54 protein-coding genes and 1 pseudogene (1 of these 55 cut by a window edge) are annotated in these 56434 nt (G+C 58.1%); 39 read left to right on the forward strand and 16 right to left on the reverse strand.

Features of this window, described 5'->3' with window-relative positions; all coding sequences use genetic code 11:
- The first annotated feature begins 493 nt into the window (after positions 1-493).
- Entirely contained in the window at positions 494-682 is a 189-nt protein-coding gene (locus JGZ97_RS15880) for a hypothetical protein (RefSeq protein WP_207063683.1), read from the forward strand.
- A gap of 400 nt (positions 683-1082) precedes the next feature.
- Here JGZ97_RS15880 and JGZ97_RS15885 read toward each other — a convergent pair whose 3' ends face one another.
- From JGZ97_RS15885 to JGZ97_RS15910, 6 genes are all read right to left on the reverse strand, one after another.
- Positions 1083-2408 carry an FAD-binding oxidoreductase gene (locus tag JGZ97_RS15885; protein ID WP_207063684.1) on the reverse strand — a complete coding sequence of 442 codons (1326 nt, stop codon included), beginning with the start codon at positions 2406-2408 and terminating at the stop codon, positions 1083-1085.
- Between the two features lie 27 nt (positions 2409-2435).
- Positions 2436-3149: an ABC transporter ATP-binding protein gene (locus tag JGZ97_RS15890; RefSeq protein WP_207063685.1), complete on the reverse strand. Its 714-nt coding sequence runs from the start codon at positions 3147-3149 to the stop codon at positions 2436-2438.
- Positions 3149-4039, reverse strand: a complete 891-nt coding sequence (locus JGZ97_RS15895) for an ABC transporter ATP-binding protein (RefSeq protein ID WP_207063686.1) — start codon at positions 4037-4039, stop codon at positions 3149-3151. Before JGZ97_RS15895 ends, JGZ97_RS15890 begins: the two co-directional genes overlap by 1 nt.
- A 65-nt stretch (positions 4040-4104) precedes the next feature.
- The gene (gene livM / locus JGZ97_RS15900; RefSeq protein WP_207063687.1) at positions 4105-5451 is read right to left on the reverse strand and encodes a high-affinity branched-chain amino acid ABC transporter permease LivM; all 1347 of its coding nucleotides are present in this window, start codon (positions 5449-5451) and stop codon (positions 4105-4107) included.
- A 2-nt stretch (positions 5452-5453) separates the two neighbouring features.
- Entirely contained in the window at positions 5454-6371 is a 918-nt protein-coding gene (locus tag JGZ97_RS15905) for a branched-chain amino acid ABC transporter permease LivH (RefSeq protein ID WP_207063688.1), read from the reverse strand.
- Between the two features lie 148 nt (positions 6372-6519).
- Positions 6520-7644: a branched-chain amino acid ABC transporter substrate-binding protein gene (locus JGZ97_RS15910; protein WP_207063689.1), complete on the reverse strand. Its 1125-nt coding sequence runs from the start codon at positions 7642-7644 to the stop codon at positions 6520-6522.
- A gap of 449 nt (positions 7645-8093) precedes the next feature.
- On the opposite strand from JGZ97_RS15910, the gene JGZ97_RS15915 reads away from it, so the two are divergent.
- The 3 genes from JGZ97_RS15915 to JGZ97_RS15925 are packed head-to-tail and all read left to right on the forward strand — an operon-like array spanning position 8094 to position 12057.
- The gene (locus tag JGZ97_RS15915; RefSeq protein WP_207063690.1) at positions 8094-8816 is read left to right on the forward strand and encodes a response regulator; all 723 of its coding nucleotides are present in this window, start codon (positions 8094-8096) and stop codon (positions 8814-8816) included.
- A gap of 1 nt (position 8817) precedes the next feature.
- Entirely contained in the window at positions 8818-9621 is an 804-nt protein-coding gene (locus JGZ97_RS15920; protein WP_207063691.1) for an ABC transporter substrate-binding protein, read from the forward strand.
- A gap of 51 nt (positions 9622-9672) precedes the next feature.
- On the forward strand, positions 9673-12057 hold the full coding sequence (locus JGZ97_RS15925; RefSeq protein WP_207063692.1) for an ATP-binding protein: 2385 nt from the start codon (positions 9673-9675) through the stop codon (positions 12055-12057).
- Positions 12058-12191: 134 nt separating this feature from the next.
- Here JGZ97_RS15925 and JGZ97_RS15930 read toward each other — a convergent pair whose 3' ends face one another.
- A complete protein-coding gene (locus JGZ97_RS15930; protein ID WP_207063693.1) occupies positions 12192-12476 on the reverse strand; it encodes an antibiotic biosynthesis monooxygenase in 285 nt (94 codons plus the stop codon).
- 168 nt (positions 12477-12644) lie between these two features.
- Positions 12645-13370, reverse strand: coding sequence for a ComF family protein (locus JGZ97_RS15935; RefSeq protein ID WP_207063694.1), 726 nt, complete (start codon positions 13368-13370; stop codon positions 12645-12647).
- A 111-nt stretch (positions 13371-13481) separates the two neighbouring features.
- On the opposite strand from JGZ97_RS15935, the gene bioB reads away from it, so the two are divergent.
- The 7 genes from bioB (at position 13482) to JGZ97_RS15970 (ending at position 19248) form a co-directional block, all read left to right on the forward strand.
- Positions 13482-14534: a biotin synthase BioB gene (bioB, locus tag JGZ97_RS15940; protein ID WP_207063695.1), complete on the forward strand. Its 1053-nt coding sequence runs from the start codon at positions 13482-13484 to the stop codon at positions 14532-14534.
- The gene (bioF, locus tag JGZ97_RS15945; protein ID WP_207063696.1) at positions 14531-15697 is read left to right on the forward strand and encodes an 8-amino-7-oxononanoate synthase; all 1167 of its coding nucleotides are present in this window, start codon (positions 14531-14533) and stop codon (positions 15695-15697) included. Before bioB ends, bioF begins: the two co-directional genes overlap by 4 nt.
- On the forward strand, positions 15694-16467 hold the full coding sequence (locus tag JGZ97_RS15950) for an alpha/beta fold hydrolase (RefSeq protein ID WP_207063697.1): 774 nt from the start codon (positions 15694-15696) through the stop codon (positions 16465-16467). Before bioF ends, JGZ97_RS15950 begins: the two co-directional genes overlap by 4 nt.
- The gene (bioC, locus tag JGZ97_RS15955) at positions 16467-17276 is read left to right on the forward strand and encodes a malonyl-ACP O-methyltransferase BioC (RefSeq protein ID WP_207063698.1); all 810 of its coding nucleotides are present in this window, start codon (positions 16467-16469) and stop codon (positions 17274-17276) included. The genes JGZ97_RS15950 and bioC overlap by 1 nt, the downstream gene beginning before the upstream one ends.
- A 53-nt stretch (positions 17277-17329) precedes the next feature.
- Complete coding sequence (gene bioD, locus JGZ97_RS15960) at positions 17330-18025, forward strand: dethiobiotin synthase (RefSeq protein ID WP_207063699.1); 696 nt, start codon at positions 17330-17332, stop codon at positions 18023-18025.
- Positions 18026-18083: 58 nt separating this feature from the next.
- Positions 18084-18362 (forward strand): hypothetical protein, encoded by a 279-nt coding sequence (locus tag JGZ97_RS15965; RefSeq protein ID WP_207063700.1) that lies wholly within the window; start codon positions 18084-18086, stop codon positions 18360-18362.
- A 232-nt stretch (positions 18363-18594) separates the two neighbouring features.
- On the forward strand, positions 18595-19248 hold the full coding sequence (locus tag JGZ97_RS15970; RefSeq protein ID WP_207063701.1) for a putative metalloprotease CJM1_0395 family protein: 654 nt from the start codon (positions 18595-18597) through the stop codon (positions 19246-19248).
- Positions 19249-19263: 15 nt separating this feature from the next.
- Here JGZ97_RS15970 and JGZ97_RS15975 read toward each other — a convergent pair whose 3' ends face one another.
- The gene (locus tag JGZ97_RS15975; RefSeq protein WP_207063702.1) at positions 19264-20037 is read right to left on the reverse strand and encodes an alpha/beta fold hydrolase; all 774 of its coding nucleotides are present in this window, start codon (positions 20035-20037) and stop codon (positions 19264-19266) included.
- Positions 20038-20186: 149 nt separating this feature from the next.
- On the opposite strand from JGZ97_RS15975, the gene JGZ97_RS15980 reads away from it, so the two are divergent.
- Together JGZ97_RS15980 and JGZ97_RS15985 are read left to right on the forward strand one after the other, a co-directional pair.
- The gene (locus JGZ97_RS15980; protein ID WP_207063703.1) at positions 20187-20390 is read left to right on the forward strand and encodes a hypothetical protein; all 204 of its coding nucleotides are present in this window, start codon (positions 20187-20189) and stop codon (positions 20388-20390) included.
- A 40-nt stretch (positions 20391-20430) separates the two neighbouring features.
- Positions 20431-21033, forward strand: coding sequence for a YitT family protein (locus JGZ97_RS15985; RefSeq protein WP_207063704.1), 603 nt, complete (start codon positions 20431-20433; stop codon positions 21031-21033).
- 40 nt (positions 21034-21073) lie between these two features.
- On the opposite strand, the gene JGZ97_RS15990 is transcribed toward JGZ97_RS15985, so the two are convergent.
- The 3 genes from JGZ97_RS15990 to JGZ97_RS16000 are packed head-to-tail and all read right to left on the reverse strand — an operon-like array spanning position 21074 to position 23935.
- The gene (locus JGZ97_RS15990) at positions 21074-21922 is read right to left on the reverse strand and encodes a M23 family metallopeptidase (RefSeq protein WP_207063705.1); all 849 of its coding nucleotides are present in this window, start codon (positions 21920-21922) and stop codon (positions 21074-21076) included.
- The gene (gene xseA, locus JGZ97_RS15995) at positions 21919-23271 is read right to left on the reverse strand and encodes an exodeoxyribonuclease VII large subunit (protein ID WP_207063706.1); all 1353 of its coding nucleotides are present in this window, start codon (positions 23269-23271) and stop codon (positions 21919-21921) included. Before xseA ends, JGZ97_RS15990 begins: the two co-directional genes overlap by 4 nt.
- Positions 23272-23326: 55 nt before the next feature.
- Positions 23327-23935 carry an alpha-ketoglutarate-dependent dioxygenase AlkB gene (locus JGZ97_RS16000; protein ID WP_207063707.1) on the reverse strand — a complete coding sequence of 203 codons (609 nt, stop codon included), beginning with the start codon at positions 23933-23935 and terminating at the stop codon, positions 23327-23329.
- 196 nt (positions 23936-24131) lie between these two features.
- Between JGZ97_RS16000 and JGZ97_RS16005 the strand changes: the two genes are divergently transcribed.
- From JGZ97_RS16005 to JGZ97_RS16025, 5 genes are all read left to right on the forward strand, one after another.
- A complete protein-coding gene (locus JGZ97_RS16005; protein ID WP_207063708.1) occupies positions 24132-24476 on the forward strand; it encodes a 4a-hydroxytetrahydrobiopterin dehydratase in 345 nt (114 codons plus the stop codon).
- A 90-nt stretch (positions 24477-24566) separates the two neighbouring features.
- Positions 24567-25421: a formyltetrahydrofolate deformylase gene (gene purU / locus JGZ97_RS16010; RefSeq protein ID WP_207063709.1), complete on the forward strand. Its 855-nt coding sequence runs from the start codon at positions 24567-24569 to the stop codon at positions 25419-25421.
- 43 nt (positions 25422-25464) lie between these two features.
- Positions 25465-25875, forward strand: coding sequence for a CBS domain-containing protein (locus JGZ97_RS16015; RefSeq protein WP_207063710.1), 411 nt, complete (start codon positions 25465-25467; stop codon positions 25873-25875).
- 309 nt (positions 25876-26184) lie between these two features.
- Complete coding sequence (locus JGZ97_RS16020) at positions 26185-27057, forward strand: DnaT-like ssDNA-binding domain-containing protein (RefSeq protein WP_207063711.1); 873 nt, start codon at positions 26185-26187, stop codon at positions 27055-27057.
- Positions 27008-27784, forward strand: a complete 777-nt coding sequence (locus JGZ97_RS16025) for a replication protein P (RefSeq protein WP_370584083.1) — start codon at positions 27008-27010, stop codon at positions 27782-27784. The genes JGZ97_RS16020 and JGZ97_RS16025 overlap by 50 nt, the downstream gene beginning before the upstream one ends.
- A 39-nt stretch (positions 27785-27823) precedes the next feature.
- Here the strand turns inward: JGZ97_RS16025 and JGZ97_RS18255 are convergent, their stop codons facing one another.
- The 4 genes and pseudogenes from JGZ97_RS18255 to JGZ97_RS16045 form a co-directional block, all read right to left on the reverse strand.
- On the reverse strand, positions 27824-28036 hold the full coding sequence (locus JGZ97_RS18255) for a tetratricopeptide repeat protein (protein WP_242521834.1): 213 nt from the start codon (positions 28034-28036) through the stop codon (positions 27824-27826).
- Positions 27997-29979 carry a tetratricopeptide repeat protein gene (locus tag JGZ97_RS16035; protein ID WP_207063713.1) on the reverse strand — a complete coding sequence of 661 codons (1983 nt, stop codon included), beginning with the start codon at positions 29977-29979 and terminating at the stop codon, positions 27997-27999. The genes JGZ97_RS18255 and JGZ97_RS16035 overlap by 40 nt, the downstream gene beginning before the upstream one ends.
- A gap of 138 nt (positions 29980-30117) precedes the next feature.
- A pseudogene (locus tag JGZ97_RS18555) lies at positions 30118-30372 on the reverse strand (tetratricopeptide repeat protein); the annotation flags it as partial.
- 340 nt (positions 30373-30712) lie between these two features.
- Complete coding sequence (locus tag JGZ97_RS16045) at positions 30713-32140, reverse strand: mannose-1-phosphate guanylyltransferase/mannose-6-phosphate isomerase (protein ID WP_242521835.1); 1428 nt, start codon at positions 32138-32140, stop codon at positions 30713-30715.
- Between the two features lie 234 nt (positions 32141-32374).
- Here JGZ97_RS16045 and wecB (JGZ97_RS16050) point away from each other — a divergent pair, with 234 nt between their 5' ends.
- The 21 genes from wecB (JGZ97_RS16050) to JGZ97_RS16150 form a co-directional block, all read left to right on the forward strand.
- The gene (wecB, locus tag JGZ97_RS16050; RefSeq protein ID WP_207063714.1) at positions 32375-33499 is read left to right on the forward strand and encodes a non-hydrolyzing UDP-N-acetylglucosamine 2-epimerase; all 1125 of its coding nucleotides are present in this window, start codon (positions 32375-32377) and stop codon (positions 33497-33499) included.
- A gap of 187 nt (positions 33500-33686) precedes the next feature.
- Positions 33687-34925, forward strand: coding sequence for a UDP-N-acetyl-D-mannosamine dehydrogenase (gene wecC / locus JGZ97_RS16055; RefSeq protein WP_207063715.1), 1239 nt, complete (start codon positions 33687-33689; stop codon positions 34923-34925).
- A gap of 136 nt (positions 34926-35061) precedes the next feature.
- Entirely contained in the window at positions 35062-36402 is a 1341-nt protein-coding gene (locus JGZ97_RS16060; RefSeq protein WP_207063716.1) for a UDP-glucose/GDP-mannose dehydrogenase family protein, read from the forward strand.
- Positions 36403-36429: 27 nt separating this feature from the next.
- Positions 36430-38355: a nucleoside-diphosphate sugar epimerase/dehydratase gene (locus JGZ97_RS16065; RefSeq protein ID WP_207063717.1), complete on the forward strand. Its 1926-nt coding sequence runs from the start codon at positions 36430-36432 to the stop codon at positions 38353-38355.
- 30 nt (positions 38356-38385) lie between these two features.
- A complete protein-coding gene (tviB, locus tag JGZ97_RS16070; protein WP_207063718.1) occupies positions 38386-39660 on the forward strand; it encodes a Vi polysaccharide biosynthesis UDP-N-acetylglucosamine C-6 dehydrogenase TviB in 1275 nt (424 codons plus the stop codon).
- A 93-nt stretch (positions 39661-39753) separates the two neighbouring features.
- Positions 39754-40770 (forward strand): NAD-dependent epimerase, encoded by a 1017-nt coding sequence (locus JGZ97_RS16075; RefSeq protein ID WP_207063719.1) that lies wholly within the window; start codon positions 39754-39756, stop codon positions 40768-40770.
- Positions 40771-40882: 112 nt separating this feature from the next.
- On the forward strand, positions 40883-41833 hold the full coding sequence (locus JGZ97_RS16080; RefSeq protein WP_207063720.1) for a Gfo/Idh/MocA family protein: 951 nt from the start codon (positions 40883-40885) through the stop codon (positions 41831-41833).
- Positions 41833-42414, forward strand: coding sequence for a UDP-2-acetamido-3-amino-2,3-dideoxy-D-glucuronate N-acetyltransferase (gene wbpD / locus JGZ97_RS16085; protein WP_207063721.1), 582 nt, complete (start codon positions 41833-41835; stop codon positions 42412-42414). The genes JGZ97_RS16080 and wbpD overlap by 1 nt, the downstream gene beginning before the upstream one ends.
- A 2-nt stretch (positions 42415-42416) precedes the next feature.
- Positions 42417-43496, forward strand: a complete 1080-nt coding sequence (locus JGZ97_RS16090) for a DegT/DnrJ/EryC1/StrS aminotransferase family protein (RefSeq protein WP_242521836.1) — start codon at positions 42417-42419, stop codon at positions 43494-43496.
- 123 nt (positions 43497-43619) lie between these two features.
- The gene (locus JGZ97_RS16095; RefSeq protein ID WP_207063722.1) at positions 43620-44609 is read left to right on the forward strand and encodes an NAD(P)-dependent oxidoreductase; all 990 of its coding nucleotides are present in this window, start codon (positions 43620-43622) and stop codon (positions 44607-44609) included.
- A 2-nt stretch (positions 44610-44611) separates the two neighbouring features.
- Positions 44612-45718: a DegT/DnrJ/EryC1/StrS aminotransferase family protein gene (locus JGZ97_RS16100; protein ID WP_207063723.1), complete on the forward strand. Its 1107-nt coding sequence runs from the start codon at positions 44612-44614 to the stop codon at positions 45716-45718.
- Positions 45706-46602 carry a methionyl-tRNA formyltransferase gene (locus tag JGZ97_RS16105; protein WP_207063724.1) on the forward strand — a complete coding sequence of 299 codons (897 nt, stop codon included), beginning with the start codon at positions 45706-45708 and terminating at the stop codon, positions 46600-46602. Before JGZ97_RS16100 ends, JGZ97_RS16105 begins: the two co-directional genes overlap by 13 nt.
- Positions 46603-46677: 75 nt before the next feature.
- Positions 46678-47451 (forward strand): hypothetical protein, encoded by a 774-nt coding sequence (locus tag JGZ97_RS16110; RefSeq protein ID WP_207063725.1) that lies wholly within the window; start codon positions 46678-46680, stop codon positions 47449-47451.
- Entirely contained in the window at positions 47441-48364 is a 924-nt protein-coding gene (locus JGZ97_RS16115; RefSeq protein ID WP_207063726.1) for a DapH/DapD/GlmU-related protein, read from the forward strand. The genes JGZ97_RS16110 and JGZ97_RS16115 overlap by 11 nt, the downstream gene beginning before the upstream one ends.
- Entirely contained in the window at positions 48361-49656 is a 1296-nt protein-coding gene (locus JGZ97_RS16120; RefSeq protein ID WP_207063727.1) for a hypothetical protein, read from the forward strand. Before JGZ97_RS16115 ends, JGZ97_RS16120 begins: the two co-directional genes overlap by 4 nt.
- The gene (locus tag JGZ97_RS16125; protein ID WP_207063728.1) at positions 49649-51091 is read left to right on the forward strand and encodes an oligosaccharide flippase family protein; all 1443 of its coding nucleotides are present in this window, start codon (positions 49649-49651) and stop codon (positions 51089-51091) included. The genes JGZ97_RS16120 and JGZ97_RS16125 overlap by 8 nt, the downstream gene beginning before the upstream one ends.
- A 128-nt stretch (positions 51092-51219) precedes the next feature.
- Positions 51220-52200: a glycosyltransferase gene (locus JGZ97_RS16130; RefSeq protein ID WP_207063729.1), complete on the forward strand. Its 981-nt coding sequence runs from the start codon at positions 51220-51222 to the stop codon at positions 52198-52200.
- Positions 52197-53279, forward strand: coding sequence for a glycosyltransferase (locus JGZ97_RS16135; RefSeq protein WP_207063730.1), 1083 nt, complete (start codon positions 52197-52199; stop codon positions 53277-53279). The genes JGZ97_RS16130 and JGZ97_RS16135 overlap by 4 nt, the downstream gene beginning before the upstream one ends.
- 105 nt (positions 53280-53384) lie before the next feature.
- Positions 53385-54353 carry a non-hydrolyzing UDP-N-acetylglucosamine 2-epimerase gene (gene wecB, locus JGZ97_RS16140; RefSeq protein ID WP_370584084.1) on the forward strand — a complete coding sequence of 323 codons (969 nt, stop codon included), beginning with the start codon at positions 53385-53387 and terminating at the stop codon, positions 54351-54353.
- Positions 54350-55567, forward strand: a complete 1218-nt coding sequence (locus JGZ97_RS16145) for a glycosyltransferase family 4 protein (RefSeq protein WP_207063731.1) — start codon at positions 54350-54352, stop codon at positions 55565-55567. Before wecB (JGZ97_RS16140) ends, JGZ97_RS16145 begins: the two co-directional genes overlap by 4 nt.
- Before the next feature lie 105 nt (positions 55568-55672).
- Positions 55673-56434: the 5' portion of an NAD-dependent epimerase/dehydratase family protein gene (locus JGZ97_RS16150; RefSeq protein WP_207063732.1), read on the forward strand. 204 nt of this gene lie beyond the right edge of the window; only the first 762 of its 966 coding nucleotides appear in the window; it begins with the start codon at positions 55673-55675; the stop codon falls past the right edge of the window.

Raw genomic sequence — 56434 nt, forward strand, 5'->3', positions numbered from 1 at the left:
AGCTCCGTCTGCTTGCCGGAAAACGGGCATGCAGGCGGTGTGAAATGATCAAAAACCGGGTTATTACGCCGCAAATGCGGCTTGAGCAGCGGAGTAGCTCAGGAGATGGGACTTAATCGTAGGTTCCTTAACTTAACCCAGCTCTTGGAGCGATTATTTAGTCCTTTGGCGGTCATCATGGCCGCCTTTTTTTTAGGCTTTTCAACCCTCCCGGCGTATATGTGCTCCCTATGGAAGAGGCAGAAAAAATGTATTGGATTAGGAGCATTTGAAGTTAATAGGATTTAAAACCAGAACGCCGCTGATCCCGAGCGGATTCTCGAGGGGGTGGGTGGGCCTTTCCACTGGCCCGGAGCAGATACGGCAGGGGCCAAGGCGCGCCGCTGAATGCTTTCGCCACCCTTCACCTTTTATTTGAGTGGCCGTGTTCTTATCGCCAACGCAGCCGCTCAGCAGACCTGCGCATTTGGTTAAGACGATCCGGTGAATTCAAATGAAGATAGTGCAACACATCGATCTGCCCGAATACTGTTACTACATCAAGGGCGAGGACGCATCCGGGTACTGGGTGTTTCGCTACAGTGCCGCCTACCGCGGTGGCGCGGTTCCCGAGAGCCGGGTGGTTTACTACGGGCACAACAAGGAAGAGGCGTTGTTGTGGATCGAAGCGAACCCGGTCTGAGCGGACGCATCTTGCTTAGATAACCCGCCGCCAGCCGCCGTTTGATAAGTGATAAGGCGCCCCGGGGCCGGCGCCCAATCCGAAGGGATCGGTGTCCTCTGACAGATGCCACAGCGGGGCGCTGTCCCTCTCCGCGGACGATAAGCAACGGCAGCAGTGGCTTCCCTGGCGCCTGGCGGCTGCGCCAATATTCACACCGAATCTGTTCTGACTTTCTCGAAAAGGGAGGGGGAAGGGAAAGGGGCAAGGACAAGGGAAAGGACAAAGAACGGGGGCGCGCGGGTCGGCGTTGTCGGGCGCCAATGCCCGCACTCATCCTGCTGCGTTAAGTAACGCTGAGCCGTTAAGGCCGAGGGGCGGTCGCCTGCGGTGCCCCGCCCCGCCCCGCAAAGCTAACCTCCTAGGTGACGCGTTGATACGCATGGTAAAGATCGGAGCCGCGGGCATAGTACTGCTCGCGGATCGAGCGGCCCACGACCTGTTTCGGTTCGGTCAGGGGCAGCGGCAGGTCTTCGGCCGGCGAGCCGGTGACATAGTCTGCCATCGCCTTGCCCATGATGGTCCCGGGGCCGATGCCCCGGCCGCTGTAGCCGACGCAGGAGATCAGGTTCGGACCCAGTTGGTGGAGATGGGGCAGGTGGTCCGGTGAGAAGGCGATCGTCCCGACCCAGCCGTGGTGCCAGAATCCTGTCTCTCCCCTGGGCTTGATCTGCGGATACAGTTCCGGAAAGAGGCTCTTCACCCGATCTGCAGCCCACCCCTGGAGAAAGCGGGATCCGTTGTCGGGGAGCTGACCGATGCTGCCCAGAATCAGCCGGCCGGCCTGATCAAGCCGGATCGAGGTCATCACCTGGCGGGTGTCCCAGCAACCCTGCTTGCCGGGCAGTATTCTCTCCAGCACCGCATCCGGCAGGGGAGCGGTGGCGAACTGGAAGAAGTGCAGCGGTGTGAAGGTCTGCTGCAGCTCCCGGTAAGCGCCGCTCCCGTAGGCATTGGTGGCGAGAATGACCTTTTCTGCCTGGAGCGACCCGTCCGGGGTGCTGATAGACCAGCCCTGACCGTCCCGGGCCGGGGCCAGTCGCGTCACCGGCGAGCGGGTATAGATGCTGGCGCCAAGGCTCTTGGCCGCGCTCGCCAGGCCGCGCACGTAACCCAGCGGCTGGATGGTCCCGGCCCGGGGATCGAGAATCGCCCCGTGATAGCGTTCGGTGCCGGTCATCGCCGCGGTTGTGGCGGCATCCAGCAACTGCACCGGGGCGCCCCGCGCCTGCAGCTGCCGGGCCCGGTCGGTGAGTCCTTTCAGCCCGCTTTTGGAATGGGCGAGGTGAAGGGTGCCGTTGCGGGTCGCTTCGCAGGGGATGTCGAAGCGTTCGATCAGCGAAAACACCAGTTCCGGGGAGCCCCCCAGGATCCGGTCGAGCCGGTCGCCGTACTCTTTACCGAGCTGGGCGTCGATATCATCCGGGTTCATCCAGAGGCCGGCGTTGACCAGGCCGACGTTGCGGCCCGAGCCGCCGTAGCCGATTTCGCAGGCTTCCAGCACGCTTACCTTGAGCCCTTTCTCCGCCAGGTGAAGGGCGGCGGAGAGGCCGGTAAAACCGCCGCCGATGATGGCGACGTCGGCGCGGGTCGCCCCCTCCAGGGGCCGGGTGGGCGGAGCCGGGCAGGCGCTTGAGGCCCAGAGCGAGTCGGGCAGGCTAGAATGTGTCAGCGTGTTAGGGTCCATAGGCGTTTCCCAACCTCAATCTCGATATCAGTGGCCGCCCAGGTAGGCTTTGCGGACTTCGGGGTCAGCCAGCAGTTCGTCACCGCTGCCCGTCAGCTTGATGTTGCCGTTCACCAGCACGTAGCCGCGGTCGGCAAACTTCAGGGCATAGTTGGCGTTCTGCTCAACCAGGAAAATGGTGGTGCCCTCTTTGGCGATCATCTCCAGGGTCTCGAAGATCTTCTTGATCACCAGCGGGGCCAGCCCCAGGCTGGGTTCATCCAGCAGCAGCAGGTCGGGGCGGCTCATCAGCGCGCGGCCGATGGCCAGCATCTGCTGCTCGCCCCCGGACAGGGTGCCGGCGCGCTGGTGCTGCCGCTCCTTGAGGCGCGGGAAGAGTTCGTAGACGTGGGCCAGGACCGGGTCGTCCTTGTCGGCGGTACAGCCCGCCCCGCCCATCATCAGGTTCTCCTCGATGGTCATGGAGGAGAAGACTCGTCGCCCCTCGGGAACCAGGGCGATGCCCAGGTTGCCCACCTGGTGGGTGGCCAGGCGGGTCAGCTCTTCGCCCTTGAAACGGATGCTGCCGTTCTTGGGTTTGGGCTGCCCGAACAGGCTCATCAGCAGGGTCGACTTGCCGGCGCCGTTGGCGCCGATCAGGGTGACGATCTCGCCCTTCTTGATCTCGACGTTGACATCCCGCAGCGCCTGCACCGGCCCGTAACAGACGTCGAGATTGCGTACTTCAAATAGATTGCTCATTACAGCGCCACTCCTGTTTCGTAATCCGCACCCAGGTACGCGGCCAGCACCGCCGGGTCGTTCTCAACGTGCTGGGGGGTGCCGGCCGCAATGACCTCGCCGTGGTCGAGGACGACGATGTGGTCGGAGATATCCATGACCATGCCCATGTCGTGCTCGATCAGCAGTACCGCCACGTCGTGCTCCCGGCGCAGCATCTGGATCATCTCGCTCAACGCCTTGGTTTCGTTGGGGTTCAGGCCCGCGGCGGGCTCGTCGAGGCAGATCATCTTCGGCTGCGTGCACATCGCCCGGGCGATCTCCAGGCGCCGTTGATGGCCGTAGGGCAGTTCACCGGCGAGGCGGTTGGCGTCCTCCCCGAGCCCCATCTTGTCGAGCCAGTAAAAGGCCCGGTCGACCGCCGTGTGCTCGGATTTGAGGTAGCTGCCGGTACGCAGGAAGCCGCCCACTACGTTGCGGTCCAGGCCCGTGTGCTGGGCAACCAGCAGGTTTTCGATGGCGGTCATCTCGTCGAACAGGCGGATGTTCTGAAAGGTGCGCGCCACGCCTGCCAGGGCGACCCGGTGGGAGCCGCCCAGCATCTTGTAATAGAGGCGGGTGGAGAACGCCCGCGGATCGGTCAGGTCGGTGGCCTTGAAGGGACCGCCCAGGACCTGGATCAGGTCCACGGAGCTGTTGCCGCTGTTGAAGCGGATAGCCCCGCTGGTGGCCCGGTAGAAGCCGGTGATGCAGTTGAACAGGGTGGTTTTGCCGGCGCCGTTGGGACCGATGATGGCGGTGATGGAGCCGGGGAGTACGTTCAGGCTGGCGCTGTTGAGCGCCAGGATACCGCCGAAGCGCATGCTCAAATCAGACACTTCGAGCAGGGGTTGAGTGGTTGTAGGCTGCATGTCAATCTCCTGAAAAGCTGCGGGCGCTTGGGCCCGCTCAAGCCTGTGGTCGAAAGGGCGCAGGGTCAGAGACTCTGGCCCGCGCTGGCTGCATGCAGCGGCTGCGCTTCACCGGGGCGGGTGTAAACCGGGCGAGGCCGCTTGAAGGCCTTGCGGCGGATCTGCAGCAGGCCCCGGGGGCGCCAGATCATCATCAGCACCATCACCACGCCGAACACCAGTACCCGGTAGTCGGCGAATTCGCGCAGCATCTCCGGCACCAGGGTGAACACGAAGGCGGCGATGATGACGCCGACGATCGACCCCATGCCGCCCAGCACCACGATCGCCAGGATCAGCGCCGATTCGAAGAAGGTGAAGGAGGTGGGGTTGACGAACCCCTGGTAGCTGGCGAAGAACACGCCGCCGATACCGGCGGTCATTGCCCCCATCATGAAGGCGGAGAGCTTGACCGTGACGTGGTTGATCCCCAGCGAGCGACAGGCGATTTCGTTTTCCCGCAGCGCTTCCCAGGCCCGTCCCATCGGCATGTTGCGCAGCCGGTGGACGAAGAGGGTGAGCGCGACGACGATCACGAACAGCACCAGGTAGATCAGCAGGTACTTGTAAAAGCTGGAGTATTCAAGGCCGAAGTACTCGTGGAAGGGAATGCCGCCCTCCTTGGCCTTGCGGGTGAACTCGAGTCCGAACAGGGTGGGGCTGGGGGCCCGCACGCCGTTGGGGCCGCCGGTAAAGTCCAGCCAGTTGTTGAGAACCAGGCGGATGATTTCCCCGAACCCGAGGGTGACGATGGCCAGGTAATCACCGTGCATGCGCAGCACCGGGAAGGCCAGGATGCAACCGGCCAGGGCCGCCAGAACCGCGGCCACCGGAATGGCGGTCCAGAAGCCGAGCCCCCAGTACTGGGCGCCCAGGGCGATCACGTAGGCGCCGACGGCGTAGAAGGCGACGAACCCCAGGTCAAGCAGACCGGCGAAGCCCACCACGATATTGAGCCCCAGGCCGAGCAGAACGTAGATCAGGGCCAGGATCAGGATCGTCAGCCAGTACTTGCTGACCAGGAAGGGGGCGCACAGGCCGGTGATGATGGTCAGCAGGATCAGGACCTTCCAGCGAACCTGCGAGTCACCGGGCTGTTCCACGGTAACGCCCCGGTGGGAAAAGTCCATCAGGCGCTCGCGCAGCTGGCGCACCGCGGGAAGGCAGCCTGACAGGGTCAGCAGAAACCGGCCCAGGGCGACGATGCCGGCCATCAGGAAGGGGCGGTCCAGGTGGAAATCGAGTCCGTAGCCGTCCAGGATCAGCCCGTTCATCGGCCCGAAGACAATCAGGGCGATTACGCCGGCAAAGGCTGCGTCACGCAGGCCCCTGAGGGCGGTCTTGGAAAAGTTGTATTGTTCGGTATGGCTCATGACTACACCTTCTCGACCAGGGGTTTGCCCAGCAGGCCGCTGGGTTTGAAGATCATCACCAGCACCAGGATGGAAAACGCGAACACGTCCTTGTAGTCGGTGTTGATGAAGCCGGAGAACAGCGACTCGGAGAGTCCCAGGATCAGCCCGCCGAGCATGGCCCCGGGCAGCGAGCCGATGCCGCCGAGCACGGCGGCGGTGAAGGCCTTGATGCCGACGATAAAGCCGACGTAGAAGTCAAAGGAGCCGTAGGTCAGGGTGACCAGCATGCCGGCGATGGCGGCCATGATGGCGCCGATGACGAACACCGAGGAGATGGTGAAATCGGTGTTGATTCCCAGGATGCTCGCCATGGTGCGGTCCTGCTGGGTGGCGCGGCATTTGCGCCCGTAGGCGGTGCGCTGGATCAGGAAGGTCAGGGCGCCCATGCTGACGGCGGATACCGCGATAATCATCATCTGCATGTAGGTGATCTGGAAGAAGGCGTTGTCGTCGCCGAAGCGCAGCGCGCCCTCGATCAGGGTGGGCACCGATTGGGTGCCCGCGCCCTGGCTGATCTGGGCATAGTTTTGCAGTATCAGCGAGACGCCGATGGCGGAGATCAGCGGTGCCAGGCGGGTGGAGTTGCGCAGCGGGCGGTAGGCCACGTGCTCAATGGACCAGCCGTAGACGGCGGTAATGGCCATGGTGATCATCAGGGTGCAGACGATCACCAGGGGCACGGAATCCAGCCCAAAGGAGAATAAAAGGGCCATGAAGATGGCGGCCAGGTAAGCGGAGATCATGTAGATATCGCCGTGGGCGAAATTGATCATGCCGATAATGCCGTAAACCATGGTGTAGCCCACGGCGATCAGTCCGTAAACGGATCCCAGGGTGAGACCGTTTACCAGCTGTTGAAAAAGAATGTGAAAGTCCATAGTCGCCTCGACTAATCGTTATTATGTAGGGGGCGATCCGGCGGAGCCCGGTCCGTGTGGGCGGGGCACCGCCTGTCTCAGACGATGCCCCGCCGAGACCGGGTGAAGCGCTGTTGGAGCCGCTCACCGGTCGGTTGAGGCGCGGGGCCTAGTTGGCCTTGGCGTAGCTGCCGTCCTGGTTCCAGCGGTAGACAGCGTAGTCAGAGCGGGTCAGGTCGCCCTTGGCGTCCCACTTGCGCTCGCCCATGATGGTCTTGGCAGAGTGGGCTTTGAGCCACTCGGCCACTTTCTCGCCGTCGGTGGTGTCGGCGCCGTCGATGCCCTGGGCGATCGCCTGCACGGTGGAGTAGGCGTAGAGGGTGTAGCCCTCGGGCTCGAAGCCCTTGGCGCGGAACTCGGCAACCACCTGCTTGCCTTCGTCGAAGGTGCGCGGGTCGCGGCCGAAGGTCATCATGATGCCGTCCACGTTCTTGCCGCCGCCCGCCGCGGGCATCAGGTCTTCGGATACGATGCCGTCGCCGGAGAAGAAGGTGCCGTCGACGCCCTGTTCACGCAGCTGGCGAACCAGGGGGCCGGCTTCGCTGTGCAGCCCGCCGAAGTAGATCACGTCCGCATCGGCTGCCTTGATCTTGGTAACGAGGGCGTTGAAGTCTTTCTCGCCGCGGGTCAGCCCCTCGTACAGGACTTCCTTGGTGCCGATCTTGTTCAGGTGGGCCTTCATGGCGTCAGCCAGGCCCTGACCGTAGGTGTCCTTGTCGTGGATCACCGCCACGCGCTTGGCGTTCAGGTCGTTGACGATGTACTCGGCGGCGACGATGCCCTGCTGGTCATCCCGGCCGGTGTTACGCAGTACCACGCTCAGGCCGCGATCGGTGACCGCGGGGTTGGTGGAGCCCGGGGTGACCATGACCACGCCGGCGTCCTCGTAGATTTCAGAGGCGGGCAGGGTGGATGAGGAGCAGAAGTGACCGACCACACCGGCCACGCCGTCGACTTCTACCATGCGGTTGGCAACTGCCAGGGCCTGCTTGGGTTCGCAGGCGTCGTCCCCTTTCACCAGCTCAATCTGCTTGCCGTCGATGCCGCCGTTGCTGTTGATCTTTTCGGCGGCCAAGGTGGCCCCTTGCCAGAGCTGAACGCCGAAGTTGGCGTAGGCGCCGGTATGGGGGCCGGCGACGCCAATTTTGATCGTCTCGGCGGATGCAATACCGGCTGAGAGACTGGCGGCGACAGCGGCAGATACTGCTAAACGCTTGAACTGCTTGGATATCATTATTGATGCCCTCGTTTCTGTTTTTGTTGTAGGGGCGCCCACTCCCAGGAGAATGAGCCGGTTGCCTGCAAAGCGGCCCGCCATTCTCGTCGCTTATTTTTGGACGCTCCTAGTTCTACCAAATACAGAAAGGCGAAAAGCAAACGCGAGGTAACAGTATGTAGCCTCCCTGTAACACTGGGAGGTCCGCCTCGGGTGGGCGTTGTCTCTCTGCGATGCGCGCTATTGCCCGCCTCGTCTGGGGTCCGGGGGAGAGATGGCAGAGGGTTTGGTGTCGTGAACGACGTGTTAACAAAGGTGACAGGTTGTAAACGCGATGTAAACGATGGTTGCCCTGCCGTCACGATTAGGCGATGCTACGGCGCAAAAGGTGGCCCTGGTGAGTCTCCGTTTCAGGGGCGGAACCAGGCGTCGGTCGCCTGTCATAATAAGAAATTCGGGGCTGTGTAATGAGTGTATCTGAGGCGAGCATACTGGTCGTTGATGACTCTGAAGTGACTCGCAACATGTTGATCAGTTACTTCGAAGAGGAGGGGTACCGGATCCTTGGTGCGGAAACCGCCGAGGAAGCCGAAGAGTGCTTAGCCCGAGAGGCGATCGACCTGGTGCTGTTGGATATTCGCCTGCCGGGCAAGGATGGTCTGACGCTCACTCGGGAGCTGCGCACCAAATCCGAGATCGGCATCATCCTGGTGACCGGGCGGCAGGATGAGATCGACCGCATCATCGGCCTGGAGTGCGGCGCGGACGAGTACGTCACCAAGCCGTTCAACCCCCGCGAAATACTGGCCCGGGCAAAGAACCTGATCCGCCGGGTGCAGAAAACCAGGCAGCAACACCCCGAGAGCCGGACCGCCGCGGTTCAGCAGATCGGTGAATGGTCCCTGGACTCGCACCGGCGGCTATTGAGCGACAAGGCGGGTGACTCGATCCAGTTGACCGAGGGCGAGTTTCAGCTGCTGTCGGTCATGATGGAGAACGGCGGCCAGACCATGTCCCGGGATCAACTGATGGAGAGGCTCAAGAACCGCTCCTGGAACGCCTCCGACCGCACCATCGACGTGCTGATCGGCCGCCTGCGGAAAAAACTGCGGGATGACCCCTGCAGCCCCCGCATCATCGTAACCGTGCACGGCGCGGGTTACCTGTTCTCTCCCTGCGAGCCCTGCTGATATGGCGCGAAACCGCACGCGGGCGGCACGGGTCGGCCTGGGGATTCTGGCCCTGTGGATTGCGCTCAGCGGCCGCGCCCTGGCACAGGCCGCGTCAAACGACGTCTCTGCCTGCGGCATTCCCGTTTACCCACCGCTCTCCTGGGTTGAGTCCGGGTCGATTCGGGGAGTGGCGCCCACGCTGGTCAAGAAGGTGTTCGAAGGGCTGGGGTACAAGGTGCACCTCAACCAGGTCGGCAACTGGAAGCGCTGCCTTCGGGAGGTGGAGGAGGGGCACATCGACATCGTGGTGGGGCTTTTTTACCATGAAGCGCGGGAGCGCTACCTGGTTTACTCGACCGCCCCGATCATCGAAGAGCCGATGGTCTTTTTTTACAACAAGGCGCGTCCGGTGCGATTTGATCGATGGGAGGACCTCAAGGGACTGCGGGTCGGGATGCTTCTGGGGGATACCTTCGGCGCCGAGGCCGACGAGAAGATCGAGCGCTTTATGAGCGTCGAGCGGGTCTCCAGTGGCGAGCAGAATTTCGGCAAGCTGATGTACGGTCGAATCGACCTGATGCCTCTGGGACTCTACGGCGGATCGCTGCAGGCGCAAAAAATGGGGTATGGCGAGGAGATTGATCACCTCGATCGCCCCCTGGCCAGCGACTTCTGGTACGTGGGGATCTCGAAAAAGTCGCCGCTGGTGAAGCATATCCCCCATCTCAATAACGAGATTACACGCATGAGCCAGAACGGTGAAATTCAGGCGCTGATGGACCGATTCAGCGCCGAATATATTCTTCCCACCGTCATTCCTTAACGCCAGCCCATCCTATTCACCGCGTTGTACGCCTGGATCAAGGCAAGAATCATGGATCAATTCAAACCGTCGCCCTACGTGACCAAAGCCTTTAATTACAAACAAGAACACCCGCTGGCATACCGCATTCTCAAGAGCTTCCTGTTGTTCGGGGTGGCCCTCTCCCTGGTCTCGGCGACGGCCCAGGTCTACCTGGACTACCTGAAGGAGCGCAGCAGTTTAGAGAGTCGCCTGTCCCTGATCGAGTCGGCCTATGTCGACGGGCTGAAGAAGAGCCTCTGGGACATGGACCAGGAGCAGGTTCACCTTCAGCTCCAGGGCATTCTCAATTTTCCCGATATCCACACCGTGAGTCTGGCCACCGACTTCTGGCCCGAGGACATCGTCCTCGGAGAGCCCCTCCCGGCGGGCGACCAGGGCGCCGAGGCGGTCAAGTTCCATATCGGCTACGCGCCGCCCACCGGTGAGAGCGACCGACTGCTGGGGGTACTGACGGTCTACAACGACCAGAAGGCCATTCGCCTGCGGCTGGCCAGTTCTGCCCTGGAGATATTCACCTCCCAGACCCTGCTGATTCTGATCATCGGCCTGACGCTGCTGGTCATCTTCCATTTCCAGGTCACCCGTCACCTGGAGAGCATGGCCCGCTACACCCGCCGGATCGAAGCGGGCCTGCTGGATCAGCCCCTGGAACTGGTCAGCAAATGGCGCTACGAGAGCCCGGACGAACTCGATGAAGTGGTGAGCGCGCTCAACGACATGCGTCTGGCGATTATCGAGGAGAATCGCCGGCGCGACGAAGCCGAGGAGGCGTTGGTCTACAACCGCGACCAGCTCAAGGAGCTGGTTCATCGCCGTACCCAGAGCCTGCTGAGCGCCAAGGACGCGGCGGAAAGCGCGAACCGGGCCAAGAGCCAGTTCCTGGCCACCATGAGCCACGAGATTCGCACCCCCTTGAATGGCATCCTGGGGATGGTTGAGCTGCTGGGCCGCTCGGCGTTGACCGAGGACCAGCGCCATAAGCTCGACACCATCTGCGGCTCCGGCGAGGCGCTCCTGGAAATCCTCAACGGTTTGCTGGATTACGCGCGGCTGGAGGAGGGGGCGTTTTCACCGCAAGTGAGCGAGTTCTCCTTGAGCGAGCTGGTGGAGTCCACCTGCCACCTGTTTTTTGCCCAGGCCGAAGAGCGGGGGATCAGCCTTGAGCGGGCGATCGACGGCGAGGTGGTCGATACCTGCTATGCCAGTGTCGGCGGGTTGCGGCAGATCCTCTCCAACCTGATCGCCAACGCCATCCGCTTTACCGAAGAGGGGGGGGTGTCGGTCAGGGTGCGGCAGCTCGGCCTGAGCGACGCGGGGGAGGAGAACCCGGCGAAACAGGCGTTGCGCTTCGAGGTTCAGGATACGGGCATCGGCATTCCTGAATCCCACCGCGAGCGCATTTTCGAACGCTTTACCCAGGCCGACGAGAGCATCACCCGCCGTTATGGCGGTACCGGCCTCGGACTGGCGATCACCCGCAAGCTGGTGCTGGCGATGGGGGGCACCATCGGCGTGGACAGCACAGAAGGCGAGGGCAGCTGTTTCTGGTTCGAGATCCCGATGGCGATCGGAGGGGCGCTGGCCATCGCGGCCGATCAGGTGGCGGATAAGCCCGGTGCCGACCCGCGACCCAATGCCACGCTTCGTATCCTGCTGGTCGAAGACATGCCCATCAATCAGCAGGTCTCGATCGGGCTGTTGAGCGATGACGGCCATGACGTCGAGCTGGCCACCGATGGTTTGCAGGCGCTTGAACTGGCCGGGGTCGAGTCCTATGACCTTATTCTGCTGGATGTGCACCTGCCGGGATTGAGCGGGATAGAGGTGGCAAAACGGATCCGGTCAAACCCCGGGGCGAACCGCCACACACCTATTATCGCGCTGACCGCCAGCGTTCAGCCTCAGGAGGTGCGTCTCTACCTGGAAAGCGGCATGAATGGGGTGGTTCCCAAGCCGCTGAAGATGTCCGTTCTGTACGAGTCCATCGCCCAGTGTCTGGACGGCGCTGTGGCGCCGGCTCCGGTCGAGCCGCCCGTGGATGCCGAGACGCTGCTGGATGCGGACCTGTTCAAGGCGCATATCAGCGCCCTCGGAGAACAGCGCCTGCGCACCCTGGTGTCCGTGTTTCAGAAAAACAGTGAGGAGCACTACGAGCAGCTCAGACAGCGTATTGAACAGGCCGATTTCTACGAGGTGGCGGAGCTTGCGCACCGTCTGGCCGGCGATGCCGACACCCTGGGAGCAAAGGCCATGGCGCGGGTGTTGAGGGCCATGGAACAGGACGCCGGTCAGGAGCTGGCGGATTCGGTGGCCGTGAATTTCGACCGGCTGCGACAGCTTATTCCCGACAGCTTGGCTGAGCTCGAGCGACAACTTAAGATGCAGATCGGGTAAAACAGGGGTCGGCTAAAACAGGGGGCCGGTTAAGAGAAAGGTCGGTTAAGAGATCGAGCGGCGGGTCGCTTGCCCTGGCGCCCGGTTAGTTTTCGCGGTGCAGACTATTCAAGGGGGTGGGTTAAGGGCCTAGCTCAAGGGCTTGGCTCAACAATCTGGGTGATTTGAACCTGATAGGATTCATACCACTTGGCTTTGCCCAGCGCCTGCGCCTGCCGGTGTTCCGGGTCCTGGCCCCAGGCCTTGATGTGAGCGAGCGAAGGCCAGTAAGAAATGGCGATCTCCTGTTGGCCCTCGGTACAGGCGGTGAATTCGGTGCAGCCATACTCCGCGAGGGCCAACTCCCTTAACCGGGCGGCCGTGGTCGAGTAGCTCGAATCGAGCGTTTTGATTTTTGCCTTAAATATCACTGCATACATTAACGTGCTCACTCCTTTAGAACCCCTGGCTTCGCGGCGGCGCGGCGATGGGGCGCGCTCTGCCATCCAGCTGTTATCCAGGCTGCGATCAACAATATTGGTTGCCCGTGGGGCACGCAACTGCCTTCTCGCCTTGTCGGGGGGAGCGCTGTCCCCGGCGCTTATCCCTCAGGATCGGTTCGCCGGGCCCGGGGTGCGGGCCAGGCACCAGGCGTCGATCCGTTCGACACCCTGGCGGCGAAACGCCTGGGCCAGCAGGTCCAGGGTGGTGCCGGTGGTGATCACGTCATCCACGAGGGCGATGTGGCGGGCGCGAAAGCCCGGCTTGACGGTAAAGGCCCGGCGCAGGTTGCGGCGCCGATCCCGGGCGCTGAGGCCCTGCTGGTGGGGTGTGTGGAGCCGGCGCTCGCAGCAGCGGGGGGCGACGGCGATGGCCAGTTGGCTGCCCAGCAGACGGGCCCAGACTTCGGCCTGGTTGTAACCGCGCTGGCGCTCTCTGCGCGAATGCAGGGGCACCGGTACCAGCAGCTCCGGCGGTTCGGCGGCGATGGCGCTTGCGTGGCGCTGGATAAACAGGTCGCGGGCCAGGTTGAACAGCCCCAAGTCCCCGTCCTGCTTGATCCCCGCCACCAGGTGGTTGACCGGATACTGATAGCGCAGGGGCGAGAGGGTGCGGGTAAACGCCGGCGCGCTTTTCAGGCAGCGTCCGCAACGCCGTTCAGCGCTGTCGTTCGGCAGGGGTTCGGCGCATTGCGAACAGAAACTCTCCAGCCAGGGAAGGTCGCGGTGACAGCCCGGGCAGAGTCGCTCGGAACTGAGCTGGCCGCAAAGCGCACAGAGCGTCCTCGGAACGAATTGATCAAAAAGCGCTCTACAGTAAACCGATGTTTTCATGCCGGGTTGACAGGCTCTCCGCTTTGCCTATGATGGGCACCCGTACGGGCCCGTTTGGATTCAAGTGTAGACGGAGCCCCTTTTTCGACTTTAAAAGAGGCAGGATTCACCATGCAGCCGCAGCCACATACTCCCCGTCACGACTGGACCGCTGAAGAAGTGGAGGCGCTGTTCGCGCTGCCTTTCAACGAGCTGCTGTTCCAGGCCCAGACGGTCCATCGTCAGCATTTCGATCCCAACGAGGTGCAGGTCAGCACCCTGTTGTCGATCAAGACCGGCGCCTGCCCTGAAGACTGCGCCTATTGCCCGCAGAGCGCCCACTACGACACCAGCCTTGAGAAGCAGCGGCTGATGGAAGTGGAGGCGGTGCTGGCCAAGGCGCGGCAGGCCAAGGAGGCCGGCTCTACCCGCTTCTGCATGGGAGCAGCCTGGAAACACCCCACCGACCGCGATATGCCCCACGTGCTGGAGATGGTCAAAGGGGTCAAGGCGCTGGGCCTTGAGACCTGCATGACCCTGGGTATGCTCAAGCCGCACCAGGCCCAGGAGCTGGCGGAGGCGGGGCTGGATTACTACAACCACAACCTGGATACGTCGCCCGAGTTTTACGACAAGATCATCACCACCCGCACCTACGAGGACCGCCTCAATACCCTGGGGCACGTGCGCGATGCCGGCATGAAGATCTGCAGTGGCGGCATTCTCGGCATGGGCGAGACCGCCAGCGACCGGGTCGGCCTGCTGTGCCAGCTGGCCAACCTGCCGCAACAGCCCGAGTCCGTGCCTATCAACATGCTGGTCAAGGTCAAGGGCACGCCCCTGGAGAACGTGGAGGACCTGGATCCCCTGGAGTTCATCCGCAACATCGCCGTGGCGCGGATCATGATGCCCCGGTCCCACGTGCGCCTCTCCGCCGGGCGCGAGTCGATGTCCGACGAGCTGCAGGCGATGGCCTTCTTCGCCGGCGCTAACTCCATCTTCTACGGCGAGTGCCTGCTGACCACCCCCAACCCCGAGACCCACCGCGACCTGCAGCTGTTCAAGCGCCTGGGGATCAACGTCGAACAGCGCATCGAAGCCTCCGACGAAGAGCAGGAACAGGCCCTGGTGCGCGATCTGCAGGCACAGCAGGACGACGCCCTTTTCTACGACGCCTCGGCATGAGTGACTTTGACGGGCTGAGCGATGCCCTTGAGGCCCGCCGGGCCCAGCACCTGTACCGTCGCCGCCGGGTGCTGGAGTCGGCCCAGGGGCCCAAGGTGCGGGTCGATGGCCGCGACTACCTGGCGTTTTGCAGCAACGACTACCTGGGGCTGGCCGCCCACCCGGCGCTGAAGCAGGCGTTCGTCGAGGCGGCCGAGCGTTACGGGGTGGGCAGCGGTGCCTCGCACCTGGTCAACGGACACAGCCGGCTCCACCACGAGCTGGAAGAGGCGCTGGCGGAATTTACCGGCCGGCCCCGGGCGCTGCTCTTCTCTACCGGCTACATGGCCAACCTCGGCGCGGTCAATGCCCTCATCGGCCGGGGTGACGGGGTGTTCGAGGACCGTCTGAACCACGCCTCGCTGCTGGATGCCGGCCTGCTCAGCGGCGCCCGTTTTCAGCGCTATCTGCACAACGACCCCGAGAGCCTGCAAAAGCGTCTGGCCGGCAGTCAGGCGGCGCGCAAGCTGGTGGTCACCGACGGCGTGTTCAGCATGGACGGCGACCTGGCGCCGCTGCCGGCACTCGCCAGGGTGACCCGCGAGACCGGGGGCTGGCTGATGGTCGACGATGCCCACGGGTTGGGCTGTCTCGGGGAGCGGGGTGCCGGTTGCGTGGAGCACTTTAACCTGGACACCGATGCGGTGCCGGTGCTGGTCGGCACCCTTGGCAAGGCCTTCGGCACCGGCGGGGCCTTCGTCGCCGGCAGCGAGGCGCTGATCGAGAGCCTGATCCAGTTCGCCCGTCCGTACATCTATACCACCGCCATGCCGCCGGCGGTGGCCGGGGCCACCCTGGCCAGCCTTAAGCTGGTTCGCGAGGGGCAGGATCGCCGGCAGCAGCTGTCTGCCCTGATCGCCCGTTTTCGAACGGGTACGGAGCAGCTCGGGTTTGAGCTGATGGCATCGGCCACGCCGATCCAGCCCATCCTCGTGGGGGAGGCGTCCCGGGCGCTGGCACTGGCCGAGGCCCTCGAAGAGCAGGGCATCTTCGTCGGGGCGATCAGGCCGCCCACGGTGCCCGCCGGTAGCGCGCGCCTGCGGGTGACCCTGAGCGCGGCCCACAGTGAGCGCGACGTGGACCGGCTGCTGGCGGCACTGGAGCAGGCGAGGGGACGTCGATGAGCGAGTTGCACGTTGAGCGCTACCCCCAGCCCGAGGCGCCGGCGCTGGTCCTGGTGCATGGCTGGGGCATGCACAGCGGGGTCTGGTCCGACTGGCTGCAGGCCCTGAAACCCCATTTCGACCTCACCCTGGTGGACCTGCCGGGCCTCGGGCGCAGCAGCGGCTTGCCGGTGGAGGCCTATACCCTGGAGGTGCTGGCGGACCGGCTGGCCGCGGTGATGACCCGGCCTGCGATCTGGCTCGGCTGGTCCCTGGGGGGATTGGTAGCCGCGCAGGTGGCCCACAGGCACCCAGGCAAGGTGCGGGGGCTGGTCACCCTGGCGACGAATCCCTGTTTCGTGGTCTGCCCGGATTGGTCTCATGCCATGCCCCGGGCCACCTTTGACCGCTTTTCCCTGGACTTGGAAGCTGACTGGCGCCAGACCCTGAACCGCTTCGTGATGCTGCAGGGGCAGGGGGATGAGCAGGCGCGACCGGTGATTCGCGCCCTCAAGGGGGCAGTGGAGCTCTACCGGGAGCTGCCGCCGGCCCAGCTGGGCCCCGCGCTGATGTTGCTGGACGGGGACTACCGCCCCTGTTTCGCCGCGCTCGATTGCCCGCGCCTGCACCTCTTCGGCGCCGAGGACCAGCTGGTCCCGGCCGAGGTGGCCAGCCAGCCGCCGCTGGCGCCCCATGCCCAAGTATTGCCGGGGGCGGGCCATGTCCTTTTTCTTTCCTGTCCCCAGCGGGTGCTTGACGCCCTGTTGGCCTTCAGCCGGGAGCTGGCTTGATGACGGACGCGGTTCAGTGCGCCGAGACGGCGATCGACAAGCGCCGGGTGGCGGCCTCCTTCAGCCGTGCCGCGGCCAGCTACGACAGCGTCGCCAACCTGCAGCGCCGGGTCGGACACAGCCTGCTGGAGCGGGCGCCCGCTGTCGCGTCCGGCCGCGTGCTGGATCTTGGCTGCGGCACCGGCTACTTCAGCCGGCAGCTCGCGGACGCTGCCGATAACCGCCAGGTCGTCGCCCTGGACCTGGCCGAGGGCATGCTCCAATACGCCCGCCGCGAGCGTCCGCATTCGCGCATTCAGTGGTTGTGTGGTGATGCCGAGCAGATTCCCCTGGCGACGGGCGCTGTGGACGGGGTCTTTTCCAGTCTGGCTATCCAGTGGTGCCGCCAGCTGCCCCAGCTGTTCCAGGAGCTGGCCCGGGTGCTGCGCCCCGGGGGGCAGGTGGCGATAGCCACCCTGGGGCCCGATACCCTGTGGGAGCTGCGCGAGGCCTGGCGTCAGGTGGACCACTACGTGCACGTCAACCGCTTTGATCAGGCCGCGTCGCTGCGGGCAGCGCTGCCGCAAAATCTCGAGCTGGAGGTCTTTGACGAGGAGCGCATCGAACTGGGTTACCGGGAGCTGCGGACCCTGACCGGCGAACTCAAGGGGCTGGGGGCGCACAACGTCAATGCCGGCGGCATGCAGGGCTTGTCGGGGCGCCGCCGCATCCAGGCGTTTCGCGCCGCCTACGAGGGGTTTCGCAACGACGCCGACCTGCTGCCCGCCACCTATCAAGTTTATTACCTGGTGGCCCGGCGCCGGCCCTGACTTCAGGGCATCGCCTGGCCATCCGTTCTGCCAATATTTGAGGAGATTCACGAGTGGGCCTGCGTTTTTTTGTTGCCGGTACCGACACCGGTGTGGGTAAGACCCATGTCACGGCCGCGTTGCTGGAGGCGAGCGCCCGCGGCGGATACCGCTGCGCGGGCCTGAAGCCGGTGGCCGCCGGTGCGGAATCCACCGCCGAAGGCTTGCGCAACGAGGACGCGCTCTTGCTGCAGCGCCACGCCTCTTATCCGCTCGCCTACGAGCAGATCAACCCGGTGTTGCTGGAAGAGGCTATTGCCCCTCACATCGCCGCCGAGCGGGCCGGCAAGCGGCTCTCGGCCGAGCGCCTGGTGGGGTACTGCCGCGGGGTGATGATGCAGCCTTTGGATCTGCTGCTGGTGGAAGGGGCTGGGGGCTGGCGGGTTCCCCTCAACAGCGTGGAGACCCTGGCCGAACTGCCCAAACGCTTACAGCTGCCCTGTATTCTGGTGGTGGGCATGCGCCTGGGCTGTATCAACCATGCCTTGCTGAGTGTCGAGGCGATCCGTGCGGACGGGGTTCCCCTGGCCGGCTGGATCGCCAACCGGGTGGACCCCGGCATGGACTGCTATCAGGAGAACCGGGATACCCTGACGCGCATGCTGGGGGCGCCGCCGCTCGCCGAGCTGCCCTTTTCCCCACAGGGGGACATCGTTGCTACCGCGCAACACCTGGAACCCATGGTGAGCCGGCTGCTGGCGAAAAAGTGACCGTTCCGCCCGGCTGACGTATACTGCCTCCACTCCTGTGTTGTATGAGGATGCCTCCATGCAGATCGGATCTATTTCAACCAACGTTCAGGGCCTTTTGGGTAACAGCAATACCGGTGTTGACGGTTCCCAGCGCACGGCGACTGAAATTTCCGCCAGTGGAAAGCCCGACGACAGTGCCGAGGCCAGCGGCAAGGTGAGCAGCAGCGAAGCGGTGCTGCCTGCTGCCCAGAGCCTTGGTGAAACCGCGGTGGATTCAAACCAGGCGGCTCCCCAGACCCAGGTCATTACCAGCGCCGATGAGGTGCTGGGCACCAACCTCGACACCACGGCCTGATGTGACTCTTGAGCGCAGGTAACGGGCCTTGCTTGTCGCGAGCGGTGTCAATCTAACCATCCCCTATCTTCAGGTTCAGGCGGCGCCAAGGGCGTCGGGCGCCGAGGGCTTGTCGTCCGCGAACACGGAAGCAGGACGCCCTGACGCCGGTCTGCCAGCCCCCAATCGAGATCAACCACTTTCAGTCAGCCGGGCCACCCGCCCGACCGATGGCTCAGACCTGTCTCAGTCGGTGAGTGAAACGGCTTCCAACTCCGAAAAAACGGCCGCTGCCCCTCGGGGAGAAGCCCTGGATTCGGGTACGAAGAGCGCTCGGGATCTGGAGGCAGCCGAGCTGGCCCAGGTGCGTGAGCTGGCGCGCATCGACCGCGAGGTGCGGGCCCATGAGGCCGCCCATGCCGCGGCTGGCGGCGCCCTGGCCGGGGCCCCCAGGTACCAGCTGACCCGCGGGCCGGACGGGCGTCTTTACGCCACCGCGGGCGAGGTTAATATCGACACCGGCCGGGTGAACGGTGACCCGGAGGCGACCCTGGAAAAAGCCCGCACGATCATTCAGGCCGCCCTGGCTCCGGCCAATCCGTCACCCCAGGATCTGCGGGTGGCCGCCGAGGCCCAGGCGATGATGGTGGCCGCCCAGGCTGAGCTCGCACTGCAGGAGGCCGAGGAGAAAGCCCAGGCGAATGCAGAGGGAGAGCCGTCCGCGGGGGGACGGGGGGCTGACTCCGCCGCGGAGGGGCCAAGCCGTTTTGAGCAGGGACTCGCCGAGTTGGCCGATCAGCGCCGGGCGCTGAACGAGCGCGTCAACGGCGTGCAGCAGCGGCTGATCGACGCAGGGGCGGTTGAAATGATGCGGGCTGAGGGGGCCTTTCTGGACCTGGTGGTCTGATCAGCCCCGCAGGCGTCAGGCGGACTGGAGAAATTTCAGCACCAGCTGGGTAAAGAGCGCCGGCTTCTCGGCGTGGGGCCAGTGTCCGACGCCGGCCATGATGCGGGCCCGTGCGGCGGGAAACAGGGCCTCGATCGCGGGGCGGTGGGTCTCCTGAATGTACTCCGATGCGCCGCCCTTGATGAACAGGGTGGGGCCTTTGTAGCATCCTTGAGCTCTGGGCGCCTCCGGCGCCGCGGCAATGTGCTCGTACTCGCGCTGCAGCACCTTCAGGTTCACGCGCCAGGCGAACTTCCCTTCCTCCCGGTAGAGGTTTTTCAGCAGGAACTGCCGTACGCCCGGGTCCGTCACGTGGGCTTTGAGGCGTTCTTCCGCCTCGCCCCGGCTCTGCAGCGTGGCCAGGGGGACCGAGAAGAGGCCGTCGAATACCTCCATGTGCCGGGGCGGATAGACCACCGGGGCGATATCCGCGACGATCAGCCTAGCGACGCGTCCGGGGTGGGCCAGCGCCAGCTGCATGGCCACTTTGCCGCCCATGGAGTGGCCCAGTACCGCCACCTGCTCAAGCCCCTGGTCGTCGAGAAACTCCAGCACATCGTCCGCCATCGCCGGGTAGTCCATGCGCTCGCTCCAGGGGGAGCGGCCGTGGTTGCGAAGGTCCAGGGCGAAGACGCGAAAGTGTTCGCTGAGGGTGCGGACTTGTCCTCCCCAGTTCTCCAGTGTGCCGAACAACCCGTGCAGAATTACCAGGGGCTCGCCTTCGCCGCTGACCTTGTAATGCAATTTCATCGCGTCCTTCCTTACCGGTTTTTCAGTTTCCGCGCGCTGTGGAGTGGGCGAGTATACCAGTTCGGCGCAGCAGCCCGGCTGTTCACTATCTGCTTTGACTGTTAAAAATAATTGACTTACCATCGGCGCCATTAACGGGAGTCTGTCGAATGCAATGCCTGCTGGAAAAAATGGTCGCTCATTGGGGCTGGTGTTGCTCGGCAGGCTGCCGTTATGTCTCTATCATGCACGGGATCAGCTCGCGCTTTGTCGAAAGCTTTCGAGTCAACAGCCTGCTGGCCCGCACCAACCCTTCTCATCTTTTGCCCCTGAGCCTGGAGTCCCGCTCCAGCGCTGACTGCCGTCGCCTCTGATTCGCAGCAGCAGTAAGTCATTTTTTGCGGGAGTTTTCTAATGAAACAACAGGTACAGGGCCTGATCGCCCTGGTTGAGGGCTGTTTTCTGGCCGCTCTGGGCGTGGTTTTTCTTCAACAAAGCGGTTTGGTAGGGGGCGGCACCACGGGGCTGGCCCTGCTGGCCGACGGGCTGATTCCCACGCTGAGCTTCGGGCCGCTGTTTTTTCTGATCAACCTGCCGTTTTACTGGCTGGGCCTGCGCTACCTGGGGCGTGCCCTCATCCTGCGCACCTTTATTTGCGTCACCCTGATGGCGCTGATGACCGAGGGGCTGCAACTGGTCAGGCTGGAGGTGCCTTATCCGTTGCTGAGTGCGGTTATCGCCGGTCTGCTGCTGGCCTTCGGCATGTCGATACTGTTCAAGGCGGGGGGCTCGCTCGGGGGCATCAACATCCTGGGGCTGTTTGCTCAGCAGCGCTTCGGGGTGGCGGCCAGCCGGGTGATTCTGGCTACTGACCTGATGATTATGCTCGGATCGCTGTTGCTCTTTGGCTGGCAGGTGGTGCTGTACTCGGCAGTCTGCGTGACGGTGCTCGGGTTCACCCTCGGTCGCCACTTCAAACCCGCCAAGCGGGCACCGGTGGAAGCGCGCACCGCCTGACCGTCCAGCGCCGGCGGTGCGGTGGCGCATCGATGGCCGTCTACTGTGCCTCGTCTTCCATGAAGAGACGGGGGTCGACCCGGGCGTCGTTGAGGCTCACTCCCCAGTGCAGGTGCGGGCCGGTGGCGCGACCGCTGCTGCCCACGGTACCCAGGGTGTCGCCGGTATCGAGCTCGTCGCCAACGGTTACGCTGATCTCCTCCATGTGGCAGTACATGGTGGTCAGCCCCAGGCCGTGATCGAGGATCACGGTGCGGCCGTTGAAAAAGTAATCGCCGGTGGCCACTACCCGTCCCGGGGCGGGGGCCTTGATGGGGGTCCCCCGGGGCGCGGCGATATCCAGCCCGCTGTGGGGCCGGCGCGGCTGGTCGTTGAAGAACCGGCGCAGGCCGAAGGGGCTGCTATAGGGGCCTTCGGTCGGCTTTTCCAGCCGGGTCACCGGTGCGGCGCTGGGTGACCAGCTCTCCAGCGCCTGCAGGATTTCCACCTTCTCACGTTGAATTCGCTCCAGGTCGAGCGGGGTCGGATTGACCTGGCGCTTGTTCTTCAGGGTGATCCGCTGCTCTTTGTAGGTCTTGGGCTCCACGTTGATGGCCACCTCTTCGCCTTCCACCCAGATCTGGGTCGTGCCCGGTTGAAGGGAGAGGGGCAGTCCGATCAAGGCCACCCAGGGCGCCTGTTCCGCGTATTCAGTCTGCTCTGAGGGGACGACCATGACCGGGTGGTCCTGAAAACGCACGTCGGGCCGCTGCTCAGCCTGGGTGTTGTCGAGGGGGAGGTGCATTACCCCGCCGGGGACCGGCGCGTGGGTCGGCAGCTCCAGTGCTGCCGCGGGCCAGGCCAGCAGGGCGAGCAGGGGGAGGGGGAGAACGTTGAGCAATCGGGTCATGGGTTGGGCTCCTTGCTGAGCGGCTGGCAGGTGGTCACGCGGCAGGCCAGAGAACCGCGGGCGAGGCGGGCGGTGATCTGATCCCCGGGGGCGACCTGTTCGCAATCACGCACCACGTTCCCCTCGGCATCGCGGACGATGGCGTAGCCGCGGTCAAGGGTCGCCAGGGGGCTGACGGCGTTCAGCGCCTGGGCCTGGGCCGCGAGTCGCAGCCGCAGCCGTTCGAGGCGGTGGACCTGGCTGGCCTGCAGGCGTTCTTCCAGCTCTCGCCGCCGGGCTTGCAACTGCTGCACGCGACCTACAGGCAGACAGCGTAGCAGGCGCGCTTGCAGCTGGGACAGCCGCTGGCGCTGCTGGTTCTGCTGTTGCCGGGCCAGGCGCTTGAGTCGCAGTTCCAGGTTGTCCAGGCGCTGTGCCTGTTCCTGCAACCGCTGTCCCGGGTGTCGGAGCCGCTGGCGCAACCCCCGCAGTTGCTGGTGGCGCAGCCGCGCCTGCTGCTGCCAGCGACCGAGCAGCCGCGCCTCCAGGGCCTGGAACTGTTGCAGCCAGTGGCTGGCGTCGGGGCTGACCAGCTCGGCGGCGGCGGAAGGGGTTGGGGCGCGCAGGTCGGCGACAAAGTCGCTGATGCCAAAATCCACCTCGTGCCCCACGGCGCTGACCACGGGAATCTTGCTGGCATGAACTGCCCGCGCGACCCCTTCGTCGTTGAACGGCCACAGGTCTTCCAGCGAGCCGCCGCCACGGGTGAAGATCAACACGTCGCAGCGCCGGTCGCGGTTGGCCAGCGCCAGCGCCCGAATCAGCTGGGCGGGGGCTTCTTCTCCCTGCACCGCGCTGGGATAGAGGGTGACCGGCAGGGCGGGAAAGCGGCGCCGCAGGACGCTCAGTACATCACGCAGAGCGGCCCCGGTGGGCGAGGTGATTACCCCCAGGTGCTGGGGCAGTTTCGGCAGCGGGCGCTTGTGGGCCGGGTCGAATAGCCCCTCGTTTTGCAGCTTGGTCTTGAGCTGCTCGAACGCCGCCTGCAGGGCGCCCGCGCCGGCCTCTTCGAGATAGTCGCCGATCAGCTGGAACTCGCCGCGCCCCTCGTAGAGGCTGACCTTGGCCCGCAGGCGCACCTGGTCGCCGTTTTGTGGGCGGTACTTGAGGAAGCGGTTACGGTTGCGAAAGAGGGCGCAGCGAACCTGGGCCAGACTGTCCTTGAGGGTGAAGTACCAGTGCCCGGAGCTGGGGCAGGCAAAGTTGGAGATCTCCCCCTCGACTTCGAGCATGCCAAACCCTTGTTCCAGCAGTTGGCGGGCTTCGCGGTTGAGCTGGCTGACGCTGATGGGTTGACTACTGACCGGCACGAAAAGCTCCTCGACGAATAGGGTGGGGCCAGTGTACCCCACGGGAGCGCGGGCTTCAGCCGCCGGGACCCGGAATTCGGTAGCGAAAGCTCAGGTTGATCCGTGGGGCCAATTGGCGGCGGCTCTTGGGAATGGCGTGCAGCCAGTGATGTTGGGTTGCCCCGGCCATGATCAGCAGGTCACCGCTGTTAAGCTCCAGCTGCAGCTTGTGTTCGGGTAGGTCGCGGTGGCGCAGGCTGAAGCGGCGGGATTGGCCCAGGCTGAGCGAGGCAATAACCGGCCTCGGCCCCAGGCTCTGTTCGTTGTCCCGGTGCCAGCCAACCCCGTCGCTGCCGTTGCGGTAGTAATTGATCAGCACGCTGTTGAAAGGGGTTTCGCAGGCCGCGCTGACCCGTTCTCGCAATGCCTGCAGTTCGTCGAACCAGGGTTCAGGCGACAGGTCGAGACCGGAGTAACGGTAGTCGGTGCCCGGGTCGCCATACCAGGCCTGCAGGCGGGGAACCGCCACGGGGCGGCCGAACAGAGTGATTTCATCCCGGCGCCAAGCCACCTTATTCTCGAGCGCTTGAAAAAAATGCTCGGCCTCATCGGTGCCGAGAAAGCCGCGGGCGTAATAGAGTTCGGCGTCGGGTAGGGCCAGGAGTTGCAGCCGTTCATCCTTCATGGCGTATCTCCTGCAGTCCTATGGCGGGTGTGGAGGAAAGGGGGCAAAGGGTCTTTGCAGTCTAACGCGGGCCGGCGCCGGGTGGACAGGCCCTGGGCGAGTTGTGTTCGCCGCGGCTTTGTACTATTCCCACAGGACAAAGCGCAAACGGGAAGCACGTCCCCCGCGTAACAGTGGCCGAACGAGGAGTGACGGGATGAGTAATTTGGATCAGCAGCAGTGTGAAGCCTGCCGGGCGGATGCGCCACGCGTCGAGGAGGACGAGGCGCGGGAGTTGATCAAAGCGATTCCGCAGTGGCAGATCGTCGAGATGCAGGGGGTGCCGCGGCTGGTACGCCGTTTCAGTTTCAAGAACTTTGCCCAGGCCCTGGGGTTCACCAATCGCGTCGGCGAAATGGCGGAAAGCCAGCAGCACCATCCCGATCTCATCACCCGCTGGGGTGAGGTGGAGGTCCACTGGTGGACCCACAAGATCAAAGGGCTGCACCGGAACGACTTTATCTGTGCCGCGCGTTGCGAACGCTTGTACGAGGGTGATTGAACGGGTGTTTCCAGGCTTGTAAGTTGTTAGTATGCGGTGATATTTTGTTTTTTTGGGCGCAAGGCCCGCCGCATCGAGACGTTGAATTATATGGAACCCAGGTACCGACTGGTCATCGCCTGCCCCGACCGGGTGGGCATTGTCGCCATGGTGAGTAACTTTATCTCCAGCCACGGCGGCTCCATCACCGAAGCCAGCCAGCATTCGGACAGCAGCACCGGCTGGTTTTTCATGCGTTATGAAATCAACGCCGCCAGCCTGGCGTTTTCTTTGGAAGAGTTGCGCAGCGGGTTCGAGCCTATTGCCCAGTCCTTCAACATGGAGTGGCGGCTGGAGAATGTCGCCCGCCCCAAGCGGGTCATGTTGATGGCCAGCCGCGAGGCACACTGCTTGGCGGATCTGCTCTATCGCTACCACAGCGGGGAACTCCACTGCGAGATCCCGTGCGTGGTCTCCAATCATGACGACTTACGTCGCATGGTGGAATGGCACGGTATCCCCTATCATCACGTGCCCGTAAGTCGCGAGCGCAAGGCCGAGGCGTTTGCCGAGGTGAGGCGACTGGTGGAGGAGAACGAGATCGACACCATCGTTCTGGCCCGCTACATGCAGATTCTGCCGCCGGACCTGTGTCAGGCCTACGCGCATCGGGTGATCAATATTCACCACAGCTTTCTGCCCTCGTTTGCCGGCGCCCGCCCTTACCACCAGGCTCACGAGCGGGGCGTGAAGCTCATCGGTGCCACCTGCCATTACGTTACCGAGGACCTGGATGCCGGTCCCATCATTGATCAGGACGTAATGCGCATCAGCCATACCGACGAAATCGAGGATATGGTTCGTCTTGGACGGGACGTGGAGAAGATGGTGCTGGCCCGGGGCCTGCGCTGGCACCTTGAGGACCGGATTCTGGTACACGGCAATAAGACGGTGGTTTTCAACTGAGCCGTCGCCGTGCACATAACTGTTGCGAGTAAGGAGTAACTCTATGTTGAGATCGGTGAAAGTACAGGATTACATGACCACCAAGCTGGTCACCTTCAAGCCCGATACCGACCTCTTTGAAGCGATCAACCGCCTGGCTGATTCCAACATCTCCGGGGCACCGGTGGTGGACGAGCGCGGCGCGCTGATCGGGATGATGTCGGAGGTGGACTGCCTCAAGAGCATTCTGCGCTACACCTATCACAACGAGGAGATGGGCGGCAAAGTCGGCGACTTCATGACCACCGACGTCGAGACGATCGCCCACGACGCCGACATCATTGCCCTGTCCGAGCAGTTTATCGCCGGCAAGCGGCGGCGTCTGCCGGTCATGAACGGCGGTAAGCTGGTGGGGCAGATCAGCCGCAAGGACGTGCTGCGGGCAGTCAAGGATTTCGTCGATTCCAAGTCCTGATCCCGGGTAGGGTTCTTCCCGACGCGCACGCTGTAAAAGAAGGGGAGATTTAGCTTCTCTTTCTGCATCCCTGTTTTGACGCTCCGCGCCACGGCTACTTGCCGTGGTGTGGAGCGTTTTTTCTTCTGGATACCGTCCAAAGGGTGATCTTAAGCCCGTTTTACAGGCTTTTCTCGCCCTTGGAACTTGAGCTCTGGGCCGCCGGTTGCGCCGATTTGAGTGACCTGGAGCAGGCAGGCTCACGGGCTTTTGTGTTAAGCTGCTCAGCAATGTTTCGACGTCGTTTTTCGGCTTCCAGAGTGCGCGACCATGAGCGGATTGTTTCCGGAACCTCCCGTCCTTTTCTACCCCTCCATCGCTCAACGCTACGGCGCTGAGGAGGCGATTTTGCTGGCTATTTATGACCAGTACGCACGGCACCATGGCGACCGGGATGAGACGGGGTGCTATTTTATCGCCCGTCGCAACGAGTGGCTGGCGTTGGCTCCTTTCTGGGAGGAGGATCAACTGGCCCAGATCACCAATAGCCTGGTTTCCCAGCAGGTGCTTGAGGCCGAGTTCCGGCCTAACGGCAGCATCCGGATTCAGCTGCCGGCAGCTTCTGGTAAGACCCAGGGCACCGAGAGGGTCCTCACAGAACCGGAGGAGGAACCGGCACCAGCGTCGCGCCCTAGCCTGGCACCCCCTGCGCCGCAAATACCGCGCTCCATGCCGGCACCGCGGGTGGTGGTCGGCAGCGGCCTGCCTCGGGGGCCGGCCCCCAGTTTTGGCGGCAGTACCGGCTGGCGGCGCCCCAAGGATGATCTGGAGCACCTGTTCGAGAGCCGCGAGCGCCAGAACCGCTTGCTGCAGGAAATTACCCTGGAGTGGCGTCCCAGCGAAACCACTTACCAGTTGCTGGGTAAGCGCAATATTCCCGTGGAGTTTATCGACGACTGCATCGATGAGTTCATCAGCTACTGGATGGAGCGGGGGAGCAAAAAACACACGTGGGATTCGGAGTTTATCAAGCGGGTCAATGTGCAGTGGGTGAAAGCGCAGAGTCGGCAGGCGCGGGCAGAACGCCAGGGCTGGGAACAACGGGCAGAGGGCAGCGGTGAAAGAGATCAATCAAATAATCGGGCAGAACGGCGTGAGCGGATTACCGACGCAGTCATGGACATCCACAACACCGACTGGTGAGCGCAAGGCAGGGTCCGGGGAGCAGGCTGCCGATCCGATTCCCCGGGAAACCAAGACCCTGGTCAACATGATCTTTGCCCGCTTTATGACCATCTACGGGCACAAGTTCAAAAGCGCTTTTCAGAGCGAGGAAGAGATCCGCATCGCCAAGCGCGAGTGGGCCCTGAGCCTGCGTGGCTTCAGCGAACAGGAGTTGGTGACGGCGGTGAACCGGGCCAAGGAAGAGTTCGTCTGGATGCCCACCGTGGCCGAGTTTCTCAGCCTGCTGCGCAAGGATCTGCAGGCGTACGGACTGCCCGGGGCGTTGAACGCTTACCAAGAGGCCTGCCGCTACGCCGACCACCCCCTGCAGCACGACTGGAGCCACCCGGCGGTCTACTTTGCCGGTCGCGAAACCGAGTGGTTCCGTCTGCGTACCGAGGAGAAGTACCGGGTGTTCCCCGACTTCGAGCTCAACTACCGTCGCCTCTGCGAGCGGGTCATTGCCGGCGAGGAGCTGGACGTACCCCTGCCGAAGGGGTTGCCGGATCGCTCATCAAATACCTTGGCCTGCTTCATCAACGATTGGGGCAAGGAGCACGAGCTCAGCGACGAGCAGGCCGCGACCCTGCTCTATTACCTTTTCAAGCCCAAGGGCAGCCCGGTCCGGGCACATTTCAAGCAGATCTCCGAACAGCGCCTCAAGGAGTGGGGACTCACCCTGAGCCTGCCCGAGGACTACCGTTGAGCTTTTTTCAGGCGGCGAGCTGATCTGTTCGCAGTGGTGCTAGTGGCGTAGCCTGCGCGCCAGCTGTTCGGCCTCCTTGCGTTCGGAAAATTGCGTCCCCTCCAAGGCGGTGAGTACCTCGATCGCCTGCTCGCTGTGGCCCTGCTTTGCCAGGGCGGTGGCGAAGTGATACTGCACAGATGCTGACTCAGGAGGCGCATCGGCTGCTGCCTTTATGAGCTCAAGGGCTCGTTCCGGATCACTCTGGAGCAAGATCCATCCCAGCGTATCGGTGACGTTAGGATCCTCCGGTGCCAGCCGGTAACGGCTTCGGCTGCCTCTACTGCCCGTGGGTCCCGGGCTTGGTGATAGAGCCAGGCGAGATTGTTCCAAGCCACGAGGTGCCCTGGCTGTTGTTCGGTCAGCTGCTGGTAATGCTTGAGGGCGTTGGCGGTATCGCCTTTCTGAAAAAAGAGCTCCGCCACCAGGGTGCGTGCGGCAGGGTCGTCCGGCGCCTCCTGCAGGCGGGATGTCAGTATCTCAAGCGGCACCTCGGGTTGACCTGCCTGGCGAAACAGGCGCGTCATCTGCACGGCGATTTGCGGCTTGGGGAGTTGCGCGTAGAGATTGGCGTAAAGCTCGCCGGCTTCCTGGGGACGGTTTAACACGGCCAGTGCCCTGGCCTTCAGCTCTAAATGGGCCAGCCTCAATCCGCCTTTGGTGGGTGAGAGGCTTTCCAGCAAGTCCAGCGCATGAGTGGCTTCTCCATCTTCGATCATCAGGTTCGCCTTGAGGAGTTGTCCGGGTAGGTAGTCCGGATGAGCGAGGGTCAACTCCACTGCCAAGGAGCGCGCCCTTTTCCTGGCGTCGCTGGCCAGTGTGAGTTCCACCCTCCTTAGCAGGAGCGCGGGGTTGTCAGCGTGGCGACCACCGGTTTCTTTTTTAAGTAATTCAAGTGCGTCCTGCTGTCTGTTTTGGGCCAACAGCGTTGCAAGATAGGTCTGAACTGCAATCAACTGTTCGGGATGGCTCTGGTAAAACGCATTGGCAAGTTCCGAGGCCTTTGCTGCTTGCTCTTGGTGCAAATAAAGCCGCACCTGGGCCTGCATGGGGCGGTGATCATCAGGGGCTGAATTCCGAGCTTTTTCATACCATTGATGGGCGTTCTCGAACTGCTTCTCTTCGACCGCCAGATTGCCCATGGCGAGCATGGCCGCGATCGCCTTAGGGTTTTGTCGCAACAACCCTTCCAAGTAGCGCTTTGCTTTGCCTATGTCGGCGGTGCGATAGGCCACCTGTGCCGCCAACAGGTGATATTCGACTTGTTCAGGATGCGCGGTGATGAGCTCGTCAGCCAGTGCACGGGCTTTTTCCGCTTGGCCGGAGCTGAGGTAGGACGAAATCAGCAGCCCGCTTGTAGCGGGACTGGGTGTCTCGCGGGTAAGCGCCTGAAGCCGGGCGATCCCTTTTTTGGTATCCCCGGAAAGCAGTTCGGCGAGGGCCAGGGGGCCGTCAAGGGGAGCCTTTGCGTTATCGGCCATCGCCGCTGAGAAATAGCGGGCTGCCTCGTGTGCCCTGCCTTGCCTGAGACTAAGGTTTCCGGCAAGGCCCAGGGCGTCGGCCGAAGCCCCTTGGTCGTTCAGCAAGGGGGCCAGGGTGCTTTCGGCAAGAGACAGTTCGCCGGAGCTGGCGTAAAGGCTGCTCAGCACCAGTCGGGTTCCTCGGTGGTCCGGGTGCTCTGTCAGGCTTTCGGCAAGCCTTCTTTGTGCGGAATCCTTCTCTCCAAGCACCAACTGCGCGTATCCCAGCAGATAATTTAGGTCGGGGTCTTTCACCCGCTGCGACAGCGTCACGAGAATGGTTTTCGCTTTTTTGGCTTCCCCATTCGAGAGGTGAATGAGTGCGGAGAGAAAGAGGCCCGAGTCGGAGTCCGGGGCGTGGGTCAGCGCTTGATCGACGGCCGAGCGAGCCCCCTCCAGGTCGCCTTGGCGCAACAGCCCTCGGGCTTGCCCGAGGAGCGCTGCCGGGTGTTTAGGCGCTTGTTCGAGGGCTTTTGTGAAATGTTGCAGTGCCTGGTCTGGCCGATTCAGTTGTAGCTGCGCATTGGCGGCCAGTAAGTAGGCCTCCAGTCCGGCGTACCCGGGTTGATTCAGTGCGTGCTCGGCGTGTTCAAGGGCGCTTTCAGGGCGCTGGTGCAGGAGATAGAGCTGTGCCAAGCGGACATCAATTTCCGCGTGGGGAACCAGCTTCCGTGCCTGGAGGTAGGCCTCTTCTGCCGGGCTGAAAGCACCCTTGGTGGCAAGCAGGTCGCCCTCAAGTTTGTGTTTTTGATAAATGAGCTCGGCTTTCGCGGGTTTGTAGGCTTGCAGGGTTGTTTCGGCTTCCTGGAGCCGGCCTATTCCGACCAGGCTCCTAGCGAGAAGGAGCTGCAGGTCGTCCGCCGTCTGCCCCAGTTTAAGGGCCCGGCGCAGTTCCTTTTCCGCCCCGCCAAAAGCCCCTTGCTGGAGATATAGACGACCCAGTAAAAGGCGTCCGGGGCCGTGGTCGGGCTGCTCTTTGAGCAGGTTTTTGAGTTGGATTATCGCCGCTCGGGACTTGCCGGATTCAAGGTGGCGTTGGGCGTCTTAGTAAAGGTCGTCGGTGGCGGCGTGCAGCGACCCAGCAAAAAGGCAGAGACAGAGCAAAGGGGCAAAACCCCAGCGGATTGGCATCGATAAACCCTCCATGGCGAGTGGCGATATGCATGTCCTTTAAAACCGCCAGTGGAGTAAGGGATTAGGTCAGGAGCGAGTAAATTGCAAGTGGGCCCACTAGTCTCTTCCGGGGGCCTCCCAGCGGGCATGCCCCACGTAGCTCTTCTTGGGTCATCTGGAAAATGGTAGGAAGATCGGGGGCGGCATGACCGCTGGAAGGGTTTACAGCCCGGGTGGGCTTCCCCTTGCCCCTGGCTCAGCCCCGCCCGTAGGTGTCTTGCAACCGCACAATGTCGTCTTCACCAAGGTAACTGCCGGTCTGGACTTCGATCAGGTCCAGGGGAATCTTGCCGGGATTTTCCAGGCGGTGGACTTCGCCGATGGGAATGTAGGTGGAGTGGTTTTCACTGATCAGGAACACCTCGTCCCCCCGGGTCACCCGGGCGGTGCCCTGGACGACGATCCAGTGTTCGGCGCGGTGATGGTGTTTCTGCAGGGAGAGCTTTTCGCCGGGCTTGACCCGAATGTGCTTGACCTGGAAACGTTCGCCGTCATCGATGGACTGGTAGTGCCCCCAGGGGCGATAGACCTGCGCCTGCTGCTCGGCCTCGCTGCGTTGTCCGGCCTTGAGCTGGTTGACGATCGCTTTGACCTCCTGCACCCGGCTCTTGTGCGCCACCAGTAAGGCGTCCGCGGTCTCCACTACCACCAGGTTGTCGACGCCCACGGCGCCGACCAGGCGATCGCTGCTTCGCAGGTAACAGTTATGGGCTTCGCTGGTGAGCACGTCGCCGCTGATGACATTGCCGTTGCTGTCTTTTTGGCCTACATCCCAGAGGGCGGACCAGGAGCCGACATCGTTCCAGCCGGCATCCAGAGGCACCATCCGCGCGGCCTCGGTTTTTTCCATGACGGCATAGTCGATGGAGTCGTCGGGGCAGGCGCGAAACGCGGCTTCATCCAGGCGGATAAAATCCAGGTCGGCGGTCTCCTTGGCAAGTGCCTGGCGACAAGCGTTTACGATCGCGGGGTCGTGCTGGGACAGTTCCTCCAGATAGCGTGAAGCCCGGAACAGGAACATGCCGCTGTTCCAGTAATAGTCGCCGGCATCCAGGTAGGCCTGGGCGGTGGCGCCATCCGGCTTCTCCACGAAGCGCTCGACCGCCAGGGCGTGATCCTTGCCCTGGCGGCTGTGGTCGGTACGAATGTACCCATACCCGGTTTCCGGGTGGGTGGGTACGATGCCGAAGGTGACCAGCGCCCCTTCAAGAGCGGCTTCGCGCGCCTGCATTACGGCGCGGTGAAACGCTTCTCGGTCCTGAATAATGTGATCGGCGGCCAGCACCAGCAACAGCGGGTCATCGCCGCTCTTGGAGGCGTGAAGGGCGGCGAGGGCAACCGCCGGGGCGGTGTTGCGGCCCACCGGTTCCAGGATAATGCCGCTGTGGTCCTGGTTGATGGCGCGGAACTGCTCGGCGACCAGAAAGCGGTGGGACTCGTTGCAAATCACCATGGGGGGGCGCAGCTCTGCAATGCCCTCCAGGCGTTGCACAGTATCCTGAATCATGGAAGTACCGTTGACCAGCGGCAGAAACTGCTTGGGACACTCGCTGCGTGAGGCGGGCCAGAGGCGGGTGCCGGATCCACCGGACATGATGACAGGTAGCAACGGCTGGTTCTCCATATTCACTCCTTGAAAAAGGGGATGGTCGTTCAACGGCGCATCATAGCACGCCGGGGGGTAAGCGGGGACGTGAGATCACCTTCGTGCTGGCGTCAGTCAGAAAGAAAGTCCGATTAGGATAGAAATAAAAGCCAATTAAGCTAGAAATAAAGGCTAGACGCTAAAGTTATAACGTGACGATGGACAAAGCTGTGCCGTAGCGGGGCGACAGTTTGGTAACGAAAAGGACAATCCATGCAAAAACTACTGCTGGTCTTCGGTACCCGCCCTGAAGCAATCAAGATGGCGCCGCTGGTCAAGGCACTGGAGGTTGATGCTCGATTTGATGCAAGGGTCTGCGTAACAGCCCAGCATCGGCAGATGCTGGACCAGGTGCTGGCGCTTTTTGAGATTGAGCCGGCTTACGACCTCAATTTGATGAAGCCCGGGCAGACCCTGACGGACGTCACCTGCGCCGTGCTTCAGGGGCTTGAACCTGTATTGTCCGACTGGAAGCCGGACCGGCTGCTGGTCCACGGCGACACCACCACCACCTTCGCCGCCACCTTGGCGGCCTTCTACCAGAAAATTCCGGTCGGCCATGTGGAGGCGGGGCTGCGCACCGGCAACATCTACTCGCCCTGGCCCGAAGAGATCAACCGCAAACTGACCGGCGCCATCACCGACCTGCACTTTGCCCCCACCGAGGGTGCCCGGCAGAACCTGTTGGGCGAGGGGGTGCGGCGGGCCCAGGTGGTGGTCACCGGAAACACCGTGATCGACGCCTTACTGCAGGTTCACGGTCGAATCGCGGCCAGCCCGGAACTGACGGCCCGGTTTGCCGCACGGTTTGATTTTCTTGATTCAGAGCGGCGCCTAGTGCTGGTGACCGGTCATCGCCGTGAAAGTTTCGGTGAAGGATTTGAGAACATCTGCAGAGCCCTGCGGGACCTCGCCGAGCGCTTCGACGTGCAGGTAGTTTATCCGGTGCACCTCAACCCCAACGTGCAGGAACCGGTAAAGCGCATTCTCGCCGATGCGCCGCACGTACACCTGATCGAGCCGCAGGACTATCTGCCCTTCGTCTACCTGATGGGCCAGGCGCACATCATACTTACGGATTCTGGCGGGATTCAGGAAGAGGCCCCGTCCCTGGGTAAACCGGTGCTGGTAATGCGCGACACCACCGAGCGCCCGGAAGCTGTGGAGGCGGGCACAGTCCGGTTGGTGGGCGCCGACCATGAGAAAATTCTGACCGAGGCCACGCGGCTGCTGGATGATCCAGACCACTATAGCGCGATGAGCCGGGCCCACAACCCCTATGGGGATGGCCAGGCCTGCGCCCGCATTGTCGAGGCTCTGGCGAGCGAATCTCCTTGAGTGGCTCTTGCGATTGAATTCGAAGGACGCGGTGATGGTTGAACGAGGACTCTACCGCTGCCTGAAAGTCCGCAAGTGAGGTGGGCGACTCCCGTACTTCCCTTAAAATCAATGCTATGCTCGATTGAGCTGCGGCCCGGACGCTGCAACGAACGGATGCTTTAAGAGCCTAAAAGGACAGTACAAGATGGAATTCAACAAGGTTTCGGTAATCGGGTTGGGCTATATCGGCCTGCCGACGGCGGCGGTGCTGGCTTCACGTGGCATCGACGTGGTTGGCGTGGATGTCACCCCGGAGGCGGTTGCGACCATCAACCGGGGAGAAGTGCACATTGTCGAGCCGGATCTCGACATTATTGTGCGTGCGGTGGTGACCACCAACAAGCTGCGTGCCACCCTGGAGCCCGAGCCCGCCGATGCCTTTATGATCGCAGTACCGACCCCTTTCAAGCAGGGGCACGAGCCGGATCTGAGCTTCATCCGCCAGGCGGCAGAGGAGATTGCGCCGGTACTGGCGCGGGGCAACCTGGTGGTGCTGGAGTCGACGTCACCGGTGGGGGCCACCGAGCAGCTCTCGGCCTGGCTGGCGGAGCTGCGCCCGGACCTGGGTTTTCCGATGGGCAAGTCCGACCACCCTGATGTGCACATTGCGCATTGTCCCGAGCGGGTGCTGCCGGGGCAGGTATTGCACGAGCTGGTGGCCAATGATCGGGTGATTGGCGGCATCACCCCCGTCTGTGCGGAGCGGGCCGAGGCGCTCTATAAAACCTTCGTGCGCGGTGAGTGTGTGCTGACCGATGCCCGCACCGCTGAACTTTGCAAACTGACCGAAAACGCCTACCGAGACGTCAATATTGCCTTTGCTAACGAACTCTCCATTATCAGCGACCGGCTGCGAATCAACGTCTGGGAGCTGATTCCCCTGGCTAACCGCCACCCGCGGGTCAACATTCTTAACCCGGGGCCGGGGGTCGGGGGGCACTGCATCGCCGTGGATCCCTGGTTCATTGTCAGCAGCGCCCCGGAGCAGGCGCGCCTGATTCGCACCGCCCGAGAAGTTAACGACAGCAAGCCTTCTTACGTGATTGACCGGGTGCGCCAGGCGGCGGACGAGTTCAAGCGCCCGGTGATTGCCTGCCTGGGGTTGGCCTTCAAAGCCGATATCGATGACCTGCGCGAGAGCCCAGCGGTGGCCATCGTGCGCGCGCTGGGCGAAGCCCGGCTGGGGCGGCTGCTGGTGGTCGAGCCTCACATTCGGGAGTTGCCGCCCACGCTTTCTGATCTCGGAATCGAGTTGGTGGGCATGGAGGAGGCACTGGATGCCGCCAATACGCTGGTGACGCTGGTGGACCACAAGGTGTTCAAGGGCATCCCTGTGTCCCGTATCACCAGCAAGGTGGTGATCGACACCCGGGGGCTTTGGTAGTCGCTCCGATCCCGGGGCTGACGGGCGGGAAGCACGTGCCCCTGTAGCCTTAGGTTCACCTGCTTTATAATGCTTGATCTCCCTACGCTTAACCGTTGGCGCATGCGCCTGCACTGGACAAGGAACAATTTAACCCATGCGAGTAGCGATCTTTGGAACCGGCTATGTGGGTCTGGTAACTGGCGCCTGTCTGGCTGAATCCGGCCACCATGTCATCTGCGTGGACGTTGATGCGGCGAAAGTGGCCCGCCTGCAAAACGGCGAAATTCCCATCTACGAGCCTGGGCTTGAGAGTTATGTGGAGGAGAACGTCGCCGCGGGGCGGCTGGCGTTTACGACCGAGGCAGCACCCGCCGTTGAAGCCAGCGAAATGATCTTTATCGCCGTGGGAACACCGCCCGATGAGGACGGATCGGCGGATCTGCGTTACGTGGTGGAGGTCGCCCGTACCGTGGGCGAGACCATGACCGTTACCAAGACCCTGGTCACCAAGTCCACCGTGCCGGTGGGTACCGCTGACAAGGTGCGCGCCGCGGTGTCCGAGGCGCTTGAGGCGCGGGGGCTGGATCTGGACTTTGACGTGGCCAGTAACCCTGAGTTTCTCAAGGAGGGCGATGCGGTCAGCGACTTTATGAAGCCTGATCGCATTATTGTCGGTACCGACTCCGAGCGGGTGCGGGGACAGATGCGCGAGCTCTACGCCCCCTTCAGTCGCATGCGGGACAAGCTGATCTTTATGGATATCCGCTCGGCAGAGCTGACCAAGTACGCCGCCAACGCCATGCTGGCCACCAAAATCAGTTTTATGAATGAAGTCGCCAACCTGGCGGAAAAACTGGGGGCGGATATCGAGGACGTGCGTCATGGCATAGGCTCGGACCCGCGCATCGGCTACCACTTTATCTATCCCGGCTGCGGTTACGGCGGCTCCTGTTTTCCAAAGGACGTGAAGGCCCTGGCCCATACCGCCGGTGCCGTAGGCTACGATGCCGAGCTGCTGCGGGCTGTAGAGGCGGTCAACGCCCGCCAGAAGGAGCGCCTTTTTGAACGGATCGAGAATTATCTGGACGGTAACCTCCAAGGCATTACCGTGGCGCTCTGGGGGCTGGCTTTCAAACCCAAGACCGACGATATGCGTGAGGCGCCAAGCCGTGCGCTTATGGAGCGACTCTGGGCCGCCGGGGCGCGGGTGCGCGCCTTTGACCCCGAGGCCGCCAAGGAGACCGCCCGTATCTACGGAGAGCGGGATGACTTGGCCTTGGTGGAGACTCAAGAAGCGGCGCTGGAAGGGGCCGACTTGCTGGTGATCTGCACGGAGTGGAAGAGCTTCCGGGCCCCTGATTTTGACCTGATCAAGCAGAAACTGAGTCGCCCGGCCATCTTTGACGGCCGTAACCTGTACGACCCCGCTCAGCTGAAAGCACTTGGCTTTGAATATTTCGCCATAGGCCGGGGTGATAGCGTGTTAAGATCTTAGTCATTGATCTTCATATGCTAAATTTTCATGCTTCAGGCCCTTTTACGGCTTAATCGAACGCAGAAAGCGTTGACCGTCGCCGGCATCGACACGGTGCTGATGATGGTGTCACTCTGGCTGGCTTTCTCTTTGCGCCTGGGTGAATTGTACGTACCCGAGGGCAGCCAGTGGCTGCTGTTTGCCGCGCTGCCCCTGATCGCCCTCCCTATCTACATCCGCCTGGGGCTCTACCGGGCGGTTATCCGTTACATCGGCCACCGGGCCATGATGACCATCGGCTACGCCAACGCCCTGGTGGCCCTGGTCTGGTCATTACTGCCCTTTTACCTGCCGGTGTTTATCGACATTGATCTTTTTTCGCCCCGCTCCCTGCCGTTTATTTTCTGGATGGTGCTCTGTATTACCGTCGGCGGCAGCCGCCAGGTGGCGCGCTGGTTCGTCTCCGGCGCCTTTCGAGCCCGGCGCGGAAAGTATTTTCTGATTTACGGCGCAGGCGAGGCCGGTATCCAGCTGGCCGCTTCCCTGGGGCACAGCTCGGCGGTCCACCTGCTGGGGTTTGTGGACGACGATCCGAGCTTGCACGGCCAGCAGATAGCCGGGCTCAAGGTGTTGGGGGGGCAGTCGTTGATTCCTGAACTGCGCCAGAGTTACGAGAACCTGGAGGTGCTGCTGGCACTGCCCAGCGCCACGCGCCAGGAGCGGCGAAGGATTCTTGACGCCTTGGAGGAAGTGCAGGTGGCGGTGCGCACTATGCCGCCGCTGGATGACATCGCCCTGGGCCGTGCCGACCTGACCCAGTTGAACGTGGTCGACATCACTGACCTTCTCGGGCGTGAGGAAGTGGCCCCGGACCGCGGGCTTCTGAGCGCGTGCGTCACGGGAAAGAGCGTGCTGGTAACGGGGGCGGGGGGCTCCATCGGCGCGGAGCTGTGCCGGCAGATTCTGGCTCAGGGGCCAACTCGGTTGCTGTTGATGGACCATGCGGAGCCGGCGCTCTATGCCATCGAGCAGGAGTTGCTCAAGCGACGCCAGCAGCTTGAAAACAGCTCCACGGAGCTGGTTCCTCTGCTTGCGTCGGTGGTGGATGAAGCCCATAACCGGCAGGTGATCGCGGCCTACGAGGTGACCACCGTTTACCACGCCGCTGCCTACAAGCATGTCCCCATGGTGGAGCATAACGTGGTGGCCGGGGTGCGTAATAACGTGCTCGGTACCCTGGCCATGGCCCGGGCCGCGCTGGCCGAAGGGGTGGCTCATTTCGTGCTGGTTTCCACCGACAAGGCGGTGCGCCCCACCAACACCATGGGGGCGAGTAAGCGCCTGGCGGAGATGGTGCTGCAGGGGTTACAGGCGGCACCGGAGAATCGGGGCACGCGCTTTATCATGGTGCGTTTTGGTAACGTGCTCGGCTCCTCAGGGTCGGTGATTCCCCTGTTCAAGCGCCAGGTGGCTTCCGGGGGGCCCGTGACCGTAACCCACCCGGAGATTACCCGCTACTTCATGACTATCCCCGAGGCCGCTTCCTTGGTGCTTCAGGCGGGTTCTATGGGGCAGGGGGGAGATCTTTTCGTGCTGGATATGGGCGAGCCGGTGAAAATTGCCGATCTGGCGCGTCGTATGATCCGCCTCTCCGGTCACCAGGTGGCGGAGAACAGTGGCGATGAGGGCATCGAGATTCTTTACACCGGGCTGCGCCACGGGGAAAAGCTCTATGAAGAGCTGCTGATTGGCGAAAACGTCACCCCCACCGAGCACCCGCGGATTCTTCGCGCCCGGGAGGAGGGGCCCGGCTACGCGGACCTGGAAAAGTTGCTAGAGGCGTTAGTCGAAGGGCTGGAAAGAGAAAATGTCGAGTCGGTCAGAAAGCTGCTAGATTCTCAAGTGGTTGGGTATAAGCCGCAGTGTGGGATCGAAGACCTTCTCTGGAAAGCGGCCCACGCCTCCCCCGGATAAGCAGGAAGCGTAATCGTGAAGGAGCGACGTATGGAGAATAAGGATTGCCGAATTGCCGTTATTGGCCTGGGTTACGTGGGCTTGCCCCTCGCCGTGGCCTTCGGTAACCGGTTCCAGACCCTGGGGTTTGACATCAAGGCGGCGCGGATCGCCGAACTGCGGGCGGGAGAGGATTCCACCCGCGAGGTTTCCAGGGACGCGCTGCTGGGCGCGGGCCGGCTTAGCTTTACCGACAGTCCGGCGGAGTTGGAAGGGTGCAACGTGTTTGTCATTACCGTGCCCACACCTATCGATGTCCACAAGCAGCCGGACCTCACGCCCCTGCGTCGCGCTTCTGAATTGGTGGGGCATGCACTCAAACCCGGCGACACGGTGATCTACGAGTCCACCGTCTACCCCGGCGCCACCGAGGAGGTCTGCGTGCCCATCCTCGCGGAGGTCTCCGGGCTGACCTTTAACCAGGATTTCTTCGCTGGCTACAGCCCGGAACGGATAAACCCCGGGGACAAGGCGCACCGGATTGAAAGCATCCTCAAGGTGACCTCCGGTTCCACCCCCGAGATAGCTGATTTCGTGGACCGGCTTTACGGCGCAATCATCAAGGCCGGCACCCACAAGGCCAGTTCAATCCGCGTGGCCGAAGCCGCCAAGGTAATCGAGAACACTCAGCGTGATCTGAACATCGCCCTGATAAACGAACTGGCCATCATTTTTGGCAAACTGGGTATCGACACCGGCGAGGTGCTCGCCGCAGCCGGTACCAAATGGAACTTTCTGCCCTTTCGGCCCGGGCTGGTGGGAGGCCACTGCATCAGTATCGACCCGTACTATCTGACCCACAAGGCCCAGGCCGTCGGTTACCACCCGGAGATTATCCTGGCCGGCCGACGCCTAAACGATGGCATGGGAGCACACGTGGTTTCCCAGGTGGTTAAGATGATGACCCAGAAAAAGATCCAGGTGATGGACAGCCGGGTACTGATTCTGGGGCTTACCTTCAAGGAAAACTGCCCGGACCTGCGTAATACCCGGGTGGTGGACATGGTCGCAGAGCTGGCCGAATACCATGCCGAAGTGGATATCTACGACCCTTGGGTGGACCCGCAGGAGGCCTGCGAGGAGTATGGGTTGGAGCTGGTCGCCGAGCCCCAGGTGGACACATACGATGCGGTGATTGTTGCCGTGGCCCATGACGAGTTTAAGGCCATGGGGCCGGAACGCATTAAGGCATTTGGCAAACAGAGCCATGTGATTTTTGATATTAAACACTTGCTGCCGCGGGAAATGGTGGACGCCCGGTTGTAAGTCCTCGGCCGTGCGGCGTAGCGGTAAGGCTAGACTAGGGCGCGAAGCTGCTCGATACCCTGCAATGAGTGCAAGAGAAAGTAGGAAATTTATATGAAGGTTTTGGTCACCGGTGCCGCAGGCTTTATCGGCTCCCATGTCACCCTCAGGTTGCTTGAGCGGGGCGATGAAGTGGTTGGCATCGACAACCTCAATGATTACTACGATGTTTCTCTGAAGGAGGCCCGGTTGGAGCGGATTCGCGAAAGCCAGGGCGCCGAGTGCTTCAGCTTCGAAAAGCTGGATGTGGAGGATCGTCAGGGTATGGAGCGACTGTTCTCCGGGCAAGGCTTCGATCGGGTCGTTCACCTTGCCGCCCAGGCCGGAGTGCGTTACAGCATCGAGAACCCCCGCGCCTACATCGACAGCAACATCGTTGGTTTCCTCAATATCCTCGAGGGTTGTCGGCATCACGGGGTGGAGCACCTGGTTTACGCGTCCTCAAGCTCAGTGTACGGCGCTAACGAAACCATGCCTTTCTCGGAGCATGACAACATCGACCATCCGCTCTCGCTCTACGCCGCCACCAAAAAGTCCAACGAACTGATGGCCCACACTTACAGCCATCTGTACAACCTGCCAACCACTGGCCTGCGCTTCTTCACCGTCTACGGACCCTGGGGGCGCCCCGATATGGCGCTGTTTCTCTTCACCCGCGCCATCCTCGAGGGGCGGCCGATCGACGTTTTCAACTACGGCAAGCACCGACGCGATTTCACCTATATCGACGATATCGTCGAAGGGGTAATTCGTACCCTCGATAAACCCGCTGACCCCAACCCCGCCTGGACCGGCAAGACCCCGGACCCCGCCACCAGCAAGGCCCCTTGGCGCGTCTTCAACATCGGTAACCAGCGCCCGGTGGAGCTGTTGACCTACATCGACTGCATCGAAAAGGCCCTGGGTAAAAAGGCGGAGATGAACCTGCTGCCGCTGCAGCCTGGGGACGTTCCCGACACTTATGCCGATGTGGAGTCTCTGGTGGAGTGGGTGGACTACAAGCCCAGCGTGCCGGTGGAAGAGGGGGTGGCTAGGTTTGTGCAGTGGTATCAGACATTTTATAAAAGCTAACTTTCCGCCACTTCGTCCCTTCAGTCGAAGTTCCCGTTGACCCTTGTCATACGGGTTGGCACGTCGTGTTATGTTTTAATCATTGCACGGCTTTCTTGAGGATTTGACCAGAATGAAGCAGTTTGCATTGATCGGTGCCGCCGGTTATATCGCGCCTCGTCATATGAAGGCGATCAAGGAGACAGGCAACAACTTGACAGCGGCTCTGGACCCTAACGACTCGGTGGGTATCATTGACAGCTATTTCCCCGAGGCTCACTTTTTTACCGAGTTTGAGCGCTTTGACCGCCATATCGATAAGTTGCGGCGAGAGAGCGGTGACTGCGGGGTCGATTATGTCTCAATATGCTCACCGAATTACCTCCATGATTCCCATATGCGCTTTGCCCTCCGCTCAGGTGCTGACGCTATCTGCGAGAAGCCGATTGTACTGAACCCTTGGAATATCGATGGCCTGTTAGAAATTGAGCGGGATACTGGGCGTAAGGTGAACACCATTCTGCAATTGCGAGTACACCCGGCCATTATTGCGTTGCGAGAGAAAATCCGTAAAGCGGCTTCAAGCCAAAAGTACGAGGTGGATCTGACCTACATCACCTCGCGTGGTAACTGGTATCTTCAGTCATGGAAGGGAGACGAAAAGAAATCCGGAGGGATTGCCACCAATATCGGCGTGCATTTTTATGACATGCTGCACTTCCTGTTCGGTGAACTGCAGGATAATCAAGTGTATCTGCGCGAGGAAACCCGTGCTGCCGGCTTTCTTGAGTATCAGAACGCGCGCGTTCGCTGGTTTCTTTCCTGTGATTTCAATGATATCCCCACAAGTGTGAAGGAACAGGGCCAGCGAACTTTCCGTTCCATCACAGTCGATGGCGAAGAGATAGAATTTTCGGGCGGCTTTACCGACCTCCATACTCGCAGCTACGAGGAGATTCTGGCTGGGCGGGGTTATGGATTGGAGGAGAACCGCGTCGCCATTGAAACCGTAGCCACTATCAGGAACGCGCCGCTGAAGGCGGCGGGCGCACAGGCACACCCTTTTATCGAGTGCCGTAGTTGATGGGCGTTTTCATTCACGGCAGCGCCATTGTTGACCCGGGGGCCCAAATCGGTGAAGACACCCGTATTTGGCACTTTGTACATGTCTGCGGAGGTGCCCGTATTGGCAGTCGGGTCTCGTTGGGGCAGAACGTCTTTGTCGGCAATAAAGTGGTGATCGGTGATCGCTGCAAGATCCAGAACAACGTTTCCGTCTATGACAACGTGACCCTGGAAGAGGGGGTATTCTGTGGCCCCAGCATGGTGTTCACCAACGTCTACAACCCCCGCTCGCTGATCGAGCGCAAAGACCAGTATCGCGATACCCTGGTGAAACAGGGCGCGACCCTTGGCGCCAACTGTACCGTTGTCTGCGGCATAACCATCGGCCGATTTGCCTTCGTCGGTGCCGGCGCGGTGATCAATAAAGACGTGCCCGACTATGCGTTGATGGTCGGCGTGCCGGCCCGGCAGGTTGGCTGGATGAGCGAGTTTGGTGAGCAGCTGGATCTGCCGCTCAGCGGCGAGGCCGAGGCACGTTGCCCACATAGTGGGGAGCGCTATCGTCTCGAAGGCGCAATTCTGACCAAGTTAACGGACTGATCATGGAGTTTATCGATCTAAAAGCGCAGCAACTGAGGATTAAGGACAACATTGACGCGGCAATTCAGCGGGTTCTGGCTCACGGCAAGTATATTCTAGGCCCGGAAGTTGATGAATTAGAGGAGAAACTGGCGCAGTTCGTTGGTGTTAAACACTGTATCAGCTGTGCGAACGGCACCGATGCGCTGCAGATTTCATTGATGGGGCTGGGTATTGGGCCGGGTGACGAGGTGATCGTTCCCGGGTTTTCCTATATCGCCACCGCCGAAACCGTGGCGCTGCTGGGTGCTAAACCCGTTTACGTCGATGTTGACCCACGCACCTACAACTTGGATCCTGCACTGATCGAAGCGGCGCTCACGGAGCGAAGTAAGGCGATCATGCCGGTGTCGCTCTATGGCCAGTGTGCCGATTTTGAAGCCATTAATGCAATTGCTGAGCGACATGGGCTGGCCGTCATTGAAGACGGTGCCCAAAGTTTCGGAGCGACCTATAGAGGGCGACGCTCCTGCGGCCTGTCGACGATCGGCTGTACCAGTTTTTTTCCCAGCAAACCGTTGGGCTGTTATGGTGACGGCGGAGCGCTCTTCACCGATGACTATGAACTGGCCACCGTGTTGCGCCAGATCGCACGCCACGGACAGGACCGGCGCTATCACCATATTCGGGTAGGGATCAACAGCCGCTTGGATACCCTCCAAGCGGCCATCCTGCTGGAAAAGCTGAAGATATTTCCGGAAGAGATCAAACTACGCCAGCAGGTGGCGGACCACTATGCCCAGCTGTTAAAAGAACACACCGGAATCGAACCGCCCTATATCGCACCTGAAAACAGCAGTGTTTATGCCCAGTATACGATTCAGGTGGAGCAGCGTGCTCAACTCCAAGAGTTTTTGAATAGTGCCGGGATTCCGACCGCTGTCCATTACCCGATCCCCTTGCATCGACAGCCTGCGGTGGGTGATAAGGATGTTTGTTTGCCGGTGAGCGAAAGTTTGGCAGAACGAGTGGTGAGTTTGCCGATGCATCCTTATGTAGATACAGAGGATCAGGCTTTAATAGTTAACCGTCTTACAAGCTGAATGGATCAATCATCTAATTTACTGAGTATTAGGTGGGGATCTGTTTGAATAATTCGAGCCTTAAGACTCAGTGCGCTCTCAACAATAGAACTAACTAGATCAACAATATATTGGGTGCTGTTAATGATTCGAGGAAAGAAAATATTCATTACCGGAGGTGCTGGCTTTATTGCCAGCATGCTGATCTCAAAGTTAGCCGATGAGAATGAAATTGTCGTTTATGACAACTATACGAGAAATACCCTGAAGGGGACCCCTTATAACTATCACCCTAATGTCCGCCAGGTTCAGGGCGACGTGCTTGACTACGCGGCATTGAAGGATGCCATGACAGGAGCCCAGCTGGTGGTTCATGCCGCGGCGATTGCCGGTATTGAATCTACGGTGAGCAACCCCGTAAATACCATGCGCGTCAATATGATGGGTACCGCTAACGTTCTGCAAGCCACTAATGAGTTAGGGGGGATAGAGCGTTTTCTTGAATTCTCAACATCGGAAGTTTTTGGATCAATGGCCTTTAAGGTCGATGAGGGTCAGCAAACAGTTACCGGTGCTGTTGGCGAAGCGCGCTGGACCTATGCGGTGAGCAAATTGGCAGGCGAGCACTTGTCCCATGCTTATTTTAAACAGTACGGCATGCCCACAGTGACGGTGCGCCCGTTCAATGTTTATGGGCCTGGACAGACGGGTGAAGGCGCTTTGTCGATATTTGTGCGTAAGGCCCTAAAAAACGAAGATCTTTTAATATTTGGCGATGGCAGCCAGATCCGTGCCTGGTGTTATGTCGATGATATGGTCGAAGGTGTTCTTTGTGCGCTAGAGCACCCGAACGCGGTGGGGCATTCCTTCAACATAGGTAACGCACGTGCAGTGACGACAATCTACGGACTTGCGGAAGCGGTTTGTCGGGTAGTTGGTAGTTCATCCAAGATAGTGTTCCGCGATGCTCTTTCTGCCGATATTGAACTACGTATTCCTCATGTGGCCAAGTCAAAGGAGTTGATCGGCTTTGAAGCCAAGGTGGACCTTGATGAAGGCCTGAAGCGTACAGCTACCTGGATAGCAAATAATGAAAGCTCCCTGCTTCCGCTCACCGATATGTTCAAGAGTTAATCGTGATTAAGCTCTCTCAGCCCAATATTAGTGATGCTGCCATCGAAGCAGTCGTTGACGTATTAAAGTCGGGCAACTTGGTGCAGGGAGTTCAGTGCGAAGCCTTTGAATATGAGTTGGCGGAATATCTAGGCTGTAGCGATGTTGTGCTGGCCTCTTCAGGAACTGCTGCTTTACACCTCGCTTTGCTTTCTCTGGGCATCGGGCCAGGCGACGCCGTTATTGTCCCTGACTTTACCTTCCCCGCAACGGCGAATGTGGTCAAGATTACCGGGGCAACTTCGGTAATCGTAGATGTTGACAGAGATACCTACACCCTCTCTATAGAAAATCTTGAGTCAGTTATCAGAGACTGGAATGGCCCTGATCAGCTTAAAGCAATCATGCCCGTACATGAATTTGGCTGTCCGGTACAAATGGACGAAGTTAACCGGCTGGCTAAAGAACATAGCCTCTTTGTTGTCGAAGATGCCGCCTGTGCACTGGGAGCGACCTACAAAGGAACAAAGGTTGGCACTCTGGGTGACATCGGCTGTTTTTCTTTCCACCCGCGTAAAACGCTGACTACCGGAGAGGGAGGGGCTTTAGCAACTAATAGTCCTTCGTTGGCCAAGCGACTAAGACGATTACGTAGTCATGGTATGGAGCGAACTGGCAGCCAAGTTCAATTTATTGAGCCGGGGCTCAACTACCGAATGACAGACTTTCAGGCGGTGCTAGGTCGCCACCAACTGCCAGACCTGGATAAGTGGATCAAGGATAGGGCCGCGTTGGTGGAGGTTTACCGGAGCGAGCTTTCTGCCCTTGAACAGCGAGGAATAATCAAGTTACCAGCTAGAGTAGAAGGCCATAGTTGGCAGACATTGATGATCACTCTCGATGCAGAGGTTAATAGAGACGAGTTGATTAAAAGCATGAGAGGGAAAGGTACTGAGGTCAATCTTGGGGCGCAAAGCTTAAGCAGTATTGGCATTTATAGTGATTCAAAGTTTAAGTGTAAGAATGGGTCTTATCTGTATCAGTCTGGCTTAGCTCTGCCTTTATACGAAAATTTAGATAGATCAGGTGTTAATACTATTTCAGGGTCGTTGATCAAATGTCTGAAATAATATTTATTGGTAGTAAGAGATCAGGTTTTGAGGTATTAAAAAAGATATATAGTCTATGTGCTGATAAAATATTAAAAGTAATAACCTTTGATGATAGAGTTGATATAAGAAGCTGTTTCGACGATTATTGTAGTTTTGTTAAAGAAAGAGGCTTGGAATTATTAATTATAAATCCAATGGGTCTAGATTTTGCTCTTAAAGAGTTTTCCGGGAAAAAAGTTTTTTTGGTTGGTTGGTATTACTTGATACCGGAGCCTCTTTTGGAAAAAAATGATTTTTACGCGATACACTACTCCTACCTGCCAAAATATAGGGGTAATGCGCCTGTTGTTTGGCAAATAATAAATGGTGAAAAAAATATAGGGGTTACATTATTCAAGATTTCTACTGGAATGGATGATGGAGATTATATTGTTAGGGAAAGCTTTACTTTAGAAGAGGGTGATGACGTGTTATCTGCTCTTTTGAAGGCCGATGATTTAGCAGTTGATATTATAGATAGATATCTACAATGTATTTTGGATGGGTCGGTAAAGCTGTGCCCTCAGAATAATGAAGAGGCTACGTATTGTTCTTTGAGAACTCCTGATGATGGAAGAATAGATTGGCAGTGGTCAGTGGAAAATATAATAAATTTTATCAGAGCACAGTCGTATCCTTATCCTGGAGCTTACACTATAGATTCATCAGGAAATAAAATATATATCACAAAAGCAGTAGTGGATTGTAGGGAAATATATGCGCCAATTGGTGCTGTTTTTGAAAGAAGCAGGGAAGGTATTACGATTAAGTGCGGTGATGGATCTATTAAAATTTTGGAAGCTAATGCTGGGCGTGAAAAAGATTTGCTAAAGTTGTTTAAAAGTTTAAAGACGAGATTGTAGTGTTGTATAAATCAAGTTTGCCATTGTTGTCTAGTTAGAAATTATAAGTGGTTTATTAATGTTGGGATGGTTAAAGTGCAGTATCTGCCTAAGTTTATATTAAAAGAATATGAATCTTTAATTTCTGCTTTTGATCATTGCGGCTTTAAGATGAGGCCTTCGTCTCATATTGATGAAGAAGAAAATGAGGTAGTTTATTTTCGTCACGATGTTGATTTTTCTATAGATCTTAGTCTTCCGATTGCAGAGTTAGAGGCAAAGTTAGGAGTTTCGAGTGTATATTACATATTGCTAACCGGGCCTTATAATGCTTTAAGTAAGAGTTCCATTTGTTCTATTAAAAAATTAATTGATCTTGGTCATAAAATAGGGCTTCACTATGACTTGAGTTGCTACCCAGGCGATCTTTGTGAAGCAAGAAATAGGCTAAGTGTTGAAGTTGGCTTGCTTGAATTAATTAGTGATAGCAAGGTTGCATCAATAGTTATGCATGAGCCTTTTAGGGGGGGGGGAGATATCTTTTTAGAGGGTTCAGGTTACTCTAATCCTTCTTATAATCAATATAATGATCCGTCTTTGTGCTATGTTAGCGACTCTTGTAGGGCTTGGAGAGACGATACCTTGTTGCGTTTTTTGTCTGGGCTAGAGAGGCGTAATAGGCTGCTCTTAAACACACATCCAGAGCTTTGGCTGGCTAAAAGATCTATGCATAGGTTGTCTTATCTTAATGATCTGTTAGGGCCTAAGATATTAAAACCAAAAAAAGATTACTTTCTGAGAGATGTTAAGAATATTTGGTCTACTCATGAAGCCGCTGTAAATGGATACGGGGATGTAGATGAGTTATAGGATAGATTCTTCTAGGCTAATTGAATTTTTTAATAAGAAGGAAGGTGAAATTGAATATGTGCGGGGCGATATATTAGCAAGTTTGGCCGAAGTTGAAGTCGGTGCTGTTACTGATAATCTCTCATGTCCATTGTTGTCTTTTATAGGTCATACGGCTAGTGATGCTCAGTTTTTGCTGGAATCTTCAGAAGCTAAAATTGTACTAGTTGATAAGGGTTTAGATGTATCAAATGTAAAAGAAAAGTGCCTAATTATATCAGCTAATGCACGCTTGCTTTTTTGCGAGCTCCTTACTTTTGTTGATATTGATGACTTGCCAGAGAATAATGCTTACATACACGATAATGTATCAATAGGGCTCGGAACCTATATTGGAAACAACTGTACAATCGAAGAAGGAGTTATCATCGGGCGCGATTGTAAAATATTTCATAATGTAACCATACTCAAAGGGACTGTTATTGGTGACCGAGTAAGTATCTCCCCTGGAGTTGTCATTGGTACGGATGGATTTGGTTATGAGCGGCGTGATGATGGGTCTTATATAAAATTTCCACATATCGGCAATGTAGTAATAGGTAATGATGTTGATATAGGAGCTAACACAGTTATTGATCGAGGAAGTCTTGGTTCTACTAAAATAGGTAATGGAGTAAAGATCGATAACTTAGTGCATATATCACATAATGTAGAAATTGGTGACAATACGTTGGTGATTGCTAATGCTATGGTTGGTGGAAGCGTTAAAATAGGTAAGGGGTCATGGATAGGGCCTTCATCAAACATAGTTGATCGAAAGACTGTAGGTAAGTACGCATTTATTGGTATGGGTGTTTCGATAATTCAAAATGTTGTTGATAACGGAAGGTATACGCTTAAGAACTTTCTAAATGTTGTTAGGTCAAGAAAATGAAAATTTTCATTGGTCCTGTTGAGATTTGCGGTATTGCAGAGGGCTTAAACCATGGTTTTTCTGAGTTAGGGGTCCCATCAAAGGTTGTCCTTTCTTCTCCTCATCCGCATGGATATATAACTAGCAATGGTTTCTGGTTATACAGTTTGTGGAAAAAACTTGGTTCAGTTAGAAAAGATACAGCGAGATCTAAAATTATAAAAAAAGTTTTTTATGTCGTTTTGCATGTTTTCTTTACGTGGTTAGTTTTTTTTCATTCGCTGTTTAGTTTCAAAGTATATATTTTTTTGTATAGTCGGTCGATAACAGATTCAAAACTTGAGTTGCTTCTTCTAAGGTTGTTTAGAAAAAAGGTTATTTTTATATCCGTGGGGACTGATACGAGACCGCCATATATGTCAGGTGCTTTTTTGCCTTATGCTGATGCTGACAAAGATATTTACGAGTTGTCAAAGGTGGTATCTAAGTATAAACAAAAGATTGCCCTCCATGAAAAGTATGCCGATTATATAGTCAATGCGCCAGGTACAGGGCAGTTTCATAATAAAAAGTTTATCAATTGGTTTTCTGTTGGGGTTCCAAAGCTATTGCAAGATGTCTCTTGTGATAAATCTTCAGAGTCTGCTCCTATGAGGATTCTTCACTGTCCTTCAAATCCTACAGCTAAAGGCTCTGGAGTTATATCTGATGTTATAGATAACTTGAAATCAAAAGGCCATAGAATAGATTTTATTAAGATTGAAAACGTTCCAAATGATGTGGTTTTGGATCAATTGTCACGTTGTGATTTTGTAATTGATCAGCTCTATTCAGATACCCCGCTTGCTGTCTTTGCCACGGAGGCGGCTCATTTTGGTAAGCCTGCTGTCGTTGGTGGATACTTTTCGTCGGATATCAATAAGTTTGTTACTTTTGATGACATTCCTCCTAGTTTATATGTGAGCCCTGAAAACATAGAGGAGGCTGTTGAAAAAATGATTACAGATGATCACTTTCGTTTAGAGCTTGGGCGGAAGGCTAAATCTTTTGTAGATTCAAAGTGGACTCCAAGGGATGTGGCAAGTCGATATATGAGGTTGATTAATGATTCGGTGCCGGAAACTTGGTGGTGTGATCCTCAAACGATAACCTATGTTTATGGTGCTGGTCTTCCTCGGTGGGCTACTGCCAGAATGGTTCGAGGGATGGTTGAGCGGTTTGGAGTCCAGTCATTAAAGGTTTCAGACAAGCCTCAGTTGGAGCATGAACTTTTAAATATGGCAGGGCTGTCTGACTTCAGTACTCATGATTAAGACATTCTTACGCGATAGTGTTATCTATGCGATACCTACGTTGTTTTCGCGTGGCCTTGCTTTACTTCTGATTCCGCTCTACACCCGAGTGCTAACCCCTGCCGAGTACGGTTCCTTCGATTTACTGATGGTGTTCGCAGCAGTCATAAATTTGACCGTTGCTTTAGAGGTATCGCAAGCGTTAGCGCGTTTTTACCCTGATTCTTCAGAGTCGCAGCAACGACGCTATGCGTCATCTGCTTTTTGGTTTGCTGCTGCTTGTTACGGGCTATTCGTAATACTGGCATTGAGCTTTCACGCACCCTTAAGCCGCTTGGTTATGGGGCAGAATGGGTTGGAGTGGTCTTTCATCCTTGGGGTGCTCTATATCGGTACGAATGGGCTGTTTTATCTGGTACACAACCAGTTTCGGTGGTCTTTGCGTAGTAGGTCGTATGCGCTGATTAGCCTGCTGGTAACCAGCGTAACCACGCTGATATCGGTATGGCTGGCTTATTTCTTGACCATGGGTATAGATGGATTGCTGATAGGGATGCTCAGCGGAACGGTTGTTGGCTTGCTGGCTGGGCTTTGGGGGTTACGTAATCGCATTGGTTGGGTTTTCGATTGGAATTACCTGCGTCGGATGCTAGCGTTTTCTGCTCCTCTGGTGCCATCTGGTGTTGCAGTCTGGTTGAGTACTTACATCGATCGGATGATGGTTAACTATTACCTATCGGTTGATGATGTGGGGATCTATGGGATGGGGGTTAGGCTGGCCAGCGTAGCTACGCTTCTGATGGTGGGCTTTCAGGGCGCATTGACGCCTTTGATATACCGGCACTATAAGGAGATTCAGACCCCTGCAGCACTGGCCCGGATTTTCCGTTTGTTCGTTGCGCTGGCACTTTTACTCTGGACTACGGTTAGTCTCTTCGCAACCGGGCTCATAGAGCTACTGACTACTCCTCAATATTATGCAAGCCACAGCATAGTGGTCTATCTGCTGCCAGCAGTGTTACTGGCGCAAATGTACATATTCACCCCTGGAATAGGCATTGCTAAAAAGACGCACTGGTTCCTTTGGATTAATGCTGGTGGTGCGGTTACTAATTTATTCTTTAACTGGATTTTGATTCCCTTGTGGGGAATCAAGGGAGCTGCGGTAGCAACCTTGGCAAGCTATCTAGTTGTATTTATAGCCTTTTTGTTGGTTGGTCAGCGGTTGTACTATGTACCTCACTCTTGGGGGCGGCTAGTGTTGGCATTATTTGGTTCAATAGGTTTGATTTGGACCGGTTTGATGTTGCCTTTGTTTTATGACAGTTTTTTCGTTGCTAATATCATGCTGATTATTTGTGTTAGCTGTCTCATAAAAGCTTGTGGTTTAGTGACTAGCCAAGATCTTAACGTTTTGCGTAGTTGGCTAAGCCGCCAGAGGTCTAGTGTATTTTAGGGTAGAGACAATTAATAGTTTTATGATTGTAGTATGACACCATAGTGTTTTATCTTATCTGTTTTTGATTTGATATGGTTCTTGTGGTCGTTTTGGATTAGAAACTATTTTCTGAATAAATATGTTATATGTTTTTTATTAATCCCTCTTCTGTTGTTGGCTCTCCTTCTTATGAGCGTACGCTGGCGTTTAAAGGTTTTTATAAATCAGAAGGTGGATTTTGTGGTGAAATAGACACACCCATTTCTTTTATTGGTTTTTTAAAGTTTTTATTTGTTGTGGTCAAGGAGGCTCAATCTGGATTATTCCTTTCGATGCCTAGTTTTAGATATTGGTGGGTTTTATTTATACCTGGAGTCAATCTAGTGTTGGACATCAGGGATGGTTGGTCTATTGCGATGGAGTCCGGATATGGCGGATTGGTTGATAGAAGTCCTTTTAAGGCAAGAATAGCTAGAGTTATAGAGCGATTAGCAATCAGGCGTGCCCGGGTGGTGATAACTTGTACTCCGGGTCTTAAACAATATCTTGAATATATCTCTGGCTGTGAAGTGCTGCTTATCACTAACGGTGTTTCAGATGAAGATATGAGCGTTGCTAATAAATTGTTAAAAGAAAAGAAGAATGATCGTGCTAATGAGGATGAGTTGGTTTTTTTGTGTGCAGGTAAGTTTAGTGAGTATGGTATTGATAAGGCTGAGTTTATCATTAGCAAGATAGTTGAACGTTTCCCGTCTAGATTTTTTGTGGTTCGGTTGGTAGGTTCCGATCCGCTAATAAATAACTGGGTTGGTGATTATGTTCGATATGTCAGCTCTGGGTTTGGACGGGTAGAGATGTTGGGGCGTGTGGATAAGGACGGCTTATATCGTATTCTATCAGAAGCTGATTTGGCAATTTCTTTGATAAGAGATCCTAATTATGAGTTTGGAACCAAAGTGTTTGATTATATCGCTATGAGTGTTCCTGTGTTCAATTATTTTGATTCGGAAAATAATTTTACCCGTTTCTTTAATAGGTATCTTGATGTCGGTTTTGGTTGTGATAAGGATATAGTATCTATATCAAGGTTGGATGCAATAAATAAGTACAGAGATAAACTGATATGAAGGTTGTATTCCTAGCAGCGGCATCCTCTATTCATACTGCTAGGTGGGTTAATGCTCTTTGTGAAGCTGGATTAGATATTCATCTGATATCGCAGCATCCGGTCACCCAAGTTTTTGATAAAAGGGTGTGCTTGCATGTGTTTCCTTATAGAGGTTCACTTGGCTATTTTTTGATTGTCCATAAAGTAAAGAAAATTATTAAAGATGTTAATCCTGATTTGGTTAATGCGCACTATGCAAGTGGTTATGGAACTACTGCTAGGTTATTGGGTTTTAGTCCTTGTTTGCTTTCAGTATGGGGTAGTGATGTTTATGATTTTCCTCAGAAATCGGTTGTCCATAGGTTCTGGTTAAGAAGTAATTTAAGATCTGCTCAAGCGATAGCCTCAACAAGTCACTCTATGGCGAAAGAAACGGCTAAAACCTATAAGTCAGGGAATGTTTTTATTACACCTTTTGGTATAGATGAAACGGTTTTTTATCCTGTAGCAACGCAATGCGATAGGCGTGTTGTTACCATCGGAACAGTAAAGACACTAAGCTATAAGTATGGTGTCGATGATTTAATAAAAGCTTTTTCTATAACGGCCTCTAAGTACCCTGATGGACTATTAAGGTTAGTCATGGCAGGTGATGGTCCCGATGTACAAAAGTTAAAAGACTTGGCGCTAACACTGGGAGTATCTTCTTTAGTAGATTTTAGAGGGTATGTTTCTCACTCTGAAGTACCTGCAGTGCTCAATGAGCTCGATATCTATGTTGCGCTTAGTCGCTTTGAGAGCTTTGGTGTAGCAATTTTAGAGGCAAGTGCTTGCGGGTTGCCTGTGGTTGTTTCAGATGCTGATGGGCCTGCTGAAGTTACATGGGATGGGGTTACAGGGATTGTTGTGGGTAAGAACTCTCCAGAGCAGGCCTCTGCTGCGTTGTGTCGGTTGATCGATAACCCGTCTGAGCGAGTGGAAATGGGCAGGGCTGGCCGTGAGCATGTTTTAAAGCATTACACATGGTCAGCATCGGTCGATACAATGTTGGATGCTTATAAAAAGACTATTTTACTTGGGGCAAATAAAGGACATTGAGTGGCCATTAAAATTCTTACTATCATCGGTGCGCGTCCCCAGTTCATCAAAGCCAGTGTCGTCTCGCATGCGATCGCTAAGCGCACCGAGCTGTAAGAGGTAGTTGTGCATACCGGGCAGCATTTCGATGACAATATGTCGTCAATTTTCTTCGACCAGTTGGCGATCCCTCGCCCAGCCTATTCGTTGGGGATAAATGGTGGAAACCACGGCGAGATGACTGGGCGGATGCTGGCTGAAATAGAGCAGGTGATTTTAAAAGAGCAGCCTGCTTTGGTTTTGGTTTACGGGGATACCAACTCGACCCTGGCCGGTGCGCTGGCCGCGGCCAAGTTGCATGTGCCGGTTGCGCATGTAGAGGCAGGGCTCCGTAGCTTTAATATGCGGATGCCCGAGGAGATTAACCGGATCCTTACCAATCAGTTGAGTGAGTGGCTTTTTTGCCCCACGGCAGCGGCCATCGCCAATCTGAAGAAGGAGGGGTTCGCTGAGAAACACGTGACTCTCTGCCTGGTGGGGGATGTGATGCAAGATGCAGCCTTGCTGTTTGCGCCCTTTGCCTGTGCACCTGATGGTATGGGAGGGGAAGTTTTTGCCCTGGCGACTCTACATCGTGCCGAGAATACTGACGATCCGCGGCGATTGGCAGCACTTGTTCAGGCGCTTAATCGTGTACACGATGAGGTTGCGCCGGTAGTCTTGCCACTGCATCCCAGAACGCGACGAGCGATCGAGAGAAACGGGCTTGCGTTGCAGGTTAATACCATCGACCCCGTAGGTTATCTGCAGATGCTCTGGTTGTTGCAGCACTGCGGTTTGGTGATGACAGATAGTGGTGGTGTTCAAAAAGAGGCTTTTTTCCACGGCAAGGCTTGTTTGACGTTGCGTGATGAGACCGAGTGGGTGGAGCTTGTTGATATGGGGGCCAATCAGCTGGTTGGTGCGGATGCTGAGCGGATTACGGAACAGGCAAACGCTTGGTTCGAAACATCGATCAATTGCGACCCCGGTCTCTATGGTGGTGGCCAAGCTGCTGAGCGTATCGCCGATCAGTTGGCGCATCTGACGAGATGAATATCCTTATCTATGCCCATTTTGCCGGCTCACCTGAGATGGGGATGGTGTACGGCCACTACTACCTGGCCCGTGAGTGGGTCCGTATGGGTCACAGGGTTACTATCGTAACAGCTTCTTTTGCTCATACTCGAAAGGTCAATCCGTCAGTTTCCAGCTTTTTTACGTTCGATCTCATTGACGGTATTGAATATGTTTATGTTCGTTCTCCCGCCTATGATCCTGCAAAGAATGCTGGCCGGGGTTTAAACATCCTGGCGTTTACAATTGGAGCTTTCTTCTTCCGTCCACAATACGAGCCTGATCTCGTAATTACCTCTTCCCACCACACCCTGACCGCTTTTACCGCGCATAGAATGGCGAAGCGGCATAGGGCTCGTTTCGTTTTTGAAATCAGAGACCTATGGCCGCTGGGGCTGGTAGAAATTGCGGGGGTTTCTATTCGACATCCTTTTATACGGCTTTTGCAACTGGGAGAGGATTTTGCAGTCAGGCATGCGGACCGTGTTGTATCTGTCTTAAGTCATGCGGATGGTTACTTGCGGTCTCGCGGAATGAAGCCCCAAAAGTTTTGTTATGTGCCTAATGGTGCTGATTTGACCTCGAGCCCCTCTCCCCTGCCTAAAGATGTGGCGGCGAAATTGAAACCGTTCCGACATCGTCACAGGTTTTTGGTTGGCTATATCGGCGGTATCAATACGGCAAATAATTTGGAGCCGCTCATTAGGGCTCTTCCCCGCATGGTAGCCTCGGGTGTCGGCTTGGTCATGCTGGGAGATGGCCCCTGTCAAAAGCGCTTGGCCGGACTGGTTGATGGCTTAGGTATGCATGAACATTGTCTTTGGTTGTCCGCCATCAAGAAACCGGCCGTGGCTAGTGTCCTTTCATCGGTTGATGTGGGTTACATGGGGTTGTCTAATCTCCCTATATACCGTTTCGGTGTGAGCCCCACTAAAGTAAACGACTATCTTTTATCGGGAGTTCCTATTGTTTTCGCCTCCGATGCGCCTTCGGATCTTGATGGCGCTGGGCCTCTTGTTGGTAGGTGCCCGCCCGGGGATGCAAATGCAATAGCGGCAAAAGCTTTAGAGCTGTGTCATGTTGGCACGGCGGCATTAAACGCGGGGCGGCGGCAAGCTCTGGACTGGTTGGCGCGGAATCGCGATTACCGTGTATTGGCTGAGCGATTTATTGAAGGCCTGGGGGGGGCATAAAGGTCTCTCTATACGCTGCTTGAAGACAGGAGCTTGCCGCGGAAATTGGCTTTTTGGGGCGCTGCTTCTGCTGATGTTTTGGATGTAAAGCGAAAGGTGGCTAGTTTGCAGGTATTAGTAACTGGCGCGTCAGGTTTTGTCGGTAACCAAATGGCTAGGTCTTTAGTTCAGCACGGATACTGCGTTCGTGGTTGCCGGCACCGTTCTGCGCCGGTGGCATCGCTACCGGGGGTAGGTTGGCTCGACGGCTGCGAGCTCGGCCAGCTCGATCGCTGGGCCCCTGCGGCTTTGGCTAAGGTCGACACCGTTGTCCACACCGCCGCTCTCGCTCACGTCGCCACTCAAAATACCGCCGAGGCGTTGGCGCACTACCGCGCCATCAACACTGAGCCGACCCGTCGACTGGCGGAAATGGCTGCGGCCCAGGGCGTCAAACGATTCATTTTTCTCAGCTCAATCAAGGTGAATGGCGACCAGACCGGTGAGGCGCCTTTTACGGTGACCGACACACCCAATCCCAGTGGTCCTTATGCGGTTTCCAAGTGGGAAGCCGAGCAGGCGCTTTGGGAGGTGGCGGAGCGGACGGGGCTTAAGGTTGTGATTATTCGTCCGGCACTGGTTTACGGTCCAGGCGTAAAGGCCAACTTTGCTCAGCTCTCTCGTTGGGTGCACCGCGGTGTGCCTCTGCCTTTGGCTGGCGTTGATAACCGGCGTAGCTTCTTAAGTGTTTTTAATCTGGTGGATTTGATTGTCCGCTGTATTTCCTCGCCCGCCGCGCAGGGGCGTGTATTGGTCGCAGCCGATGGTGAGGCGATTAGTACTCCCGAGCTTGTAAAGCGCTTGGCTAAGGCCTGGCAGGTGTCGCCG

Source organism: Motiliproteus sp. SC1-56, assembly GCF_017309075.1.
GTDB lineage: Bacteria > Pseudomonadota > Gammaproteobacteria > Pseudomonadales > Balneatricaceae > Motiliproteus.

Coding starts and splice junctions, on each gene's coding strand:
- JGZ97_RS15880 (WP_207063683.1), top strand. CDS start 494: ATGAAGATAGTGCAACACATCGATCTGCCCGAATACTGTTACTACATC.
- JGZ97_RS15885 (WP_207063684.1), bottom strand. CDS start 2,408: ATGGACCCTAACACGCTGACACATTCTAGCCTGCCCGACTCGCTCTGG.
- JGZ97_RS15890 (WP_207063685.1), bottom strand. CDS start 3,149: ATGAGCAATCTATTTGAAGTACGCAATCTCGACGTCTGTTACGGGCCG.
- JGZ97_RS15895 (WP_207063686.1), bottom strand. CDS start 4,039: ATGCAGCCTACAACCACTCAACCCCTGCTCGAAGTGTCTGATTTGAGC.
- livM (WP_207063687.1), bottom strand. CDS start 5,451: ATGAGCCATACCGAACAATACAACTTTTCCAAGACCGCCCTCAGGGGC.
- JGZ97_RS15905 (WP_207063688.1), bottom strand. CDS start 6,371: ATGGACTTTCACATTCTTTTTCAACAGCTGGTAAACGGTCTCACCCTG.
- JGZ97_RS15910 (WP_207063689.1), bottom strand. CDS start 7,644: ATGATATCCAAGCAGTTCAAGCGTTTAGCAGTATCTGCCGCTGTCGCC.
- JGZ97_RS15915 (WP_207063690.1), top strand. CDS start 8,094: ATGAGTGTATCTGAGGCGAGCATACTGGTCGTTGATGACTCTGAAGTG.
- JGZ97_RS15920 (WP_207063691.1), top strand. CDS start 8,818: ATGGCGCGAAACCGCACGCGGGCGGCACGGGTCGGCCTGGGGATTCTG.
- JGZ97_RS15925 (WP_207063692.1), top strand. CDS start 9,673: ATGGATCAATTCAAACCGTCGCCCTACGTGACCAAAGCCTTTAATTAC.
- JGZ97_RS15930 (WP_207063693.1), bottom strand. CDS start 12,476: ATGTATGCAGTGATATTTAAGGCAAAAATCAAAACGCTCGATTCGAGC.
- JGZ97_RS15935 (WP_207063694.1), bottom strand. CDS start 13,370: ATGAAAACATCGGTTTACTGTAGAGCGCTTTTTGATCAATTCGTTCCG.
- bioB (WP_207063695.1), top strand. CDS start 13,482: ATGCAGCCGCAGCCACATACTCCCCGTCACGACTGGACCGCTGAAGAA.
- bioF (WP_207063696.1), top strand. CDS start 14,531: ATGAGTGACTTTGACGGGCTGAGCGATGCCCTTGAGGCCCGCCGGGCC.
- JGZ97_RS15950 (WP_207063697.1), top strand. CDS start 15,694: ATGAGCGAGTTGCACGTTGAGCGCTACCCCCAGCCCGAGGCGCCGGCG.
- bioC (WP_207063698.1), top strand. CDS start 16,467: ATGACGGACGCGGTTCAGTGCGCCGAGACGGCGATCGACAAGCGCCGG.
- JGZ97_RS15965 (WP_207063700.1), top strand. CDS start 18,084: ATGCAGATCGGATCTATTTCAACCAACGTTCAGGGCCTTTTGGGTAAC.
- JGZ97_RS15975 (WP_207063702.1), bottom strand. CDS start 20,037: ATGAAATTGCATTACAAGGTCAGCGGCGAAGGCGAGCCCCTGGTAATT.
- JGZ97_RS15980 (WP_207063703.1), top strand. CDS start 20,187: ATGCAATGCCTGCTGGAAAAAATGGTCGCTCATTGGGGCTGGTGTTGC.
- JGZ97_RS15985 (WP_207063704.1), top strand. CDS start 20,431: ATGAAACAACAGGTACAGGGCCTGATCGCCCTGGTTGAGGGCTGTTTT.
- JGZ97_RS15990 (WP_207063705.1), bottom strand. CDS start 21,922: ATGACCCGATTGCTCAACGTTCTCCCCCTCCCCCTGCTCGCCCTGCTG.
- JGZ97_RS16000 (WP_207063707.1), bottom strand. CDS start 23,935: ATGAAGGATGAACGGCTGCAACTCCTGGCCCTACCCGACGCCGAACTC.
- JGZ97_RS16005 (WP_207063708.1), top strand. CDS start 24,132: ATGAGTAATTTGGATCAGCAGCAGTGTGAAGCCTGCCGGGCGGATGCG.
- purU (WP_207063709.1), top strand. CDS start 24,567: ATGGAACCCAGGTACCGACTGGTCATCGCCTGCCCCGACCGGGTGGGC.
- JGZ97_RS16015 (WP_207063710.1), top strand. CDS start 25,465: ATGTTGAGATCGGTGAAAGTACAGGATTACATGACCACCAAGCTGGTC.
- JGZ97_RS16020 (WP_207063711.1), top strand. CDS start 26,185: ATGAGCGGATTGTTTCCGGAACCTCCCGTCCTTTTCTACCCCTCCATC.
- JGZ97_RS16045 (WP_242521835.1), bottom strand. CDS start 32,140: ATGGAGAACCAGCCGTTGCTACCTGTCATCATGTCCGGTGGATCCGGC.
- wecB (WP_207063714.1), top strand. CDS start 32,375: ATGCAAAAACTACTGCTGGTCTTCGGTACCCGCCCTGAAGCAATCAAG.
- wecC (WP_207063715.1), top strand. CDS start 33,687: ATGGAATTCAACAAGGTTTCGGTAATCGGGTTGGGCTATATCGGCCTG.
- JGZ97_RS16060 (WP_207063716.1), top strand. CDS start 35,062: ATGCGAGTAGCGATCTTTGGAACCGGCTATGTGGGTCTGGTAACTGGC.
- JGZ97_RS16065 (WP_207063717.1), top strand. CDS start 36,430: ATGCTTCAGGCCCTTTTACGGCTTAATCGAACGCAGAAAGCGTTGACC.
- tviB (WP_207063718.1), top strand. CDS start 38,386: ATGGAGAATAAGGATTGCCGAATTGCCGTTATTGGCCTGGGTTACGTG.
- JGZ97_RS16075 (WP_207063719.1), top strand. CDS start 39,754: ATGAAGGTTTTGGTCACCGGTGCCGCAGGCTTTATCGGCTCCCATGTC.
- JGZ97_RS16080 (WP_207063720.1), top strand. CDS start 40,883: ATGAAGCAGTTTGCATTGATCGGTGCCGCCGGTTATATCGCGCCTCGT.
- wbpD (WP_207063721.1), top strand. CDS start 41,833: ATGGGCGTTTTCATTCACGGCAGCGCCATTGTTGACCCGGGGGCCCAA.
- JGZ97_RS16090 (WP_242521836.1), top strand. CDS start 42,417: ATGGAGTTTATCGATCTAAAAGCGCAGCAACTGAGGATTAAGGACAAC.
- JGZ97_RS16095 (WP_207063722.1), top strand. CDS start 43,620: ATGATTCGAGGAAAGAAAATATTCATTACCGGAGGTGCTGGCTTTATT.
- JGZ97_RS16105 (WP_207063724.1), top strand. CDS start 45,706: ATGTCTGAAATAATATTTATTGGTAGTAAGAGATCAGGTTTTGAGGTA.
- JGZ97_RS16115 (WP_207063726.1), top strand. CDS start 47,441: ATGAGTTATAGGATAGATTCTTCTAGGCTAATTGAATTTTTTAATAAG.
- JGZ97_RS16120 (WP_207063727.1), top strand. CDS start 48,361: ATGAAAATTTTCATTGGTCCTGTTGAGATTTGCGGTATTGCAGAGGGC.
- JGZ97_RS16125 (WP_207063728.1), top strand. CDS start 49,649: ATGATTAAGACATTCTTACGCGATAGTGTTATCTATGCGATACCTACG.
- JGZ97_RS16130 (WP_207063729.1), top strand. CDS start 51,220: ATGTTTTTTATTAATCCCTCTTCTGTTGTTGGCTCTCCTTCTTATGAG.
- JGZ97_RS16135 (WP_207063730.1), top strand. CDS start 52,197: ATGAAGGTTGTATTCCTAGCAGCGGCATCCTCTATTCATACTGCTAGG.
- JGZ97_RS16145 (WP_207063731.1), top strand. CDS start 54,350: ATGAATATCCTTATCTATGCCCATTTTGCCGGCTCACCTGAGATGGGG.